Below are 46,917 nucleotides of genomic sequence, written 5' to 3' on the forward strand. Positions count from 1 at the left end.
AAACATTCTCGCACCCCCGCCCCCTCTCCCCACCCCTTTACCAGCTCTCCTTGCGGTCGGGGGTTGCTTGTCAAGGCATCTTTCCCGCCTTGACAAGCAACCCCGGACCGTCAGCACAATCAAGCTTCGGGGTGCGGGGCCCCACCACACCCGGTTCCGTGAGGGGAACCCTCACGGCCCCAGGCCGATCGGGAAGGAACCCCTCGCGACCCTGCTCACATTCAAATGTCTGACATTCGGTGTTAGGGTCGCCTTATGAACGATCTTCGGGCGCCCAGTCGGGTCGCCAGCCTTGCCGCACAGCTTGTGGACACTCTCCGGGAGCAGATCGCCTCCGGGGAGTGGCCGGTCGGGATGCGGATTCCCCCGGAGAACGACCTGGTCAAGCAGCTTGGCGTCGGGCGGACGACGGTGCGGGAGGCGCTCGGCGCGCTGGTGCACCTCGGGCTGCTGGAGGCGCGGCGAGGCGACGGGACGTATGTCCGGGCGTCTAGTGAAATGCAGTCCGTCTTGATGCGGCGGGCCAACTCCTCGCGGCGGAGCGACGTGCTGGAACTGCGGGCCGTGCTGGAGGAGTATGCCTCGGGGCTGGCTGCGGTGCGACGCTCTGACGACGACCTGGTCAGTTTGCAGCAGTTGCTCGACGAGGCCGAGAAGCGCGACAACACCGAGACAGCCGTTGAGGCGGATGTCCGTTTTCATCAGGCCGTCGTGAATGCGGGGCGGAATTCCCTGCTCACCGAGGTGTACGACGTCCTCAGCGCCTCCGTTGCCGAGCAGATCGGTGACACGTTGTGGCCCGAGGCGACCGCGCAGGAGCACACCCGACTGCATCGGCAACTGGTCGAGGCGATCGCTGCCCAGGACGAAGTCGGGGCGCGTTACTGCGCCGCCGAAATCGTGAAGCTCACCGGGGCCGGAACGGAGCGGGAGAAGTGACCGCCGAGGTCGAAGCTCCAGCGGTCGCGAAGAGACCGATCACTAAGCCTGAGTGGTCAGCGGGACTGCTGCTCGCGATTCTCTTGGTGGCAGCCAATCTCCGTGCGACGCTGACCGGCGTCGGCACGTTGTTGCCTGCCATCGAGCACGACACCGGGCTGCCGGCGTCGGCGGGTGGCGTGCTGAATACCTTGCCTCTGTTGATGTTCGCGGCGACATCACCGCTGGTCGGGCGCGTCTCGCATCGGATCGGGTCTACGCGGTTGCTCGTGCTCTCGCTGGTGGTGCTGGCAGTGGGCACGGTGGTTCGGTCGCTGCCGTCGGTCGCATGCCTGTTCGCGGGGACGGTGTTGCTGTCCGCGGCGATCGCCGTGGGGAATGTCTTGCTTCCTACGGTGATCCGCACGCACGTTCCGGCTTCGCGGGTGCATACCGTCAGCGCGCTGTACGTCACGGTCATGGGCGTGGTCGCCGCGGTGTCGTCCGGGATTTCCGTTCCGCTGGCGGGGGTTCTGCCTGGCGGATGGCATTCCGCGCTCGCCTGGGCAGTGGTCGTCGCCTTGGCCGCGCTGGCGGGGTGGCTGCCGCGGCTGCGTGGTTCGCGTCCGGACACCGGGTCGCAGACCGGCAGCACGCACGCGCCGACGCCGTGGCGGTCTTGGCTCGCGTGGCAAGTCTCCCTGTTCATGGGTCTGCAGTCGCTCGCCTTCTACACCGCCGTCGCGTGGTTGCCCAGCATTCTCAGCGGGCAGGGCATGAGCACAGCTGCGGCTGGCTGGATGCTGTTCTATTACCAACTCGTCGCGCTGGCCACCGGCATGGTGCTGCCCTTGCTTACCCGGGGACGGGCCGACCAGCGCTTCCCTGCGGCCGCGGCGTCGGCGGTCACGGCTGCCGGGTTCGCGATTCTTCTGCTGGCGCCCGGAATCGCGATTGTCGGGTGCACGCTGCTCGGGCTGGGCACTGGGGTCTGCCTCGTGCTCGCGCTCAGCTTCCAGAGCCAGCGCGCCACCGGCCCTGGCGAGACCACCGCGCTGGCCGGAATGGCGCAGTCCATCGGCTACCTGGTCGCCGCCGCCGGACCGCTGCTGCTCGGCATCCTCCACGACGCCACCGGAAGCTGGTCCGGCGCGCTCGTCGCACTCACCGTGTTGAGCGTGCTGATGGTTTTCACCGGGTACGGGGCCGGGCGCGATCGTCATGTTCGCGCTGGCCGTTGAGGCCATGTCCGACGCCGACCTCGCCGACCAGTTGCTCACGCTGACCCGCCTGGTCCAGCGTGCGGAAGCGGCACCGGCCGAAGCGATGTGCTTGCCGCTGCTGGCCATGCTCTCCGACGACGGTCCGTTCCGGGCCGGGGAAATCGCCGCGGTGCTGGGCGTGAATCCGTCGACGGTCAGTCGCCAGGTCGCCGGGCTGGTGCGGTCCGGGCTGATCGAGCGGCGAGCCGATCCCGAGGACGGTCGGGCCAGCCCGCTTGTCGTGACTGCTGCGGGCCGCAGGATTCTCGATGCGGAACGGCGGCGCCGGGCGGCTCAGTTCGGCGACGCTCTCGCCGGGTGGGCTCCGGACGAACGTGCGCGGTTCGCGGACCTGCTCGGCTGTTTCGTCCGCGATCTTCAGCGGACCGGTGCACTCCACGGCTCGTGACCCTTCCACTCAATGTTATTAACCGATAACATCGATGCACAGGTAATGCCAGTTCACTGCCTGGTTCTCGTTATTCTACAGTAACTCCGAGTGGCTTCAGCGCCGGGGAGGTTCGACATGCTTGCTATCGAGGACAGCGTTCGCGCGGCGGTGTGCGCGCTCGAGGAAGGCCGGATGATCGTGGTCGTCGACGATCACGACCGGGAGAACGAGGGAGACCTCGTGCTCGCGGCCGACAGTGTCACCGCCGACCAGATGGCCTTCCTCGTCGCGCACACCACCGGAATCGTGTGCGCGCCGATGACCGCGGAACGAGCCGACGCGCTCGCGCTTCCGCCCATGGTCGCGGATAACAAAGACGTGCACGGCACCGCGTTCACCGTGTCGGTCGATCACGCGGACGCCGGGACCGGAGTGTCCGCGACCGCACGCGCACGCACCTGCCGGGCGCTCGCCGATCCGGGCACGGTGCCGGAGAGTCTTCGCCGTCCGGGCCATATCTTTCCGTTGCGTGCCCAGGACGGCGGGGTGCTCGTCCGCGCCGGGCACACCGAAGCCGCTGTCGATCTGTTGCGGCTGGCCGGTCGCGAGGCGGTCGGCGTCATCAGCGAGCTGATCGGCCCGGACGGCGAAATGCTGCGCGACGCCGGCGTGCGGGAGTTCGCCGCCGAACACGGACTGCCCGTCGTCACCATCGCCGATCTGGTCCGGCAGCGCCGCACCACCGAGCGGCTGGTCGAACCGGTCGCGACGGCCGCGATGCCGACGGCTTTCGGCGACTTCCGAGCGATCGCGTATCGGTCCCGAGTGGACGGTGCCGAGCATCTCGCCCTCGTCATGGGAGACGTCGCCGCCGCCGGCGGCTCCGAGCGAGGCGCGCTGGCGCGGGTGCACAGCGAATGCCTCACCGGCGACATCCTCGGCTCGTTGCGCTGCGACTGCGGCACCCAGCTCGAACAAGCGATGCGCGCGGTGGCCGACGAGGGGTGCGGGGTGATCGTTTACCTGCGCGGCCACGAGGGCCGCGGCATCGGCCTCGCTTCCAAGATCGAGGCTTACGCGCTGCAGGAAACCGGTCTCGACACAGTCGACGCCAATGTCGCGCAGGGTCTGCCGGCGGACTCCCGCTCCTATGATTCCGGCGCGCGGATCCTCGACCATCTCGGCGTCCGGCGAGTGCGGCTCATCACCAACAACCCGGAGAAATACCGCGGACTCGGCGATTACGGACTTCACGTCACCGAGCGGGTCGCGCTGCGCCCGGTCGAAACTCCGCACAACCTGCGTTACCTCCGGACGAAACGCGACCGGATGGGACACGCCTTCGCGGCGTTGCCCGATCCGGCGCCGCGGCGGAAAACCTCCTGACCGCCGTTCCGCTCGGCACGGCCAATTCCACCGGCGCGACCGGCGTTACATTATTGCCGCCGACCAGCCACAGTGGACTCCTGTTATGGTCTGCGGTGACCGCGTCCCGTTTCCAGGAGGAGTCACCGCGATGGCACAGAAAGTCCTCGTCGAGATGATCGACGACCTCGACGGGTCCGAAGCCGGGCAGACCGTCCCCTTCGGACTCGACGGCGTCCAGTACGAAATCGACCTGTCCGACGAGAACGCCGCCACCCTGCGCGAGGAACTGGCGACGTTCATCGCGTCCGCCCGCCGGACCGGCGGACGCAAGACGACCGTGCGGGCCGCGGCCGCGCCGACGGCCGAGGAACGCGAACGCTCCAAGGCGATCCGCACGTGGGCCCTGGACAACAACTGGGCCATCGCCGAACGCGGCCGCATCCCGCGCGAGGTGATCGCCGCCTACGAGGAAAGCCAGAAGCCGGAGGCGAAACCCCGCAAGCGCACCGCGAAAAAGCGCGCGGGCAAATAGCCCGCCGGGCCTCGGCGGTTCCGCGGAGATCATTTCGGGAAAAGCCGGACGAGGCGTTCGCTCCCCACCGGAGTTCGAACGGCCGCCGCCCGGCGTTTTTCCCGCGCGACGGCCGCCGGGCATACCCGGAACGCGGGAGTTCGAGTCTCTCAGCAGTAACGCCGCCCGGCCGCAGGCAAATGCCTCCGGCCGGGCGGCGAACCATGCCCCGCTGATTTCACGCACCTCGGCGATGCCCTCCTCCGCGCGCTCGGTGACAACTCACGCCCCGGATCGGTACGGGAGCCGTGCCTCCCACGCGAACAATTCGCCCCGCACCGAACTGCTTTGCGACACCGCTCTCAAGTCGACCGCACCGTCGCCAATGCCAGACGCGCCGCGGGATCGCGTCGGCGCAATCAACCACGCGAGACCGGACCAGCGGGTCCCGGATCTGCGCCGCGAGGAGGTCGCGGTGCTCGCCGGGTCAGCACCGAGTGGTACCCGCGACTCGAGAACCGACACATCGGCGGCGTGTCCGAGGAGGTCCTCGACGCGGTCGCCAAGGCAATGCAGCTCGACGACGAACGCACCTACCTGTTCGACCTCGCCCGCACCGTCGGCCGCCCCCCAACGGCGGGCAACGGCACCGTCCGCCGCAGCGGGTCAGTCCGATCTTGCAGCGCATCCTCGACTCGATGACCACCACCACCGCGTTCGTCCGCCTCGACCTCCTCGCCACCAATCCGCTCGCCCGCGCGCTCTGCCCCCGCGTCTTCGACTTCCCCACCCGCACTAGCGAGCACACCCCGCACGGCAAAAGCATCTCCGACCTCATCGGCGCACTGTGCACCGCTGGGCGGCCCACGAAGTCCGTCCGCACCCTGACCGCCTGCACCGCAGCGCCCGACACCGCGTCCGAGGAATCGCTCCGGATCGGGCCGCGAGCGATAGAAACCCGCTACAGTCGAACGAAAACTTCCTCCAGGGGGCAGCGATGGAGTTTCAGGAAGTCGTGCGGCGCAGGCGCATGGTGCGCAAGTTCACCGACGAACCGGTGCCCGAGCACAGTCTCCGGCGGATCATGCGCAACGCGCTGCGCGGGCCGTCCGCGGGGTTCTCGCAAGGCCAGGCGTTCCTGGTGCTCCAAGGCGACGACGTGCGGCGATTCGCCGACACCCTCTCGTCCTGGACGCTGGACGAGGGCACCAAGGCCGCGCCGGTGATCGTGATCCCGTTCTCGGTGAAAGACGTCTACCTCGACCGCTACGCCCAGCCGGACAAGGGCTGGACCGACCGCAGCGAGGACCATTGGCCGGTGCCGTTCTGGTACATCGACACCGGCATGGCCGTCCTGCTGATCCTCCAGACCGTGGTGGACGAGGGGCTCGGCGCGGTGTATTTCGGCATCGGCGCGGAGGACTACGCCAAGGTGCGCACCGAATTCGGCGTGCCGGACAGCCACGAGCCGGTCGGCGCGATCGCCATCGGCTACGACGCCGACGCCAAGATCTCCGCGGGCGCCTCCCCGGCTACTCGCAAGCGGAAGCCGGAGAGCGAGACTGTCCATTTCGGACAGTGGTAACCGCGGCAGCCGCCGGTTCCCCGAGCCGCAGCACGCCGGATTCGTCGAGCCAGCCGCGGTCGCCGGTCAGGTAAGCCCGCTGTGACACACCGTCGATGTCCAGCTTCGGGAAAGCATCGGCGGTGCGTTCCGGCGAGCGGAGGTAGCCGAGGGCCAGACCGTCGCCGGTGAGCGCGATTTCTCCGCGTTCACCGGCCGGTGCCGTCCTGACGCCGTCCCACACCGCGACGCCGGTGCCCGCGATCGCGCGGCCCAGCGGGATGCCGCCCGCGGCGTCGAGATCGGCCTGGGTCACCCGGTGAATCGTTGCGGCCCCGCAGTTTTCGACTGCGCCATAAGCGTTGTACAGCGCCAGGGACGGGCAAGCCGCCAGCACGGTCCGGCAGACGGCCGGGTCGAGCCAGTCCCCGACGGTAAGGATTCGCAGTCCGGACAGGCAGGCCGCATCGGCAGCGACGGCGGCGAACTGGGCTGAGTCCAGAAAGAGATGAGTCGCGCCGCGCCGGACTCAGCCGTGGACATCCGCGGGCGCGAGTTGATCTTTCCGGTAAGGGAGAACGGTTCCACCGGACAGCAACGTCGCCCACAGTTCCAGGCTGAAGACCGGCCCCGACGGAGCGGCGGCGCAGATGGTGACGGCGGCCGGACCCAGGGGAACGCATCCGCCCGCCGCGACCAGTCGAGTGGTTGCCCGGTGCGGCGAGAGCACTGCTGTCGAGTCCGAGGCCCGGAAAACACTCGCCGGATCGCCCGGGGACACATCGGGAAGCGCGGGTCCGTCGCCGGGTTTCCGGAGGCGTTCGGCCGGTATGTGCTCGATCGACGCCGCAGCGAGCGCGGCGACACCGGCCGCGTCGCCCGTTACGACCGCCGGTCGCAAGGCGGACACCAGAGCGGCGAGCTGGGTTCCGGGACAGCGCACGTCCAAGACGCTGTACGCGCAGCCGGCCAGAAGAATTCCGAGCAGCAACGGCGGCAATTCCGGAGTGCGCTTGGCGGCCACCGCGACGATTCCGCCGGGAGAAGCGCCTGCCGCGGCCAGATTGTGCGCGATGCGGCGGGCTTCGGCGACGAGCCGCGCATAGGTCACGACGTCCAGCCGGTCGCGAATCGCCACCGCGTCCGGCCGGTTCGCCGCCTGCCGGAGCAGCATAACGGTAATCGTTTTCGCCGATGCGGCGGTATCGGGCGGCACCGCGTCACTCGAATCTCAGGGCGGACCGGACGGCCGACGCTGCCTTCATGTTTTTCTCCCCTGGCGCGATCCGGGAAATCCGGACAACACGAAAATGTTTCAATGCAGCCAGAAAACCACGAGAAGCGACATAATTCCAGCGACCGGACCGACGCCTCGACTTCGCCCGGCCGCCGGACCCGGAAATACCGCGATCGGCCGTTTCCTCCCGGGAAGCCCTCCGCGCGACCTTCCGGCCGACCCCGGCTCCGGAGGGCGCATCCGCGAAGAACTCCGGCAGAGCAGTCCGGCGTACCCCGAACAGCGCAACGAAATCATCCGTTCGCCGCGAATCTCACCCAGCTGGCACAAACCCACGGCGCGGGACGGCAATTCCCTCGAAAGTGCCATCAATCCCGCGAAGCGCCACTTGCATATTCCGGCCCGGCGCATAACGTCACCGAATTCGAGGACCAAAGAACCTTGACGGGCGCCCTCAGCGAGCACGGCGGGGCCCGGGCCGCCGCTCAGGACCCCCTCCGCACAGCGACTTCGCGCCACTCCATGTGCCGCGGATTTCACCCCAGCGGACCAGTTCCACCTCCGCCAACAGGGGAATCCGCCCCCCGAAAGCGGGGAAATCCTGGTAACATCGCCCGTGCGGAGGATCGGTTTGCGGTAAATGCACGACGACGATCAGACTTCACCGGAACCCTTCGCCGGACCGTCCCGGATCCGTCGACAACCGCCACTGGCTGTTGAAAAACAAAGGGTATTCACGGCATTGGTCCCCTTTGCCAGATTAATGGTTCTTTACGTGGTCTAGACCTCAATCCCAGCGCGTGTCGCATTTGTCAACCGCGACTCGCATCGAACAGGTCACGAAATTGTCAACACCGACGTCCGTAGGTTACGTCGGCGTTACATCCACCGATCATTAGGCATATGGATCTCACCGAGTACCCGACCGCCCGCCCCGGTCCGGCACCCGACACCGAAGAAGCATTCGCCCAGGTGATGGCCGATGTCACCGGGCAGGAAAACGTGTCGGTCGACAGCAACTTCTTCGCCGATCTCGGGGCCAACTCGCTCGTGATGGCACAGTTCTGCGCGCGAGTGCGCAAGCGTGCCGATCTTCCCGCCGTCTCCATCAAGGACATTTACCGGAATCCGACCATCGCCAGTCTCGTCTCCGCTTTGGCCGAGACCGAGGAGGTCCCGGCCGAGGCGCCCGCTCCCGCCCCCGCGGAGCCGCCGAAGCGCGCGAGCCGGCTCGAATACTTCGGCTGCGGGATACTGCAGCTGCTGATCTTCTTCGCCTATTCGTATCTCGTGGCCCAGGTGCTCGGCGTCGGCACCGACTGGATCCTGGCCGGCACCGGCCTGCTCCACTACTACCTGCGCGCGGTGGTCTTCGGCGCCCTGGTGCTGGCGGTGCTGTGCACCCTTCCGATCGCGCTCAAATGGATCCTCGTCGGCCGCTGGAAGCCCGGCGAGATCCGCCTGTGGAGCCTCGGCTACGTCCGGTTCTGGGTGGTCAAGACGCTCGTCCAGCGGAACCTGCTGGTCCCGCTGTTCGTCGGCTCCCCGCTCTACTCGCTGTACCTGCGCGCGCTGGGCGCGAAGATCGGCAAGGGCGTCACGATCTTCTCGCGCTTCGTCCCGGTGTGCACCGATCTGCTCACCGTCGGGGACGGCGCGGTGATCTGCAAGGACACCTACTTCACCACCTATCGCGCGCACGACGGCGTGATCCGGACCGGCCCGGTCTCGATCGGCGCGAACTCCTACGTCGGCGAGATGTCCGTCATCGACATCGAAACCCGGCTCGGCGCCAATGCCCAGCTCGGGCACGCGTCGTCCCTGCACGCCGGGCAATCGGTTCCGGAGGGGCAGAGCTGGCACGGCGTTCCCGCCGTCCCCGCCGACGTGCACTACCGGCGCGTCGAACCGCGGGGCTGCGGCAGCGTCCGGCGGGCGCTGTTCGCCGTGCGCCAGGCCCTGACCGCGGTCCTCCTGCTGGCCCCGGTGGTGCTGGGCCTGCTCGGCTTCGTGCTGAACACGCTGCCGGAGCTCAGCCCGGCGATGGGACTCGGCACGGCCGTCCTGGACTTCGCCGACCCGCAGTTCTACTGGAAGGCCTTCGTCGTCTCCTTCATCCTGTACTTCGGCCTGCGGCTGACCGGCTTCCTGATCGTCACGTTCGTGCCGCGGCTGCTGAACCTCGCGCTGAAACCCGGCGAGGTCTACCGCCTCTACACTTTCCGCTACACCGCACACCGCGTCATCCGCATCCTCACCAACCTGCGGTTCTTCAAGACGCTTTTCGGCGACAGCTCGGCCATCGTGAACTACCTGCGCCTGGTGGGCTGCAAGGTGTCCAGGAAAGAGCAGACCGGGTCCAACTTCGGGCTCGACGAAAAGTACGAGAACCCGTACCTCTTCTCCTCCGGCGCGGGCACGATGGTCGCCGACGGCCTGTCGGTGGTCAACGCCGAGTACACCAACACCTCGTTCCGGCTGTCCCGGGTGCACGTCGGGGCGCGGAACTTCCTCGGCAACCACGTCCTCTACCCCGCCGGGGCGAAGACCGGGGACAACTGCCTGCTCGCCACCAAGGTCCTGGTTCCGCTCGACGGCCCGGTGCGCGAGGACGTCGGCCTGCTCGGCTCCCCCAGCTTCGAAATCCCGCGCTCGGTGGAGCGCGACAGCCAGTTCGACCATCCGAAGACGCCGGAGGAGTTCCGCCGCAGGCTGGCCGCCAAGACCCGGCACAACGTCGGGGGCATGCTGCTGTACGCCGTGTCCCACTGGCTGTTCTTCTACGGGCTGCTGCTGCTCACCTGGGCCTCGGACGTGTACTACGACCTGATCGGCCCGTCGCTGTTCGCGATCGACACGGCCGCGATGCTCCTCTACGGCATGCTGTATTTCATTGCCCTGGAACGGATCACGGTGTTCATCCGGCCGATGCACCCGGTGTCGTGCTCGATCTACGACCGGCGGTTCTGGCGGCAGGAACGGTTCTGGAAAGCGGCCGCGGCGAACGCGATCTACCGCTCGCTCGACGGGACCCCGTTCAAGGGCGTGGTCTGGCGGCTGCTGGGCGTCAAGGTCGGCAAGCGCCTGTTCGACGACGGCGCGCTCATCATCGAAAAGACGTTGGTGCGCTTGGGAGACAACGTCACACTGAACATCGGGTCCGTCGTCCAGTGCCATTCGCAGGAGGACGGCGGCTACAAGATGGACCGCATCGCCATCGGCAGCGGGTGTGCCGTCGGCACCGGCGCGCTGGTGCATTACGGCGTGACCATGGGCGACGGCTCGTCGCTCGCCCCCCATTCCTTCCTCATGAAGGGCACTGAGGTCCCGGATCGCGAGCACTGGGGCGGGAACCCCGCGCACGAGGTCCGGGCAGGCCGCCGTCAGCTGGCGGGGAAATCGTGACGGAGCAACGACAACCACGGGAAGGACGACCCATGAGAACCGGACTGGGAGCGGTTCGCGAGCACTGGCGCGAGGTACTCACCGCCGGCGGACGCACCAGCGTCCCGCGCTGGACGCTGGAGGCGGGCTCCGCGATCGGCGACCACGAAACGCCGATCCCCCGGGGGATCGCGACCGGGCTGCGGCTGCTGGCCGACCAATTGCACGTGCCGCTGAGCTCGGTGCTGCTCGCCGCGCACGCCAAGGTGCTCGCCGCGCTGTCGGGCGAGCCGCAGGTGTGCACCGGTTACGTCGCCGGGCCCGGCGGAGCGGCGCTGCCCTGCCGGCTGAGCACCGAATCCGGCACCTGGCGCGAGCTGATCGAGCACACCGCGGAGGTCGACGCGCAGACCCGGGCCTTCCGGGACTTCCCGGTGGACGAACTGCGCACCGAACTCGGCATCATCGCGCCGCCGTTCGAAACGGTCTTCGACCCGACCGGCACCGCCGGGAACCTCGCCGGGGACACCGTGCTGCGGCTGGACGTGTCGCCGGATCTGGAGACGCTCCGGTTGCGCTTCCGCACCGAGGTGCTGGATTCCGAAAGCGCCGAACGCGTTCTCGGCTACCACCTGAGCGCGCTCGCGCTGATCCGCACCGACGTCACCGCGCCGCACCGCGAAACGACCCTCCTGTCGTCCGCGGAACTCAAGCTGCAGCTGGAAGGCCTCGCCGGGCCGCACGTCGAGGTGCCGGACCTGCGCTGCCACGAGCTGTTCCAGCGCCACGTCGCCAGCCGTCCGGACGCGATCGCGGCGGTGCACGGCGACCGGCAGTGGACGTACCGGGAGCTCAACGGGCGCGCCAACCGCCTGGCGCGGGCGCTGGTGGCGCGCGGGCTGCGGCGCGAGGGCGTCGTCGCGGTGGTCACCGAACGCAATCTGGACTGGATGGCCGCCGTGCTGGCCGTGTTCAAGGCGGGCGGCGTCTACCTGCCCGTCGAGCCGCATTTCCCGACCGACCGCATCGCGACCACGCTGCGCCGGGCCGATTGCGAACTGGTGCTGACCGAACCCGGCAGCACGACCACTTTGCGCAAGGCCGTCGAATCGCTGCCCGGCGTGCGCACCTTGTTCGTGGACGCAGCGTACGAGGAGGACCACTCCGACGAGGATCTCGGCATCGTCGTCGACGCCGGACAGCTCGCCTACATCTACTTCACCTCGGGCTCGACCGGCGAGCCGAAGGGCGCGATGTGCGAGCACGCCGGGATGGTCAACCATCTCTACGCCAAGATCAACGACCTCGACATCACCGAGGACTCGGTGGTCGCGCAGGTCGCGCCGCAGTGCTTCGACATCTCGCTGTGGCAGCTGGTTTCCGCGCTGCTGGTCGGCGGGAAGACCCTGCTGATCGAGCAGGACGTGATCCTGGACGCCGACCGGTTCGTGGACCGGCTCGGCAGCGGCGGCGTGTCGGTGCTGCAGGTGGTGCCTTCCTACCTCGAGGTCGTCCTCTCCGCGGTGGACAAGAACCCGGTCGCGCTGCCCGATCTGCGCTGCGTGTCGGTGACCGGCGAGGCGCTCAAGACCGAACTGGCGCAGCGCTGGTTCGCCGCGATGCCGGACGTCAAGCTGGTCAACGCCTACGGCCTCACCGAAACCTCGGACGACACCAACCACGAGGTGATGGACCGCGCGCCGACGCGGGAGCGGGTGCCGCTCGGGCCGCCGGTGCAGAACGTGCGCGTGTACATCGTCGACGAGCAGCTCGACCCGGTCCCGCTCGGCGCGCCCGGCGAGATCGTGTTCTCCGGGGTGTGCGTGGGCCGCGGCTACATCAACGACCCGGAGCGCACCGCGCGGGCGTTCACCACCGACCCGCACCGGCCCGACGCCCGGCTCTACCGCAGCGGCGACCACGGCCGCTGGCTGCCCGAGGGCAAGGTGGAATTCCTCGGCAGGCGGGATTCGCAGGTCAAGATCCGCGGTTTCCGGATCGAGATCGGCGAGATCGAGAACACGCTGCTGCGGGTGCCCGGGGTGCGCGACGGCGCGGTGGTGGTGGCCGAACACGGGCAGGGCAAGCGGCTGGTCGCGTTCTACTCCAGCCGGGAGCAGCTCGATCTCGCACTGCTGCGGGACCAGCTCGGCGCCGCGCTGCCCGAGTACATGCTCCCCTCGGCGTTCCATTGGCGGGAGCAGTTGCCGTTGACCGCCAACGGAAAGATCGACAAGAAGAACCTCACCGCGCTCGCCGCCGAACTCGACGCGGTCGAAGAGGACTACGACGAGCCGGTCACCGAAACCGAACAGCGGCTGGCCGGGGCCTGGGCGCAGGTGCTCGGCATCCGGTCCGGCCGGATCGGCCGCCGGGACAGCTTCTTCGGCCGGGGCGGCACGTCGCTGTCCGCGGTGAAGCTGGCGATCGCGCTCGACCGCGCGGTCTCGATCAAGGACGTCGCCAAGCATCCGGTGCTCGCCGACCTGGCCGAGCTGATCGACAGCCGGTCCGGCACCTCGTCCCGAAGCTCCTGACCCTCTGCAACGCGGAAATCGAAGGGATTCCACGATGTCGTTGTCCAAATTCCTGCCGAAGACTTCCCCGCCCGAGCCGGATTTCTGTCCCGGGCTGCCCGCGGTGCTGCGGGCCGAGGCAGGCGGCGACCCGGCCGGCTGGGCGAGCACGCACCGGGAGACGGTGCGAAGACTCGTCGCCGAATACGGCGCGGTGCTCGTCCGAGGTCTCGGGCTCGCCGAACAGACCGCCGTCGCGGCCGTGTTCGGAAGGCTGACCGACCTGCTGATGACCGAGCGGGAGGCCTTCGCGCCGCGCGCGTCCTACCCCGGCGGGGTGCACTCCTCGACGGAATGGCCGCCGAACCAGCCGATGTGCATGCACCACGAACTGAGCTACACCTTGGAATTCCCGGGCCTGATGCTGTTCGCCTGCGTCAGCCCGCCTTCCTCGGGCGGCGTCACCGGCGTCAGCGATTCCACCGCCGTGCTGGCCTCGCTGCCCGCGGACCTGCGCGCGCGGTTCGAGCGCGAAGGCTGGCTGCTCACCCGCAGCTTCAACGACGAGATCGGGGCGTCGGTCGCCGAGGCGTTCGGCACCGAGGACCGCTCCGCGATCGAGGACTACTGCCGCGCCAACCGGATCGAGTTCGCCTGGCAGCCCGACGGCGGACTGCGCACCCGGCAGCGCCGCGACGCGATCGTCGGGCATCCGGTCACCGGCCAGCGCTGCTGGTTCAACCAGATCGCCTTCCTCAACGAGTGGACGATGGCGCCCGAGGTGCACGAGTACCTGGTCGACATCTACGGAGCGGACGGGCTTCCGTTCAACACCCGCTTCGGCAACGGCGACCCGATCGGCGAGGACGTCGTGCAGCTGCTCAACGAGGTGTACGAGGAGCACACCGTCCGCGAACCGTGGCAGGCGGGCGATCTCCTGCTGGTCGACAACGTCCGCACGGCGCACAGCCGGGACGCCTACGAGGGCCCGCGCGAGGTGCTCGTCGGGCTGGCCGACCCGGTACGACTTTCCGACTGCTCGCTGCATTCCGAGGGGAAAACCCAGTGACCACGCAATCTTTCACCGCCGAGTCCGCGCCCGCGGGTCCGGGCGCGGCGCCGCCGTTCGCGGTGATCTCCGGCAGCCAGGTCCAGCAGGCGCTGGCCGGGCGCGAACGGGAGGTCGTCGACCTCGTCGAGACCGCCTACCGGGTGCACGGCTCCGGCGATTCGGTCAACCCGCCGTCGTATTTCCTGCGCTTCCCCGACCGCCCGGCCGACCGGATCATCGCCCTGCCCGCCTCGCTCGGCGGGGAGACGAACGTCGCGGGCGTGAAGTGGATTTCCAGCTTCCCGGGCAACGTCGCCGCCGGGATCCCGAGGGCGTCGGCGGTGCTGATCCTCAACGACCTCGCGACCGGGTATCCGTTCGCCTGCCTGGAAAGCTCCATCATCAGCGCGACCAGGACCGCCGCCTCCGCCGCGCTCGCCGCGGACTGGCTCAGCCGGACACGGGAACGGCCCCGGCGCGTCGGGTTCTTCGGCGTCGGCCTGATCGCCCGCTACATCCACACCTTCCTCGCCGGGACCGGCTGGGAGTTCGACGAGATCAACGTGCACGACCTGCACGCCGACAGCGCCGCCGGATTCCGCGGCTACCTGGAGCAGTCCGGGTTCGCCGGGGACATCAGGGTGCGCGACACGGCCGAAGGCCTGATCCGCGACAGCGATCTGGTGATCTTCGCGACGATCGCCGGCGAACCGCACGTGCACGATCCCTCGTGGTTCTCCCACAACCCGTTGGTACTGCACGTTTCCTTGCGCGATCTGGCCCCCGAGGTCCTGCTGGCGTCGGCGAACCTGGTCGACGACGTCGACCACTGCCTCAAGGCCAACACCTCGCCGCACCTGGTCGAACAGCGCACCGGCAGCCGGGACTTCCTGCTCGGCACGCTGGACGACGTGCTGTCCGGCCGGATCAGCCCGCCCGCCGACCAGCCGCTGATCTTCTCCCCGTTCGGGCTCGGCGTCCTCGACCTCGCCGTCGGGGCCTTCGTCCACGAGAGAGTGTCCGACACCGGCGGACTGCACGTCATCGAGGACTTCTTCCACGACCTGCGCCGGTATGGCTGAGCGCCGTCCGCCCCTGAGCTTTTGTTCCTGACGAGGAGAAAAACCGTGCGTGTCATCACCGTTCCCGAAGCCTTCAACGAGGAGGCGCTGTACGTCGACCTCCGCTGGAGTTTCGGCTATTCGCTGTTCCTCAAGTGCGAGGGCTTCAACTTCGCCGGCTCCATCAAGCTGAAGGCCGCCACCGAAATGGTCGACGCGGCCGAACGCGACGGCCTGCTGCGGCCGGGCTCGATCATCGTCGAGTCCTCTTCGGGCAACCTCGGCGTCGCGCTGAGCATGATCGCGGCCAGCCGGGGGTACAAGTTCCTGTGCGTCACCGATTCCCGCTGCAACCTCGCGACCCGCCGCGCCATCGAGGCGCTCGGCAACGAGGTGCACATCATCACCGAACCCAGCCCCGAGGGCGGTTTCCTCGGGGCGCGCATCGACCACGTGCGCATGCTGGTCGCGTCCGACGAGCGGTACGTGTGGCTCAACCAGTACACCAACCCGGACAACTGGGGCGCGCACTTCCACCGGACCGGGCCGGAGATCGCCGCCGCGTTCCCGGCCCTCGACGTGCTGTTCGTCGGCGCGGGCACCACGGGCACCCTGATGGGCTGCGCGCGGTTCTTCCGGCAGTGGCACCGCCCGGTGCGGATCGTCGCGATCGACAGCGTCGGCTCGGTGACCTTCGGCGGCCCGGCGGGCAGGCGGATGCTGCCGGGCCTGGGCACCAGCGTGCGCCCGGCGATCCTCGACGAGACCTATGTGGACGACGTGGTCCTGGTCGAGGAGCCGGATTCGGTCCGGGCGTGCCACCGGCTGGCGCGCAACGGATTCCTGTTCGGCGGCTCGACCGGGACGGTGGTCAGCGGGGCCACCAGCTGGCTGTCCGAACACGACGCACACCACCTGACCGCGGTGGCCGTCGCCCCGGACCTCGGCGAGCGGTACCTCGACACGATCTACCAGACGAACTGGCTGCAGGGGATTTACGGAGAGGACGTGCTTTCCCCGCAGCCCCGCCAATCCGTCTGATCCATTTGACCCGCGCGGGCGGCGTACCGGCATCCCCCGGTGCGCCGCTTCCCGGCGGGGTCAGACCTTCTTCTGCCATTCCTCCCAGCTGAACCGCCAGTCGGTCCACCCGTCGCCGGGTTTGAGGTCCACTCCGGTGTCGGACACCGTCACGACGTCCCCGCGATGGGAGTTCTCGTAGAACCACTTCGCGTTCTCGACGCTGACGTTGAGGCAGCCGTGCGAAGTGTTGGAGTGTCCTTGCTGCCGGACCGACCACGGTGCGGAGTGCAGGAACTGGCCGGAGTTGGTGAGCCGCAACGCGTATTTGACGGTGGTGCGGTAGCCGCCGGGCGCGTCGGTGGGCACGCCGTACGTGCTGGAGTCCATTGTGTACGGAGACTGCACGGTCATGATCAGCATGGTGCCCGAAACGCTGCGCGCGGACGGCTTGCCGAGACTGACCGGGGACGTCAGGACGAGCTGGCCGTCCTTGTACGTCCGCATCTGCTTTTCGTTGTCCGACACCTTCGAGATGATCGACGGGCCGGTCTTGAAGCTGATCTTGCGGTCGGCCTTGCCGAACACCCCGTTGCCGAGCGCGCGGCCGGCGATCTTGATGTCGAGGGTGATCGTGGAGTACGCGGGCCAGTATTCCTTGGTGCGGTAGTGCACCTCGTCGTCGCCGAACCAGCGCCAGGCTCCGGTCGCGGGCTTGTCGGAGGTGACGGTGAGCATCTTCTCCGCGGCGGCCTTGTCCGCGACCGGCGCGGAGAACTTGATCGTGATCGGCATGCCGACGCCGGTGGTCTCGCCGTCGAGCGGGATCACCGACGGGTAAGCCTGCGCTTTGGCGGTCGCGGTGGTGAAGGTGCTGGTGCGGGTCACCGGGTTGCCGTCCGCGCCGACGGAGCGGGCGGTCAGGGTGTATTTCGTACCGTATTCGAGGGGCTTGCTGGTGTTCCAGCGCTGCTTCGCCGGGTCCATCTCGCCCGGGATCGCGGTGCCGTCCGCGGCCTTGACTGTGACGTCACTGAGCGTAGCTCCTCCGGCCACCGCGGTGACGGGCTCGCCGGGCGCGACGTCGTTCGAGCCGTCCTTCGGCCCAAGGTCGAGGGTCGCGGGCACCGGCGCGGCGCTGGTCTTCTGGTCGTTCCCGGCGGCGGGACCGGGATCCGGTGCGGCCGTGCAGCCCGCCGTCAGCGCCAGCCCGGCGAGGATACCCGCGATGATCTGCGTTTTTCGGCCCAGCACCTGATCTGCCCCCGTTCACGATTACTAACGGACATAGTAGTCATAGCGGTCAGGCGTGGAGCAGGGCGGGAGTCGCCGTCCAGGCTCCGGCGACGATCAGGGCCGCAGCCGTGCTCACCGGGAGCAATGCTGCCGTTGCCAAGGCGAGAGCGCCGGTCATCGCGCTGCCGTGACCGCGGGCGAGGTGTTCGAGCCTGAGTGCGGTGGCCGCCGAACGCACCGGATGCATCCGGTCCAACGCCGCACTGACTGTCGCCGGTCCGTGCCGACGGCCGGCCGCGGCGTCCGCGCTCAACTCCACGGCCGCGGCAACGAATTCCGGCGACTGCCGAGCCAGCGGAACGAACGGCAGCGCCGCCGACACCGCGTGCGCGAACCCGACCAGCCGATGGTGCCGTCCGCGCAGATGGGACCGTTCGTGGTCGACCACCGCGGCGAGTTCCAGCGCGGAGAGGTCCTTCGCGAGCCCTTCGGAAAGCACGACCAGATCAGGCTTTCCGGCGATGCTGTAGGCGAGCTTCTCCTCCGACGGCAGCCACCACACACCCGCTCTGGCCCGGCACACCATCGACAACTCCGCGAAATGCCGGTCGTGCAGCCGAAGCTGGTGCCGGTACCGGCGGATTGCTGCCAGCGCGAACGCTCCCGCCGCGCCCGCCGCGAGCAGCGCTCCGGATAAGCCAACCACCTCGTCCAGATGCAGCACTTCGTGATGCCGCAAAGTGTCGAGCCGCAGCCACGCGACAAGCCGCCGCGCCACCTCGTGCCCGGGCCCGAACGCCGCCGCCACCGCACCGGCACCAGCCGCGATCATGCTGCCCAGCAACAGAATCCACACGACAAACCGCAGCGGCGAGGACATCCGCGCTCGCAACACCCGGCGCAGGAGAGCCGGTCCGCAGAAACCCACCACCGCCGCAGTCGCGACCAGTGCCGCTGAAACGATCACGAGCGCTTCCGCAACCCGCGCCGCAATGCGTCCCGCTCCCCCTCCGACGCCGACCGCGCGAAATGCAGCAGCACTCCTTCGGGATCGCCGACGTCGGCGAGCAGATTCCGCATCGCGCGTGCGGCAGCTTCCTCGCGCGAGAGACTTGGCGTGTAGCAATAGGCGCGGCTGCGCTTTTCACGTGCCACCCAGCCCTTGCTGTGCAAATGATCGAGCACGGTCAGGACGGTCGTATAAGCCAGGTCCCGGTTCAGCCCCTCCAGCACTTCGCGGACCGTGCGCGCTTCGCCCGCGCGCCACAAGACGTCCATCGCCGCCGATTCCAGCTCGCCGAGTCCCTGCACGCCACGCATCCTAGGGCTCGCTCACTCGGGTTCGTCCCCGCTCTCCGCCTCGCTTTTCGGCGGGCGCCGGGCAGGGTCGCGGGCCTGCGCCACGCCGATCGCGGCCAGCAGGATCGCGAGGACCTCTAAGACGGCCAGGAGCGTCCAGCCGCCAGCCGCCGAAGCAGAGTTGCATGCGGTTCCTCTCGTTCGCGGGTTCAGCTGCGTCCGGTGAACCGGTAAGTCGGCCCGTGCGATCCTTCGCAATGCTCGGCCCGGCCCTCGTCGGCGTGATCGACCTGCAGCGTCGTGTGGTCCAGCCGGTGCCGGGACCGCATGATCTCCTCGATCCCCGCCCGCACCGCGTGGCAGTCCGCCGCGGGCCGCACCAGCACGTGCGCGGACAACGCGGGCTCGCCCGAGGTGATCTGCCAGATGTGCAGGTCGTGCACCTGCACCACGTCCGGAACCGACGCCACCTGCTCCCCGACCGCCTCGGGATCGATCCCGGCGGGCGCCGCCTCCAGGAAGATCCGGCCGGACTCGCGGACGAGCCCCCAACCCGCCTTCGCCATCAGCGCGGCGACCACCAGCGCCGCGATCGCGTCGGCGCGGGCGAACCCGGTCCACCACACGACCGCGCCGGCCACCGCGGTCGCGACGAACGCGTAGAGGTCGTTGAGGATGTGCTGGAACGCGCCCTCGACGTTCAGGCTCGACCGGTTCGCCCGGCTGATGCACCAGCTCGCCGCGACGTTCACGACGATCCCGGCCAGCGCCGTCACGAGCACCAGCGCGCCCTGGACCTCCGGCGGATCGATCAGCCGGGTCACCGCCTCGTAGAGGAACCACGCGGTGAGCAGCAGCAAGGTGATCCCGTTGGCCTGCGCCGACAGGATTTCCGCGCGCTTGAGCCCGTAGGTGAACCCGCCCTTCGCCGGACGCGCGGCCAGCCGGATCGCGACCAGCGCGAGCACGATCGACGCGGCGTCGGTCAGCATGTGGCCCGCGTCGGTGATCAGCGCGAGCGACCCGGCGATCAGGCCGACGACCAGCTCGACCGCCATGAACCCGACGATCAGCACCAGCGCCCGCACCAGCCACTTGCGATCCGCGCCCGCCGACACCCCGTGGCCGTGGCCGTGCCCCGTCTTGTGCTCGCTCACCCCGCACCGTCCCTGACATATAGTGAAACGTGCATGTATTGTCGCGCACGCTCCGGCCCGACGTCCACCCGAGGTCACCCGCCCGGTTCGATCCGCACGCCGAGCCCCCGCAGCCAGCGCAGCGGGTCGGTCTTGCGCTCCCCGTCCGCCCAGACTTCGAAGTGCAGATGCGGCCCCGTCGACTGCCCGCGGTTGCCCACCTCCGCGATCACCTGCCCGGCCGCCACGCGCTGCCCGGCGGCGACCGTGTACCGGTTGATGTGCCCGTACACCGTGACCGTCCCGTCCTCGTGCCGGACGCGCACCCACAGCCCGAACCCGCTCGCCGGACCGGCCTCGACGACCGTCCCGGCGAGCGGAGTCCGGACCGGGGCGCCGATGGCGTTCGCGACGTCCAGTCCGTAGTGGGTCGTTCCCCAGCGGCCGCCGTAGTTCGAGGTGATCGTGCCGGTCACGGGCGCGTACGCACGGGGTTCCTGACGGGCCTTCTCGCGCTCCCGCTCTTCTCGCTCGAGCCGATCGTCGCGGGTTTTGACCGCGGACTTCAGCACCGCCAGCTCCCTCTCCGGCGGACGCGCGGCCATGGGCAGCACCTCATGCCCCGCGCCGGGCGCCGGTTCGCTTTCCCGCTCCGCCGGAGCCGCCCGCGCAGCCGCCGCGAACGCCGCCCCGCCCGCGAACCCGGCCAGGACGAGCCCCGCCCCCAACCCGCCGCGAGCACCAGCGGAAACCCGGCTCGAACGCCGCCTGCGGGCACCCGCCATGGTGTTCCTCTCGCCGGACCAGGTACTACGCCGGATAGTAGATCACGCGGGTGTCAGTACGCGGTGAGCCCGCCGTCCACGACGAGTTCGGTTCCGGTGACGAACGAGGACTCGTCGCTGGCCAGGAAAAGCATCGCGTGCGCGACCTCGGCGGGACTGCCCGCGCGGCGCATCGGCGTGCGGACGATGTCGGGCTGCCGGTCGCCCTGGTCGTCGAGCAGGTCTTGGATCATCGGGGTGGCGATGACGCCCGGATGCACCGAATTGACCCGGACCCCGCGCGTCGCGTACTCGACGGCCGCGGTCTTGGTCAGCAGCCGTACCGCCCCTTTGGACGCCTGGTACGCGGCAGCCGCGCCGCTGCCGACCAGGCCCAGCACCGAGGAGGTGTTGACGACCGATCCGTTGCCGGAGGCGCGCAGCAGCGGCATCGCGGTCTTCATCCCGAGCCAGGTCCCGGTCTGGTTGACCGCGATCACCCGGTCCCAGGCCTCCGGCGCGGTGTCCTCGATGCCCGGCCAGTCCACGATCCCCGCGACGTTGACCAGGACGTCGAGGCGGCCGAACCGCTGCCGGGTCCGTTCGACCGTGCCGCGCCAGTTCTCCGGCGAGGAGACGTCCAACCGATCGGCCAGGACGTCGGTCCCCAATCTCGCCGCGAGCCCCTCCACTGCCTCCCGGTCGACGTCGGTGACGACCAGGCTGGCCCCCTCTCGCGCGAACAGTTCCGCCGTGGCTTGGCCAATACCGCCGGTCGCCCCGGTGAGCAACACGACCTTGCCGCTGAGCCGCATGGATATTCCTTTCTGTGGAGGGAAATCAGGCCGCGGTGTAGCCGCCGTCGGCAGCGACGACCGCACCGGTGACGAACGCGGATCGCGGCGAAGCCAGAAAACAGATCACCTCCGCGATCTCTTCAGGCTGCGCGACCCGGCCGAGCGGATGGGCGTCGCCGAAGGACCGCAGATACGCCCGGCTTTCAGCGCGGAAAGTGTCGAGCAGATCGGTCTCGACCACGCCCGGGGCAACAACATTCGCCCGAATTCCGTGTGGAGCGCCTTCCAGCGCGAGCACTTTCGTCAATTGCGCAAGCGCTCCTTTGGACGCGCTGTACGCCGATGCCTCGGCCAGCCCCACCGTGGAAGCGAACGACCCGACAGTGACGATCGCTCCCCCGCCGTTGTCACGCATCACCCGAAACGCCTCTCGCGCATGCAGAAACGCCCCGCGCGCGTTGACGGACATCACCTCGTCCCAGTCCGCCGCGGTCGTCTCGGTGACTGGCTTGTTCACCGAACGACCAGCGTTGGCGACCAAGATGTCGAGCCCGCCGAACCGCTCGAGCGCCGCAGCCGCCGACCGCACCGCGACGTCCTCTTCGGACACATCGCCGACCAGCACGGCGACGCCGCTCTCGTCGGCGAGCCGTTCCACCTCGGGCCGGATGTCCGTGGCCAGCACTCGTGCCCCGCGGGCGTGCAGCCAAGCGACCGTCGCCGCACCGACCCCGCGCGCGGCACCCGTGACCAGGGCGACCTTTCCCGCCAGTTCTTTCGTCATGCCGACCAGTCTCAGCCGCGACGGACCTCGCTGACAGGACGTGCCACACCCACCCAGCCCGCCGCCTACGCTGATCCGCATGGGCAGTACGGAACTGGGCGACTTCCTGCGGGCACGCCGCGCACAACGCTCCCCGGACGACGCCGACGTGCGCTATTCCGGCAGACGCAAGGTCGCGGGCCTGCGCCGCGAGGAAGTCGCCGTGCTCGCCGGAGTGAACGTCGACTACTACGCGCGCTTGGAACAGGGCCGGGAAACCCGCCCGTCACCGCAGGTGCTCGACGCCCTCAGCCGCGCACTGGACCTGGACCCCGACGCCCGCGAACACCTGTACCGCCTCGCCGGCGCCGCCCCGCCCGACCTGCCGTCCCCGGCGCCCCAGACCGTGAGCCCCGAACTGCGGCAGCTCATGGACAGCCATCCGCACGCACCCGCGTTCGTGCTCAACCGCGTCCTGGACATCCTGGCCGCGAACACCCTCGCCGACGCCCTGTTCTCCCCGTTCCGCGCGGCCGACAACCTCGCGCGCATGACGTTCCTCGACCCAGCGGGGCGGCAGTTCTACGCCCGCTGGGACTGGACGGCCCAGGCGACCGTGGCGAATCTGCGCGCAGCCGCCACCTCCGAACCCGGTCTGCCGCAACTGGTGGCGGAATTGAGCGAAGGCAGCGAGCAGTTCCGGGCGTTGTGGGAGACCCATCAGGTGCGCGGGAAAACCCGAGAGCCCAAACACCTCGTGCACCCGGCGGTCGGGGCGCTGACGTTGACGTATCAGGCGTTCGACGTGCGGAGTGCGCCTGGGCAGCAGTTGATCGTCTATCAGGCTGAGCCGGGGAGTGCGAGTGCGGACGCGTTGTCGTTGTTGCGGAGTGTTCCGTTGCGGGTGCGCCGATAGCCGGACATCGTCACCGGGAAAGCCGAGCGATCAGCGCGTCGAGGTGCGGACGGAAAGCCGTGAACCAGATCTGGTAACCGCGCGAGTTCACGTGTGTGAAGTCGGCCGCGAAGACGTCGAACCGGCGGGCGGTGCGGAATGCGCGGGCGAAATCCGCGTGCGCGACCTTCGCCTCGTCGGCGACCTCGGCGAGTGCTTTTTGATACGGCTTGCTTCCCGGCTGCAATGGCACGTCGGACAGAATCGTCCGGTCCGCTGGAACCCGCTCGACCAGTTCGCGCACGTCCGCCCGGAATTGGCCGAGCGGCACGCGGGCGATGGCGTCCGCGGAACCCGCTACGACAATCACCGCGTCGGCGTCGGCCAGATGCAGGTGTTCCAGGACTGTCGCGACACGGCCGCCGCCGGTCGAGAGGTTTGTCAGGTGCACCGGTCGTCCCGTGCGCTCGGCGAGATATGCCGCGATCCGGGCGACCAGGCTTTCCTCCGGCCGTCGCGCGCCGATGCCCATCGCGGCTGAATCGCCGAACGCGACCACTCGCAAGGCGTTGGGAGCCAGTGGTTCTGCGGCGCGGGCGGCCCAGTATCGCGGATACGTTCTGGTCTGCCGCCACAGCGCCAGCAACCTGACCGTCTCGGCGAGGGCCAGCGCACCGGCGGATACTCCAGCCAGTCGCCACAGATTGCGCCGACGGTGAGGCGGCGTCGGCTTCATCGCTGCCCGATTGCCGCGCCCGAGCCGTGCTGCCACGGGATTCTTTCGCGGTGCACCATCGAACAGCCCCCATTCGAACGCGGCCGACCACAACGACGGCGCTGAACAGACTTCGCCGCGTTCCCTCGCCTAAGCGCGTTTCCGACTCTACTCGCGGAAAGCACCGGCTGGACGGCCTGCGAACCGCCGTGGCTGTCGCGCGTTCGAGATCTCCGGCTACGCGCTATGGCAAGCCCGCGGCAAGGGCTGGCGTTCTCTGCCCTGGAGGCAAGGCGTGCAGCACAAACGTGCCCGCACTCCCGCGAAACAGACCGCACCGACGCTGCCTACCTCGCGGCCAAACCCGGTCGCACTCCGGCAAAACAGACCGCACCAACGCTTCCTGCCTACGCGGCAAGGCATGCGGCGCAAACCGCCCACGCTCCCGCGAAACAGCTGACGCCAGCGCATCCCGCTCGCACGGCAAGGTGCGCAGCGCAACCCGGCCCACGCTCACACAAGACAGCCCACGCCAGCGCTGCCCGCCGCACGGCACGGCACGGCACGCAACCCGTCCACGCGCATGCGCGACAAACCGGGCCAGCGTCCTCCGCCCTCGCGGCAAGGCGTGCGGCGCAGACGGGCCCGTGTTCCCACAAAGCAGGCCCGTCCGCTCCGCACGCCGGCCGCCGGGGCGCGCGGCGGTGCCCGAGCGCACTTTTCGCGCGCGCGTGCACCGGCGGCCTCCGGCCGGGGTCGCGCCGCCCGGGGGAAAGCGGCGCGGGCCCGGCCGGGGCCTCGGCGGGGTTACTTCGTGACGATCTTCTGGCCGACCATGATCAGGTTGGCGTCCGGGATGAACTTCTGGTTCAGCTGCTGCAGGTGCTGCCAGCCGCCGTCCACGTTGAGGTTCTTCGCGATTCCGGAGAGGGTGTCGCCGGCGGCCACGGTGTAGCTGCCGTCCGGGTTCGAGGTCGGCGCGGCGTGCTTCGGCGCGGACTTGACCTTCGTCTCGGCCTTGACCTCGACCTTCGGCTTCGCCGCGACAGCCTCGACCTCGGCGGAGCCGCCGGAGGTGTCGCCGCCGAAGTTCGCGTAGCCCGCCGGGCCCGAGCCGCCGCGGCACTGCCACGGGGCGGAACCCTGCTTCGCGTAGATCCGGTCCGCGACGATCTGCTGCTGCGCGGGCGTGGCCTTGTCGGCCGTCGGGGCGAACTGGCCGCCGCCATTCGCGAGCCAGGTCTTCGTGACGATCTGGAACAGGCCGGCGGGGCGGCCCGCGCGCTGGCCCGCGGCGGTGTTGTTGACCGCGGTCGGGTTGCCGCTGCTCTCGCACTTGACGATGCCGGCCTGCCCCGGGAAGGCGTTGGCCGTGCCCGCCCCGGCGAGGCCGATGCCGCCGAGGGTGGCGCCCGCGAGAGCCGCGGTCGCGCCGGTGCGCTGGAGGACTGTCTTCGTCTTGCTGGGTTTGCTGTGCCGTCCCACGGTAGGTGGGCTCCTTCGCTGTCACACCGCACAACCGTCCTCGTGCCTGGGTCAGGCAGCGAGCAGCGACGGTTCGCGGCGGCTTCGGGTCGCTGATCCTCGGGGTAGATCGCAGGTCACCGCAAAAGCTCGAGAAGATTACGAAACGGAAACAGCAGGTGTACAGAGGCAGTGGGATCGGCCACAGATCGCCTCGGCGTGTAGCAGTCAGGCGACAGTGCGTCACGCCTCAGTCATCCTACTTGGTTAGTCAATCACAGCTCAACAGCAACGATTCTGGCCCAACTCCGCCGCGCAAACTGACTCAAAGCGGCCGCGTCGGCAAATTTCACACAATCTCTACTGTGAGCTACTTCCAGTCGATCGAATCGTTACGTTCGAGATAAACGCAGGTTCGTCACCCTCGTTCACTCCGCACTACGGCACCTGGTCCGACCGCCACGCGTCCCGCCGGACCAGGCCCGCTCCCCCGGACGCACCTCGCCTTCCGCCCGTCCGCCCCCGGCCCGAGCCGGTGGACCAGCGGTCCAGACCACTGCCTTGGTCTGGACCACCCCGGACGGCACCTCGCCGGACCCGCCGCCGAAAACGCAGCCCGCCGCCCGCCCTCCGGCGGAAAACCGCACCCGCGACCGGACCCGGCGGCGAAAACGTCAGAAACGGCCCGGCGACTTCGATATTTCTCCCATCCGACATATCCCCGAACGCCTTCGGCAACCGTCCCGAAAACATCCCGCCATGCGGTCTTCCGCGCCCGATTCACATGCCGGAAACGAAGCGTGAATATTCACGCTCCGTTTCGCGGAACCGCGAACACCGTTGCCGTTTCAGTCGTTCAGCCCAGCGCGGCGAACTCCGCGAAATCACCGCCTTCACTCTCCTGGCGCATTGCCTTGCCTAATATCGGCCGATTCTTTTCTTTCCGCAGCCAGGCCCGGCGCGCCCGCGGCCGAGGCGCCGGTGCGGCGGAACCGGCTGCGCTACGCTGTGCCCCGCGGTATTCCAGTGAGGTCAACCGGGGAGGGCTGCGCCCAGCGCGGCCCTCCCTCGGTCTGCCCGCGAAAAACCGTTTCCTTCCTCGCCGGCCGTTTCTCGGCGGTCCGCGAATCCCTGCGAAAAAGAGGAGGAGTGCATGACGAACTCGACGCCGGACGCGCCGCGCGACGTCGGCGGCACGCATCGGCGGGCCGGCACCGAGGAGATCTGTCCCGAGGAAGGCACCGCAATACCGCAGCATTCGAGAGAACGGCCGCTCCGGTTAATCGAGGAGGACTTCCCCCGGCGGCTCCCCGCGAGCGCCGGGCGGGAACGGTTCGCCCCGAATGTCTTTGTCCATTGTGGAGGCAAGGACCCCGGGCGGGCCGCCGCGCACCGAGGCGGGCCCGGCCGCGCCACCACCACTGTCAGGGGAGAACAGGCCAGATGACCATCCTCGACCATCCCGCGCCGCTCACCGGCCCCGCCGTCTACTGCGATCTGCCCGGCCCTCGTTCGGCCGAGTACCTCGCCCGGCAGGACCGCCGCGAGCCGGTCCCCCGCGGCGGCCCGCGGCGGCTGCCGATCGCGATCACCGAGGGTTCGGGCAGTTTCGTGCGCGACGCCGACGGCAACGTCTTCATCGACTTCCTCGCCGGGGCGGGCGTGCTCTCCCTCGGGCACAACCATCCCGAGCTGGTCGCGGCCATGACCGCGCAGCTGAGCAAGCTGACCCACGCGCTCGACTTCGCGACCCCGGTCAAGGACGAGTTCTCCGAGGCCCAGCTCGCGATGCTGCCCGAGGCGCTGCGCTCGCGGATGAAACTGCTTTTCTGCGGCACCGCCGGGGCCAACGCGGTCGAAGCCGCGCTCAAGCTCTGCAAAACCGCGACCGGACGCGGCGGCGTCGTGTCGTTCCAGGGCCGGTTCCACGGCAGCGCGCACGCCGCGCTCGGCCTGACCGGGCTGGCCGGCCAGCAGCGTTCGGTCGCGAATCCCCTGCCCGGAACGCCGTACGTGCCGTACTCCTCGTGCCCCCGCTGCCCGGCCGGGCACGATCCGGCCGCCTGCGCCGCGGACTGTCCGGACCAGCTCGAACGATCGCTGCACGACCCCGACGGCGGGCTCCCGTTGCCGGCGGCGGTGGTGCTCGAACTGGTGCAGGGCGAGGGCGGCGTGGTCCCGGCGCGGGCGGATTTCGTGCACCGGGTGCGCGAGCTGACCCGGGAGCTGGGCATCCCGCTGATCGTCGACGAACTGCAGACCGGCTGCGGCCGGACCGGGACCTGGTTCGCCTTCGAGCGCTACGGCATCGAACCCGACGTGATCGTCGCGTCGAAGGCGCTCAGCGGAATCGGCTCGCCGGTCTCGCTGATCATCTACGACGAGCGCCTCGACAACTGGGCCCCGCGCACGCACACCGGCACGTTCCGCGGCAATCAGCTCGCTTTCGCCGCGGGCGCCAGGGCGATCGAGGTCGTCAACCGCGACAGCGTGCTGGACAACGTCGTCGAACGCGGATACCAGTTCGAAGAACTGCTGTCCCCGCTGGCCAGCCACCCGTGGGTGACCGACGTGCGCGGCACCGGGCTGATGTGGGGCATCGAGCTGACCGACCCGCGCACCGGCGCGCCCGCGTCGGAACTCGCGCTGGCCGTGCAGAACCACGCGTTGCGCCGCGGGCTCATCCTCGAACTGGGCGGACGCGGCGACAGCGTCGTGCGGTTGCTGCCGCCGCTCAACGTCACCGCGGACGTCGTGCGCACGGCCGCCGGGATCCTGCTGGCCGCGCTCGACACGGCGACCCGCGAGGCTCGCTGACCAATCGACTGCGCCACCGCCCGGGTTCCGGCGGTGGCGCAGTCGCCGTCAGTTCTACTGTTAGTACGGGTTTCTGCCGAATGGCGGCCGAAGTCGTCTTCTGAGTAGGTTTTCGATCACCGGACCGAATGAGCCATCCGGAATTCGCCTCGCCGAACGGTCTCCCATTCTACTGACCGTAGTGTGCGAAATCGTGCTGCGCGGGACGGAAAAACGCGGCGGTTTCCCAGTTCGCACAGAGTAACCTCCCCCAGCAAGGGGAGCCGTGGATCTTACTCCGCTTGCCCTCCGGAATGCGGCATCTACCAGCGCGCCCGCACCCGGGTTCAGCGACCAGTATCACCGTCTGTCATTCACTCGAACGGGGAGTAGGGAAATCATGATCTAGTGCTCGTTGGCACTGTTTGCCAGACTGGGAACAACGCACCGTTTCGCCGGTGATTAATCGCTGATCGCGAACGTACGCACCGTTTCCAGGAGGCCTCGTCATGAGGTGTGGCAGCACGGCCGGAATCCACGCGAGCCAGGCGGCTTGCTGGGTCGCGCGTGTCCTGGCGACAGCAGCGGCGCTCGCGGGCGGACTGGTTCTGAGCTGGCTGATTTCGACCGCTTCCGCCTCAGCGGAGCCGATTCCGCCGACTCCGGACATTCATTCCCTGCTCAAGGACACCGGCGTCCGGAACATTGTGGACAGTGCGCAGCGCTCGGACGTCGCAGCGGTCGGCAAGGACATCGTTGGCACAGTGGAGAAAACCGTCTCCCAGCTGACGCGGACTGTGCCGCGGAAACCAGCGCCGGTCATTGCGCGGCGCCCTCAACCCGTCGTCCAGCCGAAGGGGCCAGCTATCGCCGAACGTCCGGCGAAATCGACGGATCGCGCAGCGGAAAAGGCCACAGCAACTTCGACCGCTGTTAAGCGGCCGGTGCACGCGACGAATGCCGCTCCGCAAGCGACCGCTCCGGTCAAGTCGACTGCTCGACACACGATCCACCGGGCATCCGCACCCGTACACTTCAATCTCGGGCCGAAGACCAAGCGCGCACCCTCGATTCCGACCTCGCCCGGGGTATTCCTCTGGCAGAGCGGTTCGGCGCAGGGTGGATTGCAGGCACCAGCACGGCTGTCCGAACCGACGCCGGTCGCGATTCCGGCCCGGCCAGGCGACACGTCCTGCCCGGCGAACACCAACGCCCGGCCCGGGTACGACCCGGACTAGCGCGCCCTCGTTCTTCGTCACTCCCCACGGCACTAAACCCGATTCCTCGCGGGCGCTGAAGTCGTGCCCGAAATATCCAGCCATCACTGAGAACAAAGGGATTCGTCATGCACATTTGGGTCAAGCGCAGCATGCAAACAGCACTCGTCTCGGGCGGCTTGTTCGTCCTCGGCACCGGGGTCGCCTCGGCCGCCGACAGTCCGGACGCTCCGGCCAATCCGATCGACGCCGGGGTCACCGTGCCGATCGACATCGGCGACAACGTCCTCGGCACCCCCGTCGGGCAAACGAAACTGCCCGGGTACCAGGGTGAGGTGTCCACCAAGACGCTCACCAATCCGCTCCAGCAGGCCCTGAAGCCGAAGACGAGCAGTGCGGCGAAACCAGCAACCCCAGCAGCCGCCAAACCAACGCAAAAGACGGTGACCAAGGCCGCGCCGAGCAAAGCCGCTCCCCCGAGCGATCCCCTGCGCGGCAACCGCGCCAACGCCGATCTGGCGGTCCCCGTCCAAATCGCCGGAAACGCCTTCGCGGCGGGCGGACCCGCCGAGGTCGACGGCTCGAACCACCACCAGACCTACCAAGACCACCACGACATCACGACCAGCGGCGCGGGCACCCCGCTGGGCGGAAACGTGGTCGACGCACGCTGGGCGGTCCCGGTGCAATTCGCGAACAACGCCATCTCCTGGGCAGGTGCCGCGCGCACGAAGGGCGGCCGCGCCGAGCAGACCACCTCGACGACCGGGAGCGACACCACCGACGGCCGCGGCGGCACCGGGTCCGGCAACGTCCTTGCCGGGCAGTGGGCGACGCCGCTGCAGGTCACCGGCAACGCGGCGTCCTGGGGAGGTTCGGCCCAGACGACCGACTCCCAGGCGCACAACACCACCGCCTCCGGCGGCCCGATCTCCAGCGCCGGGAAAGACAGCACGCTCGCGGGCAACGTCGGTGCCGCACCGCTGGCGTTCCCCATGGAATTCAACGGAAACGCCCCTACCTGGGGCGGAGTGTCCACAGTAGACTCCTCGAAAACCACCGACACGGTGACCGCGGGCGGCACCAAGGAAGGGATCAACCACATCCCGTCCTACGTCCAGACCAACGGCGATCGCGGGACCGGCTCCGGCAACATCGTTCAGCCCCAAGGCGCGGGCATCGCGAACGTCGCCAGCGTCGCCGCCGCGTGGGCGGGCAAGTCCAGCACCGGCGGCGTGCACGGCGGCCCGCTGGCGGACCCGGTGCCGCTGCCCGGCTACCCGTTCCCGACCGGCAACCCGCTCACCGGCGGAATCAACCCCGCCGCGCCCGCGCCGACCGGTCAGCCCACCCGTCCGGACGGGTCGCCGCTCTGGCCGGTCCCGATCCCGAGCCCGCAACCGGTGAAACCAGCGCACGCTCCGAAGTCGGCGTCCAGCTCGAAATCGACCGTCACGTCCGGCGGGTTCTCGTCCACGTCCGCGAAGGACGGCACCGGTTCGGGCAACATCGCCGACGCGCCGCTGGCGGTCCCGGCCGAGGTGTTCGGCGTCGCCGGGAACTGGGGCCTGGAGTCCTACGCCGGACACGACAACACGTCCGACGTGAAGTCGGGCAGCGGCACCTACACGAACGGCAACGGCGGAAAGGCGTCCGGCAACCTCGTTTCGGAGCCGGTCGCGGCCAGCCCGGACGTCTTCGGCTCCGGCGCCTCGTGGATCGGCACCAGCTACGGCCAGGCGACCAACACCAAGAACGTGCGGGCCGGCGGCTACGACGGTACCCAGGGCAACAACTCCGAGGCGTCCGGCAACATCGTCACCGCTCCGGCCGCGCTGCCCGCCGAGGTGTTCGGCGTCGGCGGATCGTGGGTCGGCCAGGGCGTCGGAGTCGCCGACGAGCACAAGAAGGTCACCGCGGGCGGCGACGGAAACACCAACGACGACAACGGAAAGCTGTCCTCGAACGTCATCGCCGCCCCGCTTTCCGCGCCGACCCAGGTCTTCGGCGTCGGGGCCGCGTGGATCGGCCGGGGCGTCGGCGAAGCGAGCAACCACACCGATTCGAAGGCAGGCGGCGACTACCACGGCACCGGCGCGCTCGGCACGGTCGCCGGCAACATCGCGCAGGCCCCGATTTCGCAGGTCACCCAGGTCGACGGAGACGGAGCGGCGTGGGGCGGCTACGGACAGGGCGTGTCCGACAACACCACTAATTCCCGCGCAGGCGGCAAGAACCTCGCCGACGGCACCGGCGGCACCCTCGCCGGAAACGTCGTCAACGCGCCGTCCGCAGGCACCGCGGGCGTCTTCGGGGTCGCTCCGGCGTGGATCGGCCGAGTGACCGGCGACGCGACGAACAACGTCACCTCCACCGCGGGCGGCGACACCCACACCGCGGGCGACCGCGGCCAGCTGGCCGGGGACGTCGTCTCGGCCGAGGCATTGCCGATCGCCCAGGTCTTCGGCGACTCGGCGGCCTGGATCGGGATGGTCGACGGCAGCGCGGTGAACCACACCCGCAACACCTCCGGCGGCGACATCACCAGCTCCGGCACCGGCACGTCCGGCGTCGTGCAGGACGCGCCGACCTCGGAGGTGGCGCAGGTCTTCGGCGACTCGGCGGTGTGGGGCGGAGTCGCGAACGCCTACGGCGACAACGTCACGCACGGCAATTCTGGTGGTCACGTCGGCACGACCGGCCAGCACAACCAGACGCCGGTCGGCGCGGTCGGGCAGATCTACGGCCTCCACCCGGCGCTGCTCGGGCAGGCCACGTCGATCGTCCCGGAGAACGTCACGCAGGTGATGGACGGCGACACTCCGGCACAGCTGGACCTGCCGCTGGGCCCGTCGGCATTGCCTGCCAACGGGATTCCGACTTTGCCGGGTCTGCCTGGCTGAGCCAAGCGGGGTGCCCGGGTCGCGCCGCCCGGGCGCCCCGCCTACCCGGTCAGAAGCTGAACCACTGCGAGGACACCAGCACCAGTCCCAGCGAGCACACCGCGACCACCACGAGGCCGAGCGCGGCCACGACCAACGGCCGCAGCCCGCTGCGGGCCATCTGGCGCAGGTCGAAGTTCAGCCCGACCCCGGCGAAGCACAGCAGGAACGCCCACTTCGAGAGATTCCCGAGATTGGCGACCTCCGCTTTGGTGAAGACGTGCGCGGTCGCCAGCGCCGACACCGCGATGAAGCCCAGCACGAACTTCGGGAAGGTGCGCCACACAAACCCCGCACGGCCCTTCACTCCACCAGCGACAGCCTTGCCACCGCGAGTCGACCAGTACGCCGCATACCCGAGCACCACGAGACCGATCAACGCGTTCCGCGTGCTCTTCACTGCCACCGCGACGTCCTGCGCATGCGGCGAATACGCCGCGCCGGTCGCGGTCGTCTCAGCAGTGTTGTCCACCGCGAGTCCAGCCCAGAGGCCGAATTCGGTGTCGGTCAAGTTCAGCGCGTGCCCGATCGCCGGGAAGGTGAACAGCGCGACCGCACCCAGCGCGAGGATCGCCGCGATGGCGTAACCGGAGTCCTCGTCGTCAGCGTCGATCGAGCCGCGCCCGGCGATGATGGCCGACACACCACAGATCGATGTACCGATCGCCAGCAGCGAGGACAGCTTCCCGCCGAGGCCGAAAGCTTTGCCCACCAACAGGATCACTGTCGTCGCGACGGCCATGTCGACCAGGATGAGCCCCAGGCTGAACCCGCCGAGCTTGGCCAGATCGCCCAGCACGAAGCGAGCGCCGAGCAGGACGATGCCGGTCTTCAGCCAGAACTCGTAGGTCCCGACCCCGGGCCGGAACAGCGCGGGGATGCCGATCGTGTTGCGGATGACCAGTCCGAGGACGATCGCCCACAGCACGTATTCGATGTCCGGCAGCGCGGTCCCGGTCGCGTGGCCGAGGCTGCGCACCCCGTTCTGCGCCAGTGTTCCCACGATGCCGACCGCCGCCAGCAACAACAGCCCCGGCAGATATCGCACGACCGCGGGCACTGTGCGGCGGCCTTCCAGCGCGGCGGTCATTTGACGAGGAACGGGATCGTCGGCAGCACGCCGAACGCGGCCAGCGCCACCAGGACGGCCGCGACCAGCACCGCGGCCCAGTCGGCGCTGATCCGCGCGGCGCCTCGCGGCTTCGAATCGGGACTCATGACCGCAGGACTGTAGGCGGACCGGCCGCGCCAGTCCGCCCCGTCCACCAGCTGAGAAACCTCCTTTGTGGACACCGGCGGAACAACACCGGCCGGCCGCCCACATCCTGAGCGGCAGTGCGCCGCGCCCCGGATTCCGGCTACCTCTGGCACAACCGAATCGAGGGGGCCGTGCCCGCATGAGTTCACCGAAAACCTTGCACCTCGCCGTCGAACTCGACAGCGCCGGAGCGCGTCCAGGAGCCGATCCGCACGCACTGGCGGACGTCGTCGCCGACGCCGAGCGGGCCGGGTTCGCGTTCGTCACCTTCGACGACGCGCCCGTCCCGCCCGCGGGCGGATTCCGGGTCGAGGCCACCGTCCGCGCGGCCTATTCCGCGACCTTGACGTCCCGGATCGGGCTGGCCCCGACGTCGCACGTGCTGACCGCCGAGCCGTTCCACCTGGCCGCCCAGCTGGCGAGCCTCGACCACGCCACGCACGGCCGCGCCGCCTGGATCGTCGGCACCGCCGCCACGCCCGAGGCACTCGCGACGATCGGCCGCGCGCACCCGGACGACCTCCGCCGGGAGGTGGCCGACGTCGTCGAAACGGTCCGGCGGCTGTGGGATTCGTGGGAGGACGACGCGGTCATCAAGGATCTCGCCACCGGCCGCTATCTGGACCCGGACAAGGTCCACCACGTGGACTTCGAAGGGGAAACGTTCTCCGTCAAAGGCCCGCTGATCACCCCGCGACCGCCGCAGGGCAGCCTCGTCGTGCTGGCCGCCGAGGAGTTCGCCGACGTCGTCCAGCCGGACATCGTGCTCACCGACGACCTCCGCCACCGTGACCGGACCGCTCCCCTGGTCTTCGGCGAGCTGGAGGTCCGCTTCGCCGCCACCGAGCCGTCACCGAACGGCCGCACCCGCTACACCGGCTCCCCCGCCGGTCTGGTCACGTTGCTGGAGCAGCTCGATCTCGACGGCGTGCGCCTGCATCCCGCGCCGGAGGACCTGCCCGTCCTGAGCCAGGAAGTACTCCCGGAACTGCACCGGCGAGGCCTGCTCACCCCACCGGAACCGGGCGCGACCCTCCGCACGACGCTGGGCCTCCCGCGTCCCGAGAACCGATTCGCCGTGTCGTCGAAGGGAATCGCATGACCGCGCAGCTGCACCTCGGGGTCTTCTACACCGGCGTCGGACCGCAGTACCTGTGGGACGACCCGTCGAACGCCGATCACACCGAGATCGAGACGTACGTGTCGGTGGCCCGCACCCTGGAGCGCGGGCTGTTCGACGCTTTCTTCCTCGGCGAAGGCTTGCGGGTCCGGGAGAATCGCGGCCAGGTGCACGCCTTGGATGTCGCCGGACGCCCGGACGCGATCACCCAGCTCAGCGCACTCGCCGGGGCCACGGCGAGGATCGGGCTGGTCGCCACGCAGAACACCACCTACAACTACCCCGCCGACCTCGCCCGCCGCCTCGCCTCGCTCGATTACGTCTCCGGCGGACGGGCCGGGTGGAACATCGTCACCACCGACAACGCCTGGACCGGGGCCAACTTCCGCCGCGGCGGCTGGCTGGCGCACGAACGCCGCTACGAACGCGCGACCCAGTTCGTCGAGGCGGCGAAAGCCTTGTGGACCGGACCGGCCGAGGCGGACACCGACCTGGTGCGGCTGCGCGCCGAACCGACAGTCCCGCCGAGCCCCCAGGGTCGTCCGGTTTTGTTCCAGGCGGGCGACTCCCCCGGCGGCCGGGATTTGGCCGCGCGCCACGCCGACGTCGTCTTCTCCGCGAACACCGCCTACGACAAAGCGGCGGCTTACGCGGCAGACCTGCGGGACCGATTGGCGCGCCACGGCAGGCCCGCTGACGCGGTGCGCATTCTGCCTGGTGCGTCAGTCGTCCTCGGCGATACGCCGACCGACGCCGCTGAACGCGCGGAGGAGATCCGCCGCCGCCAGATCAACCCGCAGCGCGCCATCGCGTTCCTCGAACAGTATTGGGGCCAGGACCTGTCGGCGTTCGATCCGCACGGGCCGCTGCCGGACATCGAACCGGCCGAGGGGGAACTGGACCCGTCGCGCGGCACGATCTCGATCGAGCACCGCACCGGGAAACTCGAACGCATCCAGCAGTGGCGCGAACTCGCCGAAGCGAAGAACCTGTCGATCCACAAACTGGTGCTGGAGGTCGAACCGCGGCACCACTCGTTCGTCGGAACGCCCGCGCAGGTCGCCGACGAATGGGCCCGTTATGCGGCCGACCGCGTGGTCGACGGCTTCAACCTCAGCCCGCACCTCGTGCCCGGATCGATCGACGAGGTGGTCGACCGGCTCGTGCCGGAACTGCAGGACCGCGGCGTCTACCGCACCGAGTACACCGGCACGACCCTGCGCGAACACCTGGAGCTGCCGTGAGGTTCCTGCTGATCACCCTGATCACGCACACCCCCGACCCGGTCACCGGGGAACTGGCCGCGCCTGAGGCCCGGCTGCGCGAGGTCGTCGAAAACGCCGAGCTCGCCGAGGAACTGGGCTTCGACGGCTACGGCGTCGGCGAACGGCACGAGCGGCCGTTCCTGTCGTCGTCCCCGCCGGTGGTGCTCAGCCACATCGCCGCGCGGACCCGCCGGATCCGGCTGTTCACCGCGGTCACGACGCTCAGCCTGCTCGACCCGGTGCGCGCGTTCGAGGACTACTCGATGCTGGACAACCTTTCCGGCGGCAGGCTCGAGCTCATCATCGGCAAGGGCAACGGCTCCGCGCAACGCGAGCTCTTCGACGTCACGCCCGAGGACCAGTGGGACCGCAACGCCGAGGGCTACGAGCTGTTCCGCAAACTGTGGCAGGCGGACCGCGTGACGTGGTCCGGGCGGTTCCGGCCGCCGCTCACCGCCGCGGAGGTGTGGCCGCGACCGCTGCAGCAGCCGATCCGGATCTGGCACGGCAGCGCGACGAGCCGCGAATCCGTCGAGCTGGCGGCGAAACACGGGGATCCGCTGTTCTCCGCGAACGTCACCAACCCGATCGAACCGTACGCCGAGCTGATCCGGCACTACCGGGAACGCTGGACCTTCCATGGCCGCGATCCGGTTCAGGCGGTGGTCGGCGCGGGCACGGCCGGGTTCCAGCTGGCGAGCCGGTCGCAGGACGCACTGGAGGCGTACCGGCCGATCTTCGAGTCCCGGCTGGCGCTCCAGCGCAAGCTCGGCCAGGAGGTGGTTTTCCCGACGCTGGAGGACTTCGCCGAGCGCAGCTCCGCGCTGATCGGCAGCCCGGCCCAGGTCACCGAGAAGGTGTTGAGATACCACGAACAATTCGGCCACGGCGTGACGCATCTGTCCGCCGACCGCGACGGCCGGACACCGCGGGAGCATCGCGCGGCGTTGGAGCTCTTCCAGGCTGAGGTGGCACCGGCGTTGCGGAGGGCGATACCTGGGCCGCCCTGGCCGTCGAGCTAGTACCGCTGGCCCGGCTCCAGCAGCAACACCGCCAACGCGTCCGCACATCGTCGCGCCCGGGAGAGAAACCACGGCAACCGGTCGTCCGTCAGAGTGTCCGAAGTGGACCGTAACGCCAGTGCCGCGTGCACGTGCCCGGAGGCACGCAGCACCGGCACGGCGATCGTCCGGACGCCGAACGCCGATTCCCCGTCGTTCAGCGCGTAACCCGCCTCCCGGACGCGGTCCAGTTCAGCGCGCAGGTCGGCTTTGCGGGTGATGGTGCGCGAGGTGTAGGCCGTCAGCGGCGGCAGCGCGTCCAGGTCGTCCTCGCCCGGCGGGGCCCACGCGAGCAGGACCTTGCCCAGCGCCGTCGAGTGCAGCGGGCGGCGGAGGCCGAGCCCGGCGGTGAGGGCGACGCTCGTGCCGGCGAGGATCACCGCGTCGGCACCGCTGCGGATGGCCAGGTCGGCGGCGCCGCCGGTGGCTTTGGCGACCTCGGCGAGTTCGTCCGCGGCGAGGTGGATTCCGCGCTGGTAAAGCGAAAGCTGGCCGAGTTCGGCGACCGCGGGCCCGAGCTGATAGCGCAGGCTGCCCTCGGCCAGTGCCAGGAAACCCGTCGCCGCCAGGGTGCGGGCGATCCGGTGCGCGGTCGAGACCGACAGGTTCATCCGCCGCGCGAGTTCGGAGACGCCCAGGTCGCCCGGGTTGTCCCGGAAGCACTGCAGCATGCCCAAGGCCCGGGTGACCGCCTGCGATCCGGCGGGCACGGCTTCGGCGTTACCGGCTTTGCTCACCATGTGGCAAGTGTCGCACAGGTTCTCAACACTAGTACCAGTAGTCGTCGGCAGATCTCTCATAATGTGGAAATTATTGTCGGCCCGGCACAGCTCGTGCGACGGTTCCGGCCGTCTCCCCTCCTCACCCGCTGGAGCAACTGTGCCCGCCCTGCCGGAAATCTGGTTCACCCGCTGTCCCGTGCCCACCGCGACCGGGATCGCCGCCGACCGCGGCGAACTGGCCCGCGAATTCGCGCCGGACGGCATCCGAGTGCGCGCGCTGCAAGACCTGCCCGCCGGCCAGCGGGACGCGCACTTCACTCACGAGCTGCCCGGCCTGTTCCGCGAGGGCGGCAACGTGCCGGCATTGTGGGCTCGGTCGCGCGGCGTCGAAACGCGGCTGATCGCGTTGACGTGGATCGAAGAACGCCAGAGCATCCTGGTGCGAGCGGACAGCCCGGTCGCCGAACCCGCGCAGCTGCGCGGACTCCGGCTCGCCATGCCCCGCCACGAGATCGCGATCGACTTCTGGCGGGCGATGGCGTTGCACGGACACGCCGGAGCACTGTCGCTCGCCAGGCTCACTCTCGCCGACGCCGAGCTCGTCGACGTGCCCGGTTCCCCGATCGGCCAGTGGGAAGGCGAACTGGCCGCGTTACGGGATGGGCTCGTCGACGCCGTTTACGTCAAGGGCGCGGTCGCCGTCGAAACCGCGCGCCGGTTCGGGGCCAAGGTCGCGATCGACCTCGACGCCGCGCCCGATCGCCGCGCGCGGGTCAACAACGGCACGCCGCGGCCGGTGACCGTCCACCAGCGGCTGCTCGACGAGCACCCGGACGTGGTGACCCGATTCCTGGCGCTGCTGCTGGAATCCGCCGCGTGGGCCGCTGACCGGCCAGAGGACGTCGCTCGGATACTGCGCGCCGAAACCGGTGCGGGCGTCGAAGGCGTCACCGGTGCCTACCGTCCCGAAACCGCCGCGAACCTCGGGCTTTCGCTGTCCGGCGAGCGGCTGTCCTTGCTCGAACACCAAGAGCTTTTCCTGAGGCAGCAAGGGTTTCTCGAAAGTCCGGTGGACGTGTCCGCCTGGGCCGCCCCCGAACCGCTGCTCGCCGCCCGCGCGCTCGTCGACCAGCGCGCGACCCCGCTCGTATCCCCGATCTCCCCCGGAGTCCGACCATGAGAACCCGTTCCCTCGCCCTGGCCGCCGCCGCGGTCCTCGCCTTCGCCGGAGTCGCGGCCTGCTCGTCGAGCGCGGCCGACGCCGGCACGGTGCAGGTCCGCATCCCCGACGACAGCAATTCCGGACTGCTCGCCGTGGGCCGCAAAGACGGCTCGCTCGCCGCCGCGCTCGCGAAGGTGCACGCCTCGGTCGAATGGACCGGCACCGCCGGAGCGTTCGCTCCCGCCGCACAGCAACTCGACGCGAACGCACTCGACTTCGCGTCCGGTTCGATCACTTCGGCGACCGCGGCGCTCGCGCAGAATCCCGGCTTCAAACTGTTTTCCGCCACCCAGCCGGACAAACTCGGCGAAGGCATTCTCGTCAAGAACGGCTCGCCGATCACGAATGTGCGAGACCTCGTCGGCAAGAAGGTCGCGGTCTGGCACGGCGGGACGAGCGAATACCTGTTGCTGCAGGCGTTGCGCCAGGCCAATGTGCCGATCGATTCGGTTCAGCGGGTGTATCTGCAGCCCGGGCAGGTCGCGCCGCTGTTCGCGTCCGGCCAGGTCGACGCGTGGTCGACGTGGGCCCAGTTCTCGGTTCCGCGACTGGCCGACGGGGGTTCCCGCTTCCTCGTGACCGGCGGCCAGGTCGGTTCGGAGAACTACGCGGTTTGGGCAGTGCGCTCCGGATTCGCCGATCAGCACCCCGAAGTCGTGCGCGCGCTCTACGACTATCTGCGCGCCGCCGGACAGCGTCAGCAGCAGGATCCGGGCGCGTTCCTGAACGTCAAAACCACTTCGGGACCGGAAGCGCTTTCCCCGGCGCAGAAAACCGTCGCGGAGTCGATCAACAAGGCGCTTTCGCCGACCGCCCCGATCGGCGCGCCGGAACTCGATCGCTTCCACAATGTCGCGCGATTCTTCGCCGATCAGCACATCACCAACGGTTTCTTCGACGTCAAGCCGTACGTCATCGACGTGACCTCCCTGCCTGGGAGCCCGAAGTGAGCACGGCGACCGAATTCTCCGTCGCGTCGACTGCCGGGCTCGTCGTACCGGACGCCCCCGCGGCCCGCACCCGGCGACGCGGACTCCGGCTCGCTCTGCGCGTCGTCGGCCCGCTGGTGCTGCTGCTCGCCTGGATCACCGGCTCAGCCACCGGCGTGCTCAGCCCGACGCTGCTCGCCTCCCCCGGTCAAGTACTGGCCGCGGTGGGCGAACTGTGGACCAGCGGACAGCTCGGCGACGCGCTGGAAGTCTCGCTCGCCCGCGCCGGGGCCGGGCTGGCCATCGGCGTGCTGGTCGGCCTCTCGCTCGGGGTCCTGACCGGATTCTCCCGGCTGGGCGAGGAATTGCTCGACTCGTCCGTGCAGCTGCTGCGGACCGTCCCGTTCCTTTCGCTGGTCCCGTTGTTCATGGTGTGGTTCGGGATCGGCGAAACCGCGCGCGTCGTGCTGATCGCGGTGGCGACGAGTTTCCCCATGTACGTCTCCGCTTCCGGGGGCGTGCGCAACGCCGACCGCGGCCTTCTCGAAGCGATGCGGACGTTCGGGATGGGCCGGCTGGCCCTTGTGCGGGAAGTCGTGCTGCCGGGGGCGTTGCCGTCGCTGCTGTCCGGGCTGCGATTGTCGATGACGCTCAGCGTGATCGCGCTCATCGCCGCCGAGGAGATCAACTCGACGGCGGGCATCGGCTACCTGATGTCGACCGCACAGGAGTATTCGCGCACCGACGTGCTGACCGTGTGCATCCTGATCTACGCCGTGATCGGCCTGCTCGCCGACGGCGCGGTCCGGCTGCTGGAACGGCTGGTCATGCCGTGGCGAACCGTCGGACGGGGTGCCCGGTGAACGCGGCGGCCGTGCACCTGCGCGGACTTGAGCGGCGGTTCGGCGACCGCGCGGTGCTGGACAGCCTCGACCTCGACATCCGGCGCGGCGAGTTCTTCGCCCTGCTGGGCGCCAGCGGCAGCGGGAAGACGACCCTGCTCCGGTTGCTGGCCGGACTGGACCGCGCTGACGGCGGCACGGTCCTGGTGCCCCAGGTGCGCACCGTGGTCTTTCAGGAACCCCGGTTGGTGCCGTCGAAGCGCGTACTGGCCAACGTCACCGTCGGAATGCCGCGGGGCGGGACGGCCCGACGGACCGGTCTGGAAGCGCTCGCCGAAGTCGGCCTCGCCGACCACGCCGACGCCTGGCCCGCCACCCTCTCCGGCGGCGAGGCCCAACGGGTCGCACTGGCGCGCGCGCTCGTCCGCGAACCCGAACTGCTGCTGCTCGACGAACCGTTCGCCGCCCTCGACGCCTTGACCCGGCTGCGGATGCAGGACCTCGTCGAACGCCTGTGCCGCGTGCACCGGCCAGCCGTCCTGCTGGTCACCCACGACGTCGACGAAGCCATCCGGCTCGCCGACCGCATCGGCGTCCTGCGCGAAGGACGCCTGATCACCGACGAACACGTCGGCCTTGACCGGCCGCGAGACCCGGCCGATCCCGCCTTCGCCGCGCTTCGTTCCCGCTTGCTCGCCGATCTCGGCGTGCACACTCTTGAGGAGACCTCGCCATGACCGTCCACATCGGAGTCCACCCGCACAACCCGTCCCTCTACCACCTCTCCCGCCTCGGCTTCCTCGAACAACTGCTCGGCGAAGAAGTGGAATGGCACCGGATCGGCGGACTCGACACCGCCGCCGCGCTGGCGGACGGGCGGATCGACTTCGGCGGCACCGGCTCGACCCCGCCCCTTTCCGCCCAAGCCGACGGCCACGACCTCGTCTACGCCGCCGTCTCCGCGCCTCGACCGGGTCACGGCGCACTCCTGGTGCGCGACGACATTCAGGCAGCGGACTTGAAGGGCCAGACCGTCGACCTCGCGATCGGATCGTGGCAGACCCACTTCGTCAGCAAGCTCCTGAGCAGCCACGGACTCGACTACGGGCGGGACATCACCGCGCGCCGAGCCGGACCGTCCTCCGCCGACGACCTCCGCGAAGGCCGCATCGGCGCATGGGTCGCGCAAGGCGCGGAGCTGTTCGCCGCCCGCCGCTCCGGCGACGTGCGCACGCTCGTCGAAGCCGGGGACGTGATCGCCGACCGCTCGGTGTTCTTCACCCGCCGCGACGTCGCCGACACCCGGCCCGAACTCGTCGGCACCATCGTGAAAGCACTGCAGCAGGCCGACGACTGGGCTGCCGCGAACCTGACCGAAGCTGCGGACTTCATCGCCGCCGATCAAGATGGCAACGCCGAGGACTGGTACGCCGCGCTGGCGGTCCTGCCCTGGCGACTCGAGCCGGTGAGCGACGTCTTCCTCGCCGAGCAGCAGGAAGCCGCCGACATCCTGGCGGACGCCGGATTCCTCGCGAAACCGATCAAGGTCGCCCAGATCCGGCACGCGGGACTGGACCAGGCCGTCGCGGCGGCACTCGGCGTGAAGGGCTGAAATCGTGACCGAAATCCTCTGGTACCTCATCCCCCGCGAAGGCGCCTATCCGTGGGAGCCCGAAGGACGCCGCCAAGTCGACCTCGCGTACCTCCAGCAGCTCGGCACCGCCGTCGACCGCATCGGTTTCGACGGCGCGTTGTTCGCCACCGATCTTTACGACGTGTGGCCGCTCGCCAGCGCGCTCGCCGCGGTCACCCGGCCGTCCTTCAAGCCGTTGCTCGCCGTGCACCCCGGCCTGATTTCCCCGACGCAGCTGGCGAAAATGGCGTTGACCTTCGAACGGCTCTTCGGCCGGGACCGCCTGCGCTTCAACGTGGTCAACGGCTCCACGCCCGCGTTGCGGCAGGCCGGTCTGCAGCTGGAACACGACGAGCGGTACGCCCTCAGCGCGGAATACTGGTCGCTGGTCAAACGCCTCACCGCCGGGGAAACGTTCGACCACAAAGGACAGTTCTACGAGCTGACCGGCGCCGGGCAGGGACTGAGCGAACTGGTCCCGGACGGCGGCACGCACGTCCCGCTGTGGTTCGGCGGCTCGTCCCCGGCCGGCATCGAAATGGCCGCCGAGCACGTCGACGTCTACCTGACCTGGGGCGAACCTCCGCACCTGCTCAAGGAAAAACTGGAGCGGGTCCGCGAACGGGCCGCCGCGCACGGCCGCGAACTCCGGCTGGGCCTGCGGTTGCACCTGATCGTCCGGGACACCGAGGAAGAAGCGTGGGCCGCCGCCGACCGGCTCCTCGACGTGACGAGCGACAGCACGTACGAACGCATGCTCGGCGACGCGGCGGCCAACGACGGCGAGGGCTGGCGACGACAGTTCCGTCAGCACGGCGGCGTCGTCCCGGCCCGTGCGCGAGAACTAGAGGAACACCCGAACCTGTGGCCTGGCATGGGTTTGTTCCGCCCGGGGCCGGGAACCGCCGTGGTCGGCAGCACCGAACAGGTGCTGGAGCGGCTGGCCGAGTTCCGTGATCTCGGAGTCGACGTGTTCATCCTGTCCGGCAACCCGTTGCTGGAAGAGGCTTACCGGGTCGGGGAAACGATTCTTCCGGCGTTGCGGGGATGAACGCGCTGCTGACTGCCGCCCGCGACCTCGACCTGCCTCGGTTGCGAGCACGCCTGCACGCGACGCCCGAGGTAGGGCTCCACCTGCCCCGGACACAAGAAACCGTCCTCGCCGCCCTCGACGGCCTGCCCCTTGAAACACACATCGGCCGTGCGCTGAGTTCAGTGGCGGCAGTCGTGCGCGGCGCGGCGCCCGGCCCCACCGTGCTGCTCCGCGCCGACCTCGACGCGCTGCCGTTCCCCGGCGGACCCCGGCATGCCTGCGGGCACGACCAGCACGCGGCGATGCTGGTCGGCGCGGCACAGCTGCTGTCCGCCCGCCGGGACCGGCTGGCCGGCGACGTCCTGCTCATGTTCCAGCCCGGCGAGGAGGGTCACGACGGAGCGCGTCACATGCTCGAAGAAGGTCTCCTCGACGCGACCGGCTCCACGCCGATCGCCGCCTACGCCCTGCATTCGGCCGCTTCGTCGCCGCTCGGTGTCTTCGGCAACACCGCCGGTCCAGCGCTCGCCGCGTCCGGCAGCGTCACGATCACCTTGCGCGGCCGGGGCGGGCACGGGGCCTGGCCGCACCGCGCCGCCGATCCGGTGCCCGCGGCCGGAGCGCTGATCACCGCTCTGTACGCGGTGGTCAACCGGGAGTTCGACGTCCAGGAGCCGGTGATCCTGACCGTCGGCAGCGTCCACGCCGGGACGCAGGCGACGATCATCCCAGCCGAGGCCCGGCTGGACGCGACGCTCCGGGCGATGTCCGACGCGACGCTCGACCAGCTCGCCGCCGCGGTGGAACGCGCTGCGCACGGTGTCGCGCACGCACACGGGATCCGCGCCGAAACCACGTACCGGCCGGGCTATCCGGCGACGGTGAACCACGTCGGCGAAGCGGATTTCGTGCGCGACACCGTGCACGACGTCTTCGGCCCCGACCGGTTCGTCCGCACCGCGAAACCAGCGCTGGTGTCGGACGACATCGGCCGGATCCTGGCCGCCGTCCCCGGCGTGATGACCAGCGTCGGAGCGTGTCCGCCCGGCCGGGATCCCGCGACCGCACCGGGAAATCACGCGCCGGACGCCGAGTTCGACGACGCCGTTCTCCCCGACGGCGCGGCGCTCCTGGCCGAACTCGCGCAACGGCGGCTCGGATATTCGCTGGACAGGGCTCGCGGCGGCGCGCAAGATCAAGAGACGTGACCGATTTCGCCGCTTTGCCGCTCGCCGACGCCCAGCTGTCCGAAGCCCAAGCCGCCGACGCCGCCGAACTCCTCGTGCTGCAACGATGCTGCTGGGTGCCGCAGGCGATCGTCAACGACACCTTCGACGTGCCCGCGCTGCACGAGGACCTCGACACCGTGCGCGGCTGGATCGAGTCCACTCGCGTGTGGACGGTCCGGATCGGCGGGCGGCTCGTCGCCGCCGTGCGCGCCCATCTCGAGGAGGACCGCTGGGAGATCGGCCGCCTGATGGTCGCGCCCGATCTCGCCGGACAGGGCGTCGGCCGGTGGCTGCTGGGCTACGCCGAGCAGCAGGCCCCGCCGGAGGCGACCAGCCTGGTCCTCTACACCGGGTCGGGCAGCGAGCGGAACCTGACGATGTACCGGCGCGCCGGGTACCAGGCAGCCGAACCGCCCGCGAACACACTCGGGAAACACATCCACGGGGCGGTTTACCTGACGAAGGCCCGCTAGCGCTTTCCGTTGCGGAGCAACGCGAACGCTCCCACGCAGATCAAGGCGACCGCGTCCACCCCGATCGCGAGGCGGATGGCGTCCAGCTCGCCGGTGGTCACGGTCGTGAACACCGCGCTCAGCAACGGGATCCCGATCGCCATGCCGATTTGCTGGCTCTGCGTGGCCATCCCGGTCGCGAGGCCTTGCGTGTCCGCGTCCGCCGCCGAGGTCGCGAGCACCAGGAACGACAGCATCGCCAGCATCGAGAAGACCGCGTTCACGAACTCGGCCGCGACGAGGATCGCCAGCCAGCCGTTCGTCGCGGCCAGCCACAGGCCGGGCAGCATGAACGCGCCCTGGCCGACCAGCGCCACGCCGAGCATCGTGCGCGGCGGGACCTTGGCGAGGATCCGCGGGCCGACGCTGCCGCCGAGGATCTGGCCGACCCCGATCCCCACCAGCACCAACCCGGCGACCAGCGACGAAAGGCCCAGGACGTTCTGGACGTACAGGCCGGTGAAGAAGATCAGCGCGGTCTCGCCGCCGAAGAGGAACAGGGCGGCCAGGTTGCCGTAGGCGATGTCCGGGCGCCGGAGAATGGCAAGGGGCACGAGCGGGTCGGCGGTCCGGCTTTCCACGATTCCGAACGCGATCAGCAGGACAACCGCCAGTGCCAGCGAGAAGAGCGTCGTGGAGTCCAAACCGGACTCGGCGGCGCGGGTGATGCCGTAGATGCCCGCGAACAATCCGGTGGTGATGAGCACCGCACCGGGCACGTCGAGCTTGCGGCGGTTTTCCGCGCGGCTTTCTGGAACCACGAGCGGCACGACCACCAGTGCGGCAAGCGCGACCGGCAGGGTGAGGAAGAACGCCCAGCGCCAGGACAGCAGGTCGGTGAGCAGCCCGCCGAGGATCGAGCCGACGGTGAAGCCGGAGCTCATCATCACCCCGTTGAGCCCCAGCGCCTTGGTGCGCAAGGAAGGTTCGGGAAACGCGGCGGTGAGCATCGCGAGCGCGGCCGGCGTGACCGCAGCGGTGGCCAGGCCCTGCAGCGTCCGGGCGACGAGCAGCACCGCGGGCGAACCGGCCAGGCCGCCGACCGCCGACGCGACCGCGAGCACGGCCATCCCGACGGCGAAAATCCGGCGCCGGCCCAGGTAATCGCCGACGCGCCCGAACACCAGGGTGCAGCCCGCCGCGCACAACGCGAACATGGTGGTGATCCATTGCAGGTCGCCGGAGAGAAAGCCGAGGTCGGCCCCGACTCGCGGGAGCGCGACGTTCAGCACGGAGAAATCCGCCGCCAGCATGAACTGCGCGGCCAGCAGGACCACGAGCACCACCACGCGGCGGCCGGTCAGGCGGACGTGAGCCATATCGGTCGTCATGCGGCTCACCTTCGGGCCCGGGGCGGGAAACAGCCAGATCCCCGCGGTGACTAGCACTGCCAGTGGCAGGCTGCGGTCAGCTCGGATCGGTGGCGCGAGTCGCGCCCGCAGACAGGCAACAGCCGAACCCCGGCCATGACCAGCACCGCCAGCAGCAACCTGCGGTCGGCTCAGGCCGGTGGCGAGAGGCTTCGCCGCTCGCTCGGGCGAGAAGCTTGGTTCTGCGTGCCGGAACTCTGCCGTGTCCAACGGGCGGTCAGCCCCAATGCCAGGAACTCAAGCCGCGCGACCTCGGCCGTTGACCGTCCACAAAGGACGCAAATAGCACCTGCATGCCCCGATTTGTCGCCATGTGGCCGGGTTTTGTGGTCCGTGAAGGACTCCTTGAGGGAATCTGATTTCCAGCAAGGGTTGGGGAACGCGCCCAGCCCCGGGGGGGGGGCGCGCCCGCCG

41 protein-coding genes and 1 pseudogene are annotated in these 46,917 nt (G+C 69.5%); 28 read left to right on the forward strand and 14 right to left on the reverse strand.

Going from position 1 to position 46,917, the window contains the following annotated elements:
- Positions 1-255: 255 nt before the first annotated feature.
- From ABZX37_RS41050 to ABZX37_RS41080, 7 genes are all read left to right on the forward strand, one after another.
- Positions 256-939, forward strand: coding sequence for a FadR/GntR family transcriptional regulator (locus ABZX37_RS41050; RefSeq protein ID WP_354749070.1), 684 nt, complete (start codon positions 256-258; stop codon positions 937-939).
- Positions 936-2,159 (forward strand): MFS transporter, encoded by a 1,224-nt coding sequence (locus tag ABZX37_RS41055; protein ID WP_354749072.1) that lies wholly within the window; start codon positions 936-938, stop codon positions 2,157-2,159. Before ABZX37_RS41050 ends, ABZX37_RS41055 begins: the two co-directional genes overlap by 4 nt.
- A 4-nt stretch (positions 2,160-2,163) precedes the next feature.
- On the forward strand, positions 2,164-2,589 hold the full coding sequence (locus ABZX37_RS41060) for a MarR family transcriptional regulator (RefSeq protein ID WP_354749074.1): 426 nt from the start codon (positions 2,164-2,166) through the stop codon (positions 2,587-2,589).
- A 117-nt stretch (positions 2,590-2,706) separates the two neighbouring features.
- The gene (locus ABZX37_RS41065) at positions 2,707-3,957 is read left to right on the forward strand and encodes a bifunctional 3,4-dihydroxy-2-butanone-4-phosphate synthase/GTP cyclohydrolase II (RefSeq protein WP_354749076.1); all 1,251 of its coding nucleotides are present in this window, start codon (positions 2,707-2,709) and stop codon (positions 3,955-3,957) included.
- A gap of 130 nt (positions 3,958-4,087) precedes the next feature.
- Positions 4,088-4,471 (forward strand): Lsr2 family protein, encoded by a 384-nt coding sequence (locus tag ABZX37_RS41070; RefSeq protein ID WP_354749078.1) that lies wholly within the window; start codon positions 4,088-4,090, stop codon positions 4,469-4,471.
- 513 nt (positions 4,472-4,984) lie between these two features.
- The gene (locus ABZX37_RS41075; RefSeq protein WP_354749080.1) at positions 4,985-5,152 is read left to right on the forward strand and encodes a hypothetical protein; all 168 of its coding nucleotides are present in this window, start codon (positions 4,985-4,987) and stop codon (positions 5,150-5,152) included.
- Between the two features lie 295 nt (positions 5,153-5,447).
- Positions 5,448-6,035, forward strand: coding sequence for a nitroreductase family protein (locus ABZX37_RS41080; RefSeq protein WP_354749082.1), 588 nt, complete (start codon positions 5,448-5,450; stop codon positions 6,033-6,035).
- Here the strand turns inward: ABZX37_RS41080 and ABZX37_RS41085 are convergent.
- Positions 5,983-7,188 (reverse strand): annotated as a pseudogene (locus ABZX37_RS41085) (AMP-binding protein). The gene ABZX37_RS41080 and the pseudogene ABZX37_RS41085 sit on opposite strands and share 53 nt — an antisense overlap.
- Positions 7,189-8,154: 966 nt before the next feature.
- Here ABZX37_RS41085 and ABZX37_RS41090 point away from each other — a divergent pair.
- Genes ABZX37_RS41090 through sbnA form a run of 5 tightly spaced genes read left to right on the forward strand, consistent with a single transcriptional unit; the run spans position 8,155 to position 16,304 of the window.
- Positions 8,155-10,656 carry a Pls/PosA family non-ribosomal peptide synthetase gene (locus tag ABZX37_RS41090; RefSeq protein WP_354749084.1) on the forward strand — a complete coding sequence of 834 codons (2,502 nt, stop codon included), beginning with the start codon at positions 8,155-8,157 and terminating at the stop codon, positions 10,654-10,656.
- Positions 10,657-10,688: 32 nt separating this feature from the next.
- Complete coding sequence (locus ABZX37_RS41095; RefSeq protein ID WP_354749086.1) at positions 10,689-13,172, forward strand: amino acid adenylation domain-containing protein; 2,484 nt, start codon at positions 10,689-10,691, stop codon at positions 13,170-13,172.
- Positions 13,173-13,206: 34 nt separating this feature from the next.
- Positions 13,207-14,220 carry a TauD/TfdA family dioxygenase gene (locus ABZX37_RS41100; RefSeq protein ID WP_354749088.1) on the forward strand — a complete coding sequence of 338 codons (1,014 nt, stop codon included), beginning with the start codon at positions 13,207-13,209 and terminating at the stop codon, positions 14,218-14,220.
- On the forward strand, positions 14,217-15,284 hold the full coding sequence (sbnB, locus tag ABZX37_RS41105; protein WP_354749090.1) for a 2,3-diaminopropionate biosynthesis protein SbnB: 1,068 nt from the start codon (positions 14,217-14,219) through the stop codon (positions 15,282-15,284). Before ABZX37_RS41100 ends, sbnB begins: the two co-directional genes overlap by 4 nt.
- A 45-nt stretch (positions 15,285-15,329) precedes the next feature.
- Entirely contained in the window at positions 15,330-16,304 is a 975-nt protein-coding gene (sbnA, locus tag ABZX37_RS41110) for a 2,3-diaminopropionate biosynthesis protein SbnA (RefSeq protein WP_354749092.1), read from the forward strand.
- A 60-nt stretch (positions 16,305-16,364) separates the two neighbouring features.
- Here the strand turns inward: sbnA and ABZX37_RS41115 are convergent, their stop codons facing one another.
- The 7 genes from ABZX37_RS41115 to ABZX37_RS41145 all read right to left on the reverse strand — a co-directional run bounded on the left by ABZX37_RS41115 (position 16,365) and on the right by ABZX37_RS41145 (position 22,299).
- Positions 16,365-17,537, reverse strand: coding sequence for an Ig-like domain-containing protein (locus ABZX37_RS41115; protein WP_354749094.1), 1,173 nt, complete (start codon positions 17,535-17,537; stop codon positions 16,365-16,367).
- 49 nt (positions 17,538-17,586) lie between these two features.
- Positions 17,587-18,486 (reverse strand): M56 family metallopeptidase, encoded by a 900-nt coding sequence (locus ABZX37_RS41120; protein ID WP_354749096.1) that lies wholly within the window; start codon positions 18,484-18,486, stop codon positions 17,587-17,589.
- The gene (locus tag ABZX37_RS41125; protein WP_354749098.1) at positions 18,483-18,830 is read right to left on the reverse strand and encodes a BlaI/MecI/CopY family transcriptional regulator; all 348 of its coding nucleotides are present in this window, start codon (positions 18,828-18,830) and stop codon (positions 18,483-18,485) included. Before ABZX37_RS41125 ends, ABZX37_RS41120 begins: the two co-directional genes overlap by 4 nt.
- A gap of 197 nt (positions 18,831-19,027) precedes the next feature.
- Positions 19,028-19,975 (reverse strand): cation diffusion facilitator family transporter, encoded by a 948-nt coding sequence (locus tag ABZX37_RS41130; RefSeq protein WP_354749100.1) that lies wholly within the window; start codon positions 19,973-19,975, stop codon positions 19,028-19,030.
- Positions 19,976-20,049: 74 nt separating this feature from the next.
- Complete coding sequence (locus ABZX37_RS41135) at positions 20,050-20,739, reverse strand: M23 family metallopeptidase (protein ID WP_354749102.1); 690 nt, start codon at positions 20,737-20,739, stop codon at positions 20,050-20,052.
- A 53-nt stretch (positions 20,740-20,792) separates the two neighbouring features.
- Positions 20,793-21,539, reverse strand: coding sequence for a glucose 1-dehydrogenase (locus ABZX37_RS41140; protein ID WP_354749146.1), 747 nt, complete (start codon positions 21,537-21,539; stop codon positions 20,793-20,795).
- 19 nt (positions 21,540-21,558) lie between these two features.
- Positions 21,559-22,299, reverse strand: a complete 741-nt coding sequence (locus ABZX37_RS41145; RefSeq protein ID WP_354749104.1) for an SDR family oxidoreductase — start codon at positions 22,297-22,299, stop codon at positions 21,559-21,561.
- 79 nt (positions 22,300-22,378) lie between these two features.
- Here ABZX37_RS41145 and ABZX37_RS41150 point away from each other — a divergent pair, with 79 nt between their 5' ends.
- Positions 22,379-23,194: a helix-turn-helix transcriptional regulator gene (locus ABZX37_RS41150; RefSeq protein ID WP_354749105.1), complete on the forward strand. Its 816-nt coding sequence runs from the start codon at positions 22,379-22,381 to the stop codon at positions 23,192-23,194.
- A gap of 10 nt (positions 23,195-23,204) precedes the next feature.
- Here the strand turns inward: ABZX37_RS41150 and ABZX37_RS41155 are convergent, their stop codons facing one another.
- Positions 23,205-23,945 (reverse strand): SGNH/GDSL hydrolase family protein, encoded by a 741-nt coding sequence (locus tag ABZX37_RS41155; RefSeq protein ID WP_354749106.1) that lies wholly within the window; start codon positions 23,943-23,945, stop codon positions 23,205-23,207.
- 750 nt (positions 23,946-24,695) lie between these two features.
- Positions 24,696-25,373 (reverse strand): transglycosylase family protein, encoded by a 678-nt coding sequence (locus ABZX37_RS41160; protein WP_354749108.1) that lies wholly within the window; start codon positions 25,371-25,373, stop codon positions 24,696-24,698.
- A gap of 1,132 nt (positions 25,374-26,505) precedes the next feature.
- On the opposite strand from ABZX37_RS41160, the gene ABZX37_RS41165 reads away from it, so the two are divergent.
- The 4 genes from ABZX37_RS41165 (at position 26,506) to ABZX37_RS41180 (ending at position 32,268) form a co-directional block, all read left to right on the forward strand.
- The gene (locus tag ABZX37_RS41165; protein WP_354749110.1) at positions 26,506-26,799 is read left to right on the forward strand and encodes a hypothetical protein; all 294 of its coding nucleotides are present in this window, start codon (positions 26,506-26,508) and stop codon (positions 26,797-26,799) included.
- A complete protein-coding gene (locus ABZX37_RS41170; RefSeq protein WP_354749112.1) occupies positions 26,796-28,169 on the forward strand; it encodes a diaminobutyrate--2-oxoglutarate transaminase family protein in 1,374 nt (457 codons plus the stop codon). Before ABZX37_RS41165 ends, ABZX37_RS41170 begins: the two co-directional genes overlap by 4 nt.
- 488 nt (positions 28,170-28,657) lie before the next feature.
- Positions 28,658-29,386 carry a hypothetical protein gene (locus tag ABZX37_RS41175; RefSeq protein ID WP_354749114.1) on the forward strand — a complete coding sequence of 243 codons (729 nt, stop codon included), beginning with the start codon at positions 28,658-28,660 and terminating at the stop codon, positions 29,384-29,386.
- 107 nt (positions 29,387-29,493) lie between these two features.
- Positions 29,494-32,268, forward strand: coding sequence for a hypothetical protein (locus ABZX37_RS41180; RefSeq protein WP_354749116.1), 2,775 nt, complete (start codon positions 29,494-29,496; stop codon positions 32,266-32,268).
- A gap of 49 nt (positions 32,269-32,317) precedes the next feature.
- Here ABZX37_RS41180 and ABZX37_RS41185 read toward each other — a convergent pair whose 3' ends face one another.
- On the reverse strand, positions 32,318-33,397 hold the full coding sequence (locus ABZX37_RS41185; protein ID WP_354749118.1) for a putative sulfate exporter family transporter: 1,080 nt from the start codon (positions 33,395-33,397) through the stop codon (positions 32,318-32,320).
- Positions 33,394-33,525, reverse strand: a complete 132-nt coding sequence (locus tag ABZX37_RS41190) for a hypothetical protein (RefSeq protein ID WP_344286337.1) — start codon at positions 33,523-33,525, stop codon at positions 33,394-33,396. The genes ABZX37_RS41185 and ABZX37_RS41190 overlap by 4 nt, the downstream gene beginning before the upstream one ends.
- A gap of 179 nt (positions 33,526-33,704) precedes the next feature.
- Between ABZX37_RS41190 and ABZX37_RS41195 the strand changes: the two genes are divergently transcribed.
- The 3 genes from ABZX37_RS41195 to ABZX37_RS41205 are packed head-to-tail and all read left to right on the forward strand — an operon-like array spanning position 33,705 to position 36,972.
- Entirely contained in the window at positions 33,705-34,667 is a 963-nt protein-coding gene (locus ABZX37_RS41195; protein ID WP_354749120.1) for an LLM class flavin-dependent oxidoreductase, read from the forward strand.
- On the forward strand, positions 34,664-35,929 hold the full coding sequence (locus ABZX37_RS41200; RefSeq protein WP_354749122.1) for an LLM class flavin-dependent oxidoreductase: 1,266 nt from the start codon (positions 34,664-34,666) through the stop codon (positions 35,927-35,929). Before ABZX37_RS41195 ends, ABZX37_RS41200 begins: the two co-directional genes overlap by 4 nt.
- On the forward strand, positions 35,926-36,972 hold the full coding sequence (locus tag ABZX37_RS41205) for an LLM class flavin-dependent oxidoreductase (RefSeq protein WP_354749124.1): 1,047 nt from the start codon (positions 35,926-35,928) through the stop codon (positions 36,970-36,972). Before ABZX37_RS41200 ends, ABZX37_RS41205 begins: the two co-directional genes overlap by 4 nt.
- Here the strand turns inward: ABZX37_RS41205 and ABZX37_RS41210 are convergent.
- Complete coding sequence (locus ABZX37_RS41210) at positions 36,969-37,751, reverse strand: IclR family transcriptional regulator (RefSeq protein ID WP_354749126.1); 783 nt, start codon at positions 37,749-37,751, stop codon at positions 36,969-36,971. The genes ABZX37_RS41205 and ABZX37_RS41210 overlap by 4 nt on opposite strands.
- Before the next feature lie 139 nt (positions 37,752-37,890).
- On the opposite strand from ABZX37_RS41210, the gene ABZX37_RS41215 reads away from it, so the two are divergent.
- Genes ABZX37_RS41215 through ABZX37_RS41250 form a run of 8 tightly spaced genes read left to right on the forward strand, consistent with a single transcriptional unit; the run spans position 37,891 to position 45,094 of the window.
- Entirely contained in the window at positions 37,891-38,913 is a 1,023-nt protein-coding gene (locus ABZX37_RS41215; protein WP_354749128.1) for an ABC transporter substrate-binding protein, read from the forward strand.
- Positions 38,910-39,905 (forward strand): NrtA/SsuA/CpmA family ABC transporter substrate-binding protein, encoded by a 996-nt coding sequence (locus tag ABZX37_RS41220; RefSeq protein ID WP_354749130.1) that lies wholly within the window; start codon positions 38,910-38,912, stop codon positions 39,903-39,905. Before ABZX37_RS41215 ends, ABZX37_RS41220 begins: the two co-directional genes overlap by 4 nt.
- Positions 39,902-40,747 (forward strand): ABC transporter permease, encoded by an 846-nt coding sequence (locus ABZX37_RS41225; RefSeq protein WP_354749132.1) that lies wholly within the window; start codon positions 39,902-39,904, stop codon positions 40,745-40,747. The genes ABZX37_RS41220 and ABZX37_RS41225 overlap by 4 nt, the downstream gene beginning before the upstream one ends.
- The gene (locus ABZX37_RS41230; RefSeq protein ID WP_354749134.1) at positions 40,744-41,463 is read left to right on the forward strand and encodes an ABC transporter ATP-binding protein; all 720 of its coding nucleotides are present in this window, start codon (positions 40,744-40,746) and stop codon (positions 41,461-41,463) included. The genes ABZX37_RS41225 and ABZX37_RS41230 overlap by 4 nt, the downstream gene beginning before the upstream one ends.
- Positions 41,460-42,338, forward strand: coding sequence for an ABC transporter substrate-binding protein (locus tag ABZX37_RS41235; RefSeq protein ID WP_354749136.1), 879 nt, complete (start codon positions 41,460-41,462; stop codon positions 42,336-42,338). The genes ABZX37_RS41230 and ABZX37_RS41235 overlap by 4 nt, the downstream gene beginning before the upstream one ends.
- Positions 42,339-42,342: 4 nt before the next feature.
- The gene (locus tag ABZX37_RS41240; protein WP_354749138.1) at positions 42,343-43,410 is read left to right on the forward strand and encodes an LLM class flavin-dependent oxidoreductase; all 1,068 of its coding nucleotides are present in this window, start codon (positions 42,343-42,345) and stop codon (positions 43,408-43,410) included.
- Entirely contained in the window at positions 43,407-44,600 is a 1,194-nt protein-coding gene (locus ABZX37_RS41245; protein ID WP_354749140.1) for a M20 family metallopeptidase, read from the forward strand. Before ABZX37_RS41240 ends, ABZX37_RS41245 begins: the two co-directional genes overlap by 4 nt.
- Complete coding sequence (locus ABZX37_RS41250) at positions 44,597-45,094, forward strand: GNAT family N-acetyltransferase (RefSeq protein ID WP_354749142.1); 498 nt, start codon at positions 44,597-44,599, stop codon at positions 45,092-45,094. Before ABZX37_RS41245 ends, ABZX37_RS41250 begins: the two co-directional genes overlap by 4 nt.
- On the opposite strand, the gene ABZX37_RS41255 is transcribed toward ABZX37_RS41250, so the two are convergent.
- Positions 45,091-46,464, reverse strand: a complete 1,374-nt coding sequence (locus ABZX37_RS41255; protein ID WP_354749144.1) for an MFS transporter — start codon at positions 46,462-46,464, stop codon at positions 45,091-45,093. The genes ABZX37_RS41250 and ABZX37_RS41255 overlap by 4 nt on opposite strands.
- Positions 46,465-46,917: the final 453 nt, after the last annotated feature.

Origin of the sequence: Amycolatopsis sp. NPDC004079, from assembly GCF_040610415.1 — a bacterium.
In the GTDB taxonomy this organism is placed as follows: domain Bacteria; phylum Actinomycetota; class Actinomycetes; order Mycobacteriales; family Pseudonocardiaceae; genus Amycolatopsis; species Amycolatopsis halotolerans.

What these genes read in the sequence shown, in the direction of transcription:
- ABZX37_RS41180 (WP_354749116.1), top strand. Translation starts at nt 29,494, where the DNA reads ATGCACATTTGGGTCAAGCGCAGCATGCAAACAGCACTCGTCTCGGGC.
- ABZX37_RS41145 (WP_354749104.1), bottom strand. Translation starts at nt 22,299, where the DNA reads ATGACGAAAGAACTGGCGGGAAAGGTCGCCCTGGTCACGGGTGCCGCG.
- ABZX37_RS41165 (WP_354749110.1), top strand. Translation starts at nt 26,506, where the DNA reads ATGACGAACTCGACGCCGGACGCGCCGCGCGACGTCGGCGGCACGCAT.
- ABZX37_RS41175 (WP_354749114.1), top strand. Translation starts at nt 28,658, where the DNA reads ATGAGGTGTGGCAGCACGGCCGGAATCCACGCGAGCCAGGCGGCTTGC.
- ABZX37_RS41080 (WP_354749082.1), top strand. Translation starts at nt 5,448, where the DNA reads ATGGAGTTTCAGGAAGTCGTGCGGCGCAGGCGCATGGTGCGCAAGTTC.
- ABZX37_RS41185 (WP_354749118.1), bottom strand. Translation starts at nt 33,397, where the DNA reads ATGACCGCCGCGCTGGAAGGCCGCCGCACAGTGCCCGCGGTCGTGCGA.
- ABZX37_RS41195 (WP_354749120.1), top strand. Translation starts at nt 33,705, where the DNA reads ATGAGTTCACCGAAAACCTTGCACCTCGCCGTCGAACTCGACAGCGCC.
- ABZX37_RS41190 (WP_344286337.1), bottom strand. Translation starts at nt 33,525, where the DNA reads ATGAGTCCCGATTCGAAGCCGCGAGGCGCCGCGCGGATCAGCGCCGAC.
- ABZX37_RS41235 (WP_354749136.1), top strand. Translation starts at nt 41,460, where the DNA reads ATGACCGTCCACATCGGAGTCCACCCGCACAACCCGTCCCTCTACCAC.
- ABZX37_RS41060 (WP_354749074.1), top strand. Translation starts at nt 2,164, where the DNA reads ATGTCCGACGCCGACCTCGCCGACCAGTTGCTCACGCTGACCCGCCTG.
- ABZX37_RS41095 (WP_354749086.1), top strand. Translation starts at nt 10,689, where the DNA reads ATGAGAACCGGACTGGGAGCGGTTCGCGAGCACTGGCGCGAGGTACTC.
- ABZX37_RS41100 (WP_354749088.1), top strand. Translation starts at nt 13,207, where the DNA reads ATGTCGTTGTCCAAATTCCTGCCGAAGACTTCCCCGCCCGAGCCGGAT.
- ABZX37_RS41050 (WP_354749070.1), top strand. Translation starts at nt 256, where the DNA reads ATGAACGATCTTCGGGCGCCCAGTCGGGTCGCCAGCCTTGCCGCACAG.
- ABZX37_RS41220 (WP_354749130.1), top strand. Translation starts at nt 38,910, where the DNA reads ATGAGAACCCGTTCCCTCGCCCTGGCCGCCGCCGCGGTCCTCGCCTTC.
- ABZX37_RS41135 (WP_354749102.1), bottom strand. Translation starts at nt 20,739, where the DNA reads ATGGCGGGTGCCCGCAGGCGGCGTTCGAGCCGGGTTTCCGCTGGTGCT.
- ABZX37_RS41255 (WP_354749144.1), bottom strand. Translation starts at nt 46,464, where the DNA reads ATGACGACCGATATGGCTCACGTCCGCCTGACCGGCCGCCGCGTGGTG.
- ABZX37_RS41090 (WP_354749084.1), top strand. Translation starts at nt 8,155, where the DNA reads ATGGATCTCACCGAGTACCCGACCGCCCGCCCCGGTCCGGCACCCGAC.
- ABZX37_RS41170 (WP_354749112.1), top strand. Translation starts at nt 26,796, where the DNA reads ATGACCATCCTCGACCATCCCGCGCCGCTCACCGGCCCCGCCGTCTAC.
- ABZX37_RS41150 (WP_354749105.1), top strand. Translation starts at nt 22,379, where the DNA reads ATGGGCAGTACGGAACTGGGCGACTTCCTGCGGGCACGCCGCGCACAA.
- ABZX37_RS41200 (WP_354749122.1), top strand. Translation starts at nt 34,664, where the DNA reads ATGACCGCGCAGCTGCACCTCGGGGTCTTCTACACCGGCGTCGGACCG.
- ABZX37_RS41245 (WP_354749140.1), top strand. Translation starts at nt 43,407, where the DNA reads ATGAACGCGCTGCTGACTGCCGCCCGCGACCTCGACCTGCCTCGGTTG.
- ABZX37_RS41210 (WP_354749126.1), bottom strand. Translation starts at nt 37,751, where the DNA reads ATGGTGAGCAAAGCCGGTAACGCCGAAGCCGTGCCCGCCGGATCGCAG.
- ABZX37_RS41065 (WP_354749076.1), top strand. Translation starts at nt 2,707, where the DNA reads ATGCTTGCTATCGAGGACAGCGTTCGCGCGGCGGTGTGCGCGCTCGAG.
- ABZX37_RS41070 (WP_354749078.1), top strand. Translation starts at nt 4,088, where the DNA reads ATGGCACAGAAAGTCCTCGTCGAGATGATCGACGACCTCGACGGGTCC.